Below are 56672 nucleotides of genomic sequence, written 5' to 3'. Positions count from 1 at the left end.
CTTTTAACCCAAAAATCAAAAGAAAAAGGAGAATCTGTAGTTCCATTTCCGAAATTAAGATCAGTATGATTTGGTAATATAACATAACTTTGATTTCCAGTTAACTCAATGCAGTTGTTTACCTTACCAGTTCCGTAAGTTACATTTGTCGCTGTTCCATTTTCAACTCCTGCAGCATCTGTAGTGTTGGAGTTAAATTTGAAATATCTTTTTATGTTAGCTGTAGGCACATCTAAGCTACCTATTATAGTTACTGTATCTGTACTTAAATCACCGTTATCATAAAGAATATCAAAAGTATCACCTTCATCGCCAACAGCATCTAAGTTTAATGTTATTTCCGTATCGCTTACGAATGTCCATGAATTCAAAATAGCATTTTCACTAACCGAAATAAGTATATTCTCGCTAAATCCCATTCCTATTACAGTCACGCTTTTTCCTACTTCATCTTCTCTCAAATTACCGTAAAATGAAGTTGTTACAGGACCTGTATAACCTTTGCTTATATCGCCTATAACTGTTCCAACTAATACATCTCCATCTAAACGATCAAATACAACAGAGGCTAAATTTCCTTTATGCTGCAAACGGTGTATATTATCTAAACTTCTATATCCTTCTAATCGCACATTTTCACCTCTATGAAAGGCTACTTCACCAGAACCACGTCTTTTAAAATTTATAACATCACCTATAACGTACGTTCCTTTATTTACAGTAATTTTTACATCTGAGCTGCTATTAATTGGATACAAGCTATTTAAGCCTTTTTGTGCACCTGATATTGTTGTATTTTCTGTTATTTCTGATGCTACAGATATTGTGTTAGGTCCACCACTTTCATAACCACCAACATAAGGTAAAAACAAATGAAACACATCTGTCACATTCATGTCTGCTTCATTAATAGCAAAGTTGCCTGTAGCTACTAAATTAGCTTTACAAATAGTATTATTTAACACCATCTCATAACTATCTACCTCTGCTACAACACTCTTATTTTGAGAACTGTTATACATATTAAGAAATATACGCTCTCCGTTATGCTTCAATTCTCTGTACTTGGCTAATAAAGCAGAATAGCCTTGGTCATAATAAATAGCATTTACAATGTCGTTATCAACTTCTATAACAAATGAAGTGTCTGCAAAATCATTAATTTCTCCTGCTGGTATGTCTACATTTTCGTCTATTACTTTAGACTTTAATTCTTTTATTTGGAAATTGGCTGAATTTAAAAATGCATCAATTTCTTCTTGAGATATAGGATCATAATCTGCAATAGTGCCAGTAGTAGTGCCGAGATAAACAAAATGCGAAATCTCTGGAGCATTATATCTATAGATTAAACCTTCCGTTTGGCTGCCTTGATCGGCTATCATTGCAGCTTCGTTGGCATAGTAAGGTTGCTCTACAGTTCTGCTTTCATATTCGTAGAGCTGTTTTACTTTACTGCCAATCTCGGCCATGGAGTTATAACCATCTTCATCATGCTTGGTTCTATCATTTAATTCTTTTACAATGGCTGCACCTTCTGGTACAGTGTAAGTCTCGTTGTTAAAATCTCTAATGTCGTTCTGATTCATGTCTAATCAAATAATCCGTTAGCAAATAAACCTTCAGCAAATAAGGTGTTATATATAAATGCTTGTAATGCTGTGGCAGGATGTTTATCTCTTGTGCTATAATAGCGTTGTATATCTGGCGTGTCAGTATCATAATCTGGCACTTCAAAATTTGTTCCTGGTACTAAATCTTGAGTAATACTATAATCATTAACTATAGCTAAAGCCATAAGGCCTTCTATATTACCAAACTCTTGAATAGACAAGTCTAATACGCTCTGGTTTTGTATAATCATTGTGTTACTCGTTTTAGATTTATAAAATCTTTAATAGCATTATAATCTTTACCATCACGTTGCAAATGCAACTTTACTCTAGTCTTTAATTTTGTATCATCAACATTGCTGTTAATTAACTGTATAAGGTTGGCACCAATTAAAGGATCGCTTTTCCACTCACCTTGACTGGCTCTAAGTATTAAAGAGACCTCTTGTGTTAAGCTTTCACCTACAGCAAAATCACCGTTTACAAAAGTGATATCATCGTTATCATCTAATACTATATCAGTTGCCGTTACCATGCTTAATAGTGTCGTTTTTTATGTTGCTTAAATCTGCTCTTGGCAAACTCGTAAATGCTGTTACTAATGTTTTTAATGCTGCACCACCATCATTTGGTACTGGTGTCCAGCTGTTAAAAATCTCTTGTATTTTTTGTAAAATCAAAGTGTTTTTATCTAGCTGTGTCTTCAGCTCTGGTGCTTTTACCAAACCTTGAAAACTCTCACCGTTTAATGTGAGTTTACCGTTGTTTAAATGGCATTTAAATCCTGTTTTATCAACCATTTCAAAAGCCTCTATTTCTTCAGCTGAAATTAAAAAGGTTTGCGCGTCGTTATTTAGAATGACACCAATGAGACATTTACTGTCAATAGATGGCTTTATAAAAGAAGATCCCAAACCTAAAAGCACATCATAAAACTCTAAATCGTCTAGCAAACCTTTAACCGTTGCTGTCTTGGCTTCCCAATCTACATCAGTAACATAAGCGTAATGCGTTTGTATCTTAGCATTACCTTTCATTAGGTTTTCTAACAAACCACCAAAAGCTTCTATTTCTCTTCCTTTACTTTTCATGCTACAGCACCACCTAATGTTATCTCTTGTCTTATACTTGCGTTTTCAAAACGCTTTTTTACAGCTTCTACATAATAGATACCAGAACGCTCTGGATAAAGCGAGCTTTCTAAGGCTACTTTGAGACCATGCCTAACGGATGGAATGCCAAAACTTGTAAAACTGCCATCAAAACCACCACGCTTTCTTAACTCATAATCTTTTTGCATTAAGCGTTCTAGCTCGGCTTTTAATTCAATGTTGTAATACGTGAGCTGAAAATCATCACCACCTTCATCGCCAATTATCGCTTCAATCTTAGAACCGTTAGACAGTACCGAAATGCCTTTTAATCGTAATAAGATGTCTTCAGCACTTCTGTAATTAAGATCATTACTCACCGCATTTCGTTCTAAGTGAAACTTTAAGGTTTCCGTTTCGGTATCATCTGCATAGTACTTACCACAAACTAGCTGCTTACCTTTCATGTAACTAAAGAGCTTGTAAGGCTCTTTTCGCAGTTCGTTTAATACCTCTGCAACATTGGTTTTACTAAACCTAACACCACCAAGCGTTACACCTTCTAAAGCATCTACATCATAACCTGGTGCAATTTCATTTAGTAAGGTTTTGAGCTGCACAGATCTGTAACTTACATTTACTGGTAATTGCTTTAAGTTCCACATTTCATCTTCACAATGAATCTCAATAGGAATGTTAGCAGATACCTGTGTTACATAACCTTCAAACTCGGTAATATATTCCTGGTTATAACCAAACTCAATCTTTACAGGACGGCCACGTCTAAAAATTGTTTTCACATTGTCATATACATTTTGACCTTGTATTTTTATATTTCTAGGTAAACGTATCGTTGCTTTATCTGTTAACAATTTAAAGCTGCTCTCTACCTCAATTGAATTAACAATTTTAATAACAAGCTCTTTGCTTCCCTTGTAAGCTTCAAATGTTATGAGAGCATTCATTGCTAAAGTCATATTGAAGCGAGTTCTATAGGTTGATCACTACTGGCTGTAATTTCAAAAGGAATTACATTATGTCTGCCTTGTGGCTGTGTAAAATTTATCTCTTCAATGGTAATTCTATAAATGTCTTTATCCACAAACAAATCACCTTGAACCTCTATAGCATCTGCCAAATTATCCCACTTTAATAACTCACTTTGCAGGTCGTAGGCCTTAACTGTTGGCGTATCTAAACACAGGCCTCTAATTCTAATTTGCCAATCATCAAAACCGTAAATTTCTTTAACGGTACCATTACTACCTAATACATTAGTTTTAGTAACATTCTTAGCGCGTCTAAAATCTACAACAGTGGTTGGTGGTAAATCAAAATCTGCTAAATCCTCTACCTCTACAAGTTCACCGCGACCATTGTATTGTAAATACTTGTTGCCAGATGAAATGAAAGACACAGGAAACATGATTGGCGTTCCCATCCAACTCATTTTCTTTGCCGCTTCATACTCTTCTGTTGGTACAGAAGCATACACGGCTTTACCCACGGGCTGTAAACCTATTTGTGGCTTATACGTAATCGGGATAAACCCAAAAGCGGCATTAAATAGTTGCGATATGTCTGGCTTATAAGTACTCATACGGATAACATAGCATCTCTTAAGCGGTCGTTAATTTTGCCTGTGACCATATCGGCAATTTTATCTATTTTAGAAGCTGCAGCATCTGCAACACTAAAGTTGTTGGTAATATTTAACGTCATGGTAACACTCTTAGCAATGCCTTTTGCAGAGCCTTGCAAACCACCTGTTTTAGAGCCACCAGTATTAGCGTTGGTTTTACCATCTAAAGTGCTGGCATAATTACCAGGTGAAGCCATAGCACCTAAATCTTCGCTCTCGGTTTCTTCGTCTTCTTTTAACTTAAGAGATCCTGCACCTTTTACAAACTCGCCTGTAGCTTCTAAGGCTAAACCTGCAGCTTTTTTATAGCCATCGATGATAGATTGTTTACGCGCTTCGGTATCGGCATTAATACCATCAATCATTTTCTGATTTTCGGTACTATCACCTATGCCCATAGCTTCTTTAAACTCGTACCAGCCTAATTTAATTTTATTGATACCTAACATGATGCCTTGTATCATTAAATTAAAATTGGCTTGTGCTGTGGCCACAAATGCTTGAAATAACAGCTTTGCACCATTCCATGTATGTGTCCAGGCTTCACCCCAACCTTCAACAGAAGTAGTAAGCCAGACTATTGCACCAACTAAGGCTGCAACGCCTACAATAACAATACCAATAGGATTTGCTGTAAGTGCAGCATTCCACAACCATTGTGCTGCTGTGGTTGCTTGCGTTGCTGCAGTTTGCAACCAACTTACTTTTGTGAGTTGAGATATAATAGGAATCATTGAAGCCACACCAGTAACAACTGGAGACAACTCTACAACACCAGAGGCTATTGAGCCAAACGTATTGCTAAAACTTGTCTGTAAATCGGCTAACCAACCTTTAATACCTGCGTTGGCCTGCTCAATAGATGGTATTTTATTAATATCTAAATCGATACTACCTAAACCTTCAATCCATGCCATCCCAGCGTCTTCGCCTGCACCCTTAAAAATATCCGCTAAAACTAACTGCTTGGCTTGTGTGCTTGCACCTTCCATTGATTCGCTAATCATACGCACCGCTTCAAAGGTGGTTTTACCAGCTAAATCTTCAGCTGCTAAACCAATACCTTTTAAAGCATCTATTTGTGGTTGACCTATTTCTCTAAGTGAGAGATCAGCTTCCTTTATGGAATCCATCGCCTTATCACTAAAAATACCATCCTTACCTGCTTGTGCCATTAGGGCAATAGCTTGAGATTGAGATAAACCTAATTGGTTTATAAACGTTGGATATTCTTTTAATTGGTCTATAAAATCGCCATTGATGTTAGCACCTTTTTCAAATCCAGCTTCAATAAGAGCCATATTTTCTTCATAGGTACCACCAACTAATTTTGTCATAGCATTAGCAGCCTTAGCAATTTCATCTGGAGACTCATTAAAGACCTGTCCAAGTTTATAAGCTTTAGACGTAAGATCATCTAAAGCTTTGCCACTGGTATTAGACATACGCTGTATGTTAACACGCAAATCTTCTATCTGCGTTGTAAAAGCCATACCACTAATCGCTTTATTGACTAACTCAACGGTTTGGTTGGCTATTACAACAGCAGCACCCCAGTTAGCTTTTAACTTTGCTGGGTCTGGTGCTTTTTCAATTTCTTCTAGCTCGTGTTGTACTTCTACAAGTTGCTCTTTATAGCGTCTTACTTTAGTTTCACCAGCTTTTATATCAAAATCTAGCTTTGCCTTTAGCAAAGGATCTATGGCATCGCCTAAATCGTGAAGGCGTTTTTTTAGACTATCAATTTTCTTTTGTTCCTGGGCAATTTCAGAGCCTAAATCATTAAAGCTCTTTAAGGCTTGGTTGGCTGCTGCTTTTGCCGTGTCATCCATGCCATCTAGTGAAGCTGTAACTTTTCTAATGGTCGCATCAAAAGACTTAGCGTTTTTATCAACGCTTTTCATAGGAGCTGTGACCTTATCTATCAGCTCTAAAATCCATGATGTCTTTGTGTTAGTTGCCATTAATGCTTTTGAAAATTTGATTGGTTACATCAATCAATGATTTTTTACTTGCTACCTCAATGATAGCTGCGAGGTTCTTATATTCAATCGCTTTTACGTAGCTATATTCTTGATAATACTTAGACCAGTCCTCATCACTTAGGCTTTCTGGATCTAACTTATAATGGCTACGTAAAAGCGCATTGACTTTAGTTATAAATTGGCTGCTGTCCTCTTCATCAACCTCAAGCTTGAAGAGGTCTAACGCTTTTTTATGGTACTCTTGGCTTCTGATTTAAGTTTCTGAAGCTGCTCTAATACTTCCACGTACACAGAGCCATCTTTATCTAGAGCTTCCATATCACCACCCAAAACACAGTTTTTAATCAGTGATTTGTTGGTGAGCTCAACGTTTTTAGCCACAGCATGTTTGCCCATAGCTTCTAACACAGCTCTATCTGGTTTGCGAAGTACGTAGTTGTACGTATGGCCATCGACTTCAATCTCTAAATCTATGATGCGATGCTTACCATATTTAGCTTCCCATTGTGCGTTAAGCTCTGGTGTAATATCTGCAAATGTTGTATATACTTTGTCCATGGGCTTAGATTACATTCCACTCAATATGAGAGACAATTAATGTAAATTCTGTAGAGATGGTACCATCACCATTACTAACATCTACACCATCGTTTGTAAACTCACAATTTCTGATGCGATCTTTTACAATAGAACCATCAACTTTCTGGTATTGCACATTAATATCAAATGGCAAAATGTCTTGCAAACGACTACCAGTTGCTAATGCCGCTTTAATAGCGTCTGCCTCTTCTTTATATAGTGTTATTGAAGCATTAGCCTCATAGTTACCTTTAGAACGGCCAACAGGGTACATACCTGCACCAGGTACATTTTCCTTTTGTACGGTGTCATCGTAAGCAATCTTAAGAATACCTTCTACGTCTCTGGATAGCAAATTAACAGTGATGTCGTTCCATCCTGTCATTGTGCCAAACTTGTTAATTATTGTTGTATCTGTCGTCATGTCTATAATTTATCGGTTAAACCTAAATCTACTTCAAACTCAAAGACAATACCATCTACAACGATCTGACCTTTTATTAAAAGCGGATCATCCTCACTCAATGTTTGCGCTGGATTGATGTAAAAATCAAATCCAGAAATCTCGTTGTCGGCAATCATTACCTCTAAAGCTTTGTTTAGACGAGAATTCCAGTCGGCAATAGTAGAAGATCTAATAAAGCCAGTTTGTGGATCTTTCTTTACAACACCTCTAACGCGTGGTATAAGCGTTTGGCGTATATAACGCACGGCTTTGTTCCACACACGGTTATTTTCTATGTAGGCAAAATCATCGGCTTTCTCTACACAAGTAGGTGAGCTGTTAAAAAACACACCACCATAACCGTTGAAGCTTCCAGCATAGATATAACCAGAATCGGTTAACGATTTCTGATCTGCTTTAGATAATTGGCTAAAGTCTCTACCATCAGATAGGTTAGCGGATGCCCATGTACCTGTACCTGCAAGGCTTAATGGATAGTCTTCTCTTCCTTTTGCACTAGATGGCTTGTTTAAAATATCAACAGAGCCTAAATTTTCGTTAACCTGTCTTACACAAACACCACCTAACACTGTACCAACATCAGCATATTTTGCATACGCTGCAGCTTGAGACGCAACTGCAGGATCTTGTGCAATGCTTACCGAGACGTTAGGCGCATCTTGTGCTCTTAAGTCTGGATAATTAGCAACTGGAGTTAAAGTGTCTGCTTCACCTATACCTTCTAAAATAACAGCATCTATGTATCTGTTTTCCACAGCAAAAGCATCTACAAACTCTTGAACCTTATTGACATGTCCATCAAGATCTGGTACTTCTACATTATGATGCATAATGCCAATAACATTAGCTTCTGGAATGTCACGTACAGCAGCAATAAGATCTTCAGCGGCCACAATTGCTGTTGGTGCTTGATCTACTGCTACAGGAATTAAATGCAATTCACCATCTGGGCATATACCAAAGAAACGATCTATAGTATGATGTACCAGTACATTTTCGTTAGCATCAAAAGCAGCATCTACACCTAACGCCTCAGCATCGGTGGTTTGCAACAATTTGTATGCTGTGTTCACGGCGGCTGTTGTGCCTGTTAATGGCATCCCTACAATAAGGATAGCCTTATTGTCGTCAGTAGCGTTTCTACGCCCTAAACCACCGTTTAATTTATTTATAGTTACACCTCTAAAACTCATTATCCTGCAGTGTTTAGTTCTTCAATTCTAGCTTCAAAAGCTGCAATTACTGTTTTACGAGCTTTGCCTTCTTTTTCAATATCTAAATTGATAGTAGCTACATCAATAGTTGCTGTTTTAGCTAATTCAATTAACTGATCTGCAGATGCTGGTTTAATAGGGTCTACCTTTTCTGTTTCTGGAGTAGCTTCACCTAAACCTTCATTTTCAAATGTGATAACCTTTAATTTATCATTAGACTTAGCATGAAGATCTGCACGATTCTGGTCTAAAAAGGCATTACCATCATTGGTTACAAATCCTTCTGTTGCCTCTGGGTAATCCTTAAATAATTTGTCTGCTTTCTCTTGAAGCTGAGACTTGCTTAATATTTTGCTCATCGCTTATGGATTTAGTTTTGTTTTTTACCAAACAGTCGCTTAAAAAAGCCTGGTCGGTCTTTTGATTCTTTTTTTGGCGTTACGGTGATAGTGTCTCCGTGTTGCTCAATTTGATTTTCTATAATTGGTTTAACATCGAGAGTAAGCTCGCCTTTTCGGTTTTTTAGCTTTTTAATCTCGGTTTTAAACTCATTACTAATTGAAGTGGTTTCCTTACGGATGGCTTCCTCAATGGTTGGTCTTAGTAATTCTATGGTTTGCTTATTAGAAGCTGTAGACGCTGTGTACCCAACATAACCACCTACTGATACTGAAATAAGTACAATGATTAAGTTTTCTGCTAGGTTTCTAAAATTCATCTTCCAATATGTTTACAAGGAATACATAGACTTCTAAGCCAATCGCCTACATTAAAGCTTGGACATGCTTTGCTCGATAGCTCGTTATGTCCTACAACTTTTATATCTGGATGCCTTAAGATCATGTACCTTACATACACTTCTAAAGCATTTATTTGCTCTGGTGTTCTGGTGTCTTTTGGGTTGAAGTTTTTATCACAACCACCAACATACACCACATGTCTTGCAACACCGTTAAAGCCTTTTGCACCGTTAGATATTTCCCAGTTATCTACAGTATTATCTTGGTTAAAAGCGATTAGATTTTCTAAGCAGCCATCTATATGTATCATGTCAGAATAACCAACTCTAGACCATCCACGCTCTTTAATATGCCAGCGTTCTATGTCTGCTTTTGTGACCTCTCTACCTTCTGGTGTGTCGGTACAATGAATGACTAAATATTTAAGCGTTGACATGTAATGGGATTTTAAAAGACAGCCTAAACCTATGCTTAGGCTGTATTTATAGTTTATTAGGCTTTTCCAGAGATGATTGCAGCAGATCCTTCAATTCCGTACGCCACGATGATGTGGTGTAGTCTAAAACCTACTGTGTTTTCTCTCATTTCTGGATTGTCCTTTGCATCTTTAGCATAACGTTTTACTGTACCTGCAGCTTTTGCCGTAGAACCTTTATGAAATACTACAGAACTCTTACGTCCAGTTGTAGCACTACCATAAGCGATCTTCTCTAAAGTAGTATCATCATACTCTGGTGTTGTTGAATCTTCATAGATTTTAAACCCGTAGTACATGTTGCTTACCACACCATTAGTTTGGTTATGGTATTGCGTATAAAATTTTCTATCCTCTTCTAGTAAGTCACTCACATGATCATCACAAAGAATTAAAATTCTACCTTTTTTGCTGATGCCTTTTTTATTCATCTTAGCTTGTAAAGTTCTAAGATCTTTAGTTTGTAGTTTTAAACGACCAGTACCATCATTGTCTCCAGTAGATTCTAATACAAACTGGTTTTCGGCTTCTTCATTTTCTTGTGGTGCTAATCCCCAAAGACCATATTCCATCGTCTCATCCTCTAAAGTCTCTCTGTGCTGCATTTGCACATCAGATACTTTCTCATAAGGCAAAGCGTACAATTCGTCATCGGTAACAGTGGTGTTCTCAGTATCAAACTTATGCAAGGCTACAATGACATGACTATCATCTCTGTTATTAGACACAATAGGGTAGTTGGTGTTATCAATTAAGACCTTTGGTGCTGCACCTCGCTTAGGTATCTTAATAACATCGTTATTAACCCAGCTTTGCTTAGATCTAATTTCTGAAACCCACGTATGCTCGTGACGTAATTGTTTAATCATTTCACGTTCGGCAAGTTCATTCTTTATAGGTAAGGCTACGGTTGTAACTGCCATTGATACAGTTTCGCCAGTAGATGCGCCAAAGGCATGCCCTACAGTTGTAACTACAGCAATCATTAAGATTGCAAGTAAGCATTTAAAAAAGTTTTTCATCGTTGTTTTTGTTTTTGTTGTTTGTGTGTTTATAAGTGGTTATGATAATAGATTTGGGATTTCTTCTTATCAGTAAATTTGTATTTATCTAGCAGCTTCTAATTCTGCATAAGCTTCTGGGTCTTCAGCCAATAAAGCTTCTAATGCATCAGGATCTTTTTCTAGGTAATCATCAAAAGTCCAAGATGCGTGTCCTACTGATTTATCACCTTTTCCTTGAGGATCTAATTCTCTACTTAGTTTTGGTTTTGCTACCATAGCATCTAAAGCAATCTTTGCAGAATCAAAATCAGCAGTTGCTAACTTCTCATAAGCCGCTACTTCTTTAGCTGTAATTTTCTTTGCTTTTAAAGCAGCTTCGACTAAGGTTTTAGCTTCAGCAGTAACCTCTTCATCTTCAGCTCCAGCTTCTGGTGTTTTTTTACCAGCTGCTGCTTGTGCATCTAACTCACGCTTTTTTAAAGCATCAATTTTCATTGCAGATTTTGCCTCTGCAATCTGATCATCAGTTGCATTAGCATCTAAGCCTAAAAAGGCAATTAACTCTTCTCTGTCCATTATGTTCGTTTTTGTTTTTGTGTTCGGTTTTTGTGTTTTCTTTGCTTCTGGTATTATAGGTGCACCACATGCGGCTAGTGCATCTACATCAAAATCTGTAAAGGCTTCCACTTCGCCTTCAATGGCATCTACGAAACCTTCAGCTAGTAACTCGTCGGCATCCATCCAGTAGTCTCCATCTGCCCATAAAGCTTCTATTTTGTCTTCGGTTTTACCAGTCTTTTTGGCGTAGGCTTTTTTGTAATCTTTTGTGATGTTTTCAGCTAATTTTAACGAGCTTTTAATCTCTTTTACATTGCCACGAGCACCAAGCATTGGCATGTGAATCATACCTTGGGTGTTCTTTTTAATAGTTGTGTGAAAATGACTCGTTAGATAAGTAAAAGCCGATGCCATAAGCGCATGAACTTTTATCTTAACATCATCAAATTGCTGAAACAAGGCTAACAGATCGTTAGTAGCAAATACAGAACCACCTTCAGAACTACCTTCTATAATTGCGTTTTTAATTCCTGCTTTAATAGCTTCATCTATTTGTGTTCTTAGTTTGCTACCATCTTCAGCAGACCACGACCAGATACGTCCAACAATTTTAAAATAGGCTGTACCATTATCTATGGCTGCAGAAATGCTACCTACTTCTTTTTTGTTTTCGCTAAATGCTATAAGTTGTTTGTACTTCACCTTAACCTGTTTATTTGGTTCGTTTTGAAAGCACAAAAATGCAAGCTCTTTAAGGCTTAAAAAAAAGCACATACGGAATCTGTAGGTATTTCCTACGTTTTTACGTGGTTTTAGATACGGATTCCGTATTGCAAATTCTTTTAGATGGCAATCCTTATGATATTTGCTGTGTAATTAAGTAGTAAATATGGCTAAGAAACGAGAACGTGCGGCTGGTAGAGTGCTTTATGTAGAGCAGGGCAAAACCGCTAAAGAGTGTGCAAGATTGGTAAATGTTACCGAGAAAACCTTTGGCGACTGGGTAGAGAAATATGGGTGGAAAGCGCAGAGAGACGCTAAACACAACTCTAAAGACCAGCGCATAGACAACATTAAGAATGTTATTGATGGCATTACCGAAGACCGTTCTGCGACACGTACACGTTTAAACGAGCTTAAAGTAGAGTTAAAACAGTACCAAGACCAAAAAGATATGGACATGGTAGCTTTAACCAAAGACATGATCTCTGACCTGCGTAAAGAATTAGTGGGTTACGATGATGCCATTTCTAAGTGGAATAAAACCTTAGAAAACTTTGATAAAGAGCACACCGTATCACTCTCTAATTACCTGCATGTAATGGATGAAGTGTTTAAAGACATGCAAGGTTCGCATCCAGAGCTTTACTTACAAAGTTTAGATTTTCAAGAGCAGCACATAACTAAAGTATCTATACAATTAGGATAAGATGAATTTTAAAAGATTAGTAAGCCTTATAAAACAAGGCGCACCAAAAGAGCAGTATTATTTAGAACTAGGCTCTTATTTTATAAGAAAAGGTACAGGTTATGTTGTAGGCCAGCCTTTTGAGTTTAGCCAAGTCAGCCGAAAAAAGGATGCCCCTAAAATTTGCAAAAAGCAATTCTTTATAAAAAACTTGTATTTCAATTTTAGGCAAAACAAGATCACTTATAAGTTAACCACAAATCCAGATTTAAACCGCGTTGAACAGGAAGGATAAAATAGCATTAGAACGCTATAGAAAGCGTTTAGAGTTTGCTCGCAGTTCTGGTGAAGTGAATGCCTTTGAAACCAAGGCAGAACAAAAAGCTAGAATAGAACGTGCTAAGAAGGATTATGCCTATATGTGTAAGGAATACTTTCCGCATTATGCGACTTCTGAGCCTGCTGATTGCCATTTAAAGGCAGCCAAGCAAACTATGAAAAATCCGACTATAAAGAAGTTTGATGAGATGCCTCGTGGATTTGGTAAGTCGGTAATGGATGATATTCTTATTCCGTTTTGGCTATGGATAAATGACCAGGCACATTATATGGTTCTGGTAACGGTATCTAAAGACAGAGCTTCAGAACTGCTAGAAGATTTACGTGCCGAGTTTGAAGGCAACCCAAAAATTATACACGATTTTGGTGAGCAACACGGTCACGGCCAATGGGAGAAAGGTTTCTTTATTACCAAAAGTGGCTTTGTTGCAAAAGCTCTTGGTGCAGGGCAGTCTGTGCGTGGTTTGCGTGTAAAATCTCGAAGACCAGATTATATTGTTGTCGATGATTTAGAGACTAAAGAACTCATTAAGAATCCGAAACGACAGGATGAATATGTAAAGTGGATTGAGCGCGATCTTATACCAACAATGGATGGAGATATTAGACGCTTTGTGTATGCCAATAACCGTTTTGCGCCTGTAATGATACAGACCAAACTGCAAGAGAAGCATCCAGAATGGGTTGTAAATCATATTAAAGCTTATGATCCTGTTACCTACAAACCAACATGGCATCAAAAATACCACGATAACTATTACCGTGAGTTAGAAAAAGACATTGGTACACTTGCACTCGAAGCAGAGTATTTACAAAATCCACAGGTAGAAGGGTATTACTTTAAACCAGAGCATATACAATACGGCAAAATGCCAAAGCTCAACCAGTTTAAAATTATCATTGGTACTTGGGATGTGGCTTATGCAGGTAGTGCGACATCAGATTATAACGCCATTGATGTCAAAGGCCTTCACGATAAGAACTTTTGGGTCATAGACACTTTTGTTAAACGCTGCAAAATGGTTACTGCAGTGTCTTATATGTGCGATTTTCAGAAGCGACTGCCTAAAACCGTTGTAGTTCATTGGCGTTTTGAAGCCCAGTTTTGGAATGATGAAGTAGAGCGTGTTATACGCGAAACCGAACGCCAATATGGCATTAAGCTCAATATCCTTAAAATACAAGTGCCAAAGATTAAGAAGATGGACAGGATTCTAACCTTGCATCCTTACTACCAAAATGGCCGGATTTTCTACAACGAAAAGCTAAAGAGTCACAACGATACTCAAGTAGGTATTGCACAGCTCTTATCTATTGAGCCAAATTATAAAACAAATGACGATTACCCAGACACACAGCAAACGGGTATTGCATTGCTAGAGCCTTATAACACGCAGAATGACGGCCTTAATTACAGACAAGGCAAAATGCGACCTAAAAACGAGCGTATATGATTTATATAAATGCAGATGATTTAAAAACAGATAGCTACCAACGTTTTATAGACGAAAGCACAGCAGATGATCCTGGTGTTATAGATCGGTCAGAACTGATTGCTATTGGCATTACTAAAACGCTACTTAAAGGCCGTTATGATGTGGCTTTAATCTTTGATGAAACCGAACCTATACGCGATGAGTTCTTAGCAGAAATCATTGTAAAACTTACCATGTATAAAATCATTGGTAGAAACGCAGCGCGTAAAGTACCAACGGATTTAAAAACCGATTTTGATTGGGCTATGAGTCAGCTTGAGAAAATTAACGCAGGTAAGGTATCTCTCGATTTGCCTTATCCAACCGATGAAGATGGCAACTCTACACTTAAGCCAATGTTTGGCAATAACACTAATAAAGACTTTTACATCTAATGAAATTACCTAAGCCATTACATAATTTAGTCTCAAAATACGTATTTAATAATACAAACGAGAGCACATTAAGAGTTGTAGCAGCTACAAAAGCAGGCAACAATTATGCTTCTGGTAAAATCACCAGAGAAGCCGAAACTATGGCTGCCAAAAGTTTAAAAGATTGGAAGCAAGCCATACAACTGGCTACAGATCCAGACGATCCAAATCGCATGCTACTAGATAGGCTTTACAAAAACTTAAAGCTAGACAGTCATTTAGTGGCTTTGTTTGAAAACAGAACCGAGCCTGTACAAGGTGCACCATTTCGATTAGTAGATGAGTCTGGTAATGAAGATGAAGAGGCTAAGCAGTTATTAGAAGCCATGTGGTTTATCGATTTCATTGGCATGTGTATGAATTCTAAATGGGAAGGTACTAAAGTCATTGAGCTTTATGAGCTAGACGAAGAGCTGTATCTTAAAGACATTGAAGAGATACCAATGGGTTACATTATACCTTCTAAAGGCATCATAACCAAAGAGGAAGGTGGTACAGAAGGCTGGAGCTACAAAGAAGGTGCTTTTGCCGACAATTACATACAGATTGGTAAAGATGATTTCTTAGGTTTACTAGCACAATTAGCACCTTTGGTGTTAGGTAAAAAACTAGGCTTTGGCTCTTGGTTAGATTATATTGAAAAATACGGCATACCACCAATATTTGCCATAACAGATAGAGAAGATCAAGTCCGTATGGATCAACTCTATGAGGCTTTACTCAACTTTAAATCTAACAACTTTATGGTTGGTAGAGGACAGGAAACCTTTGAAGTTGGAAAAGACTCTAGCGGTGGTAATGTGGACATTTTTGACAAGCTTATTGATCGTTACAACTCAGAGCTTTCTAAACGTGTAAATGGTGCTACTGGTACCACAGATGAGAAGAGTTATACAGGTGCTGCAAATGTGCATGCCGAAATTTTAGCAACTAAGCACAAACTAGATAAGTTTTTTGTAAAGGTTATTATAAACGATCAGCTTATACCAAGGCTTGTTAAATTGAGTCCTGTATATGCACCTCTAGAACGCTTACGATTTGAATGGGATGATACAGAATCTTTAACCTTAAAAGAACTTTTAGACACCATAAAAGACCTAAGCCAATACTACGAGTTTGATATTAAAGAGCTCGAAAACCGTACAGGCTTACCAATTACAGGTGTGAAGACAACAGGTGTACCAACAATGGAAAATCCACCAGCACCACCTACTAAAAAAAAAAGTCTAAAAAAAGTGGTGTAAACCATCTAGCAGCGCATTATAACTCTAACTGTTGTGGCCATGAAAACATAGAGCTTAATGCTGTAAGTTTAAACGCCTGGAACAAAGTAATAGAGCGTGTGGCAAAAGAGCTGCATTCTGGACAACTAAAGCCAACCGATTTAGACCAGGAACTATTAACCACCACTTACAAAGAACTTAATAAAGGCATTTCTGAAGGTTATGGCGCAAGGTTTACCAAGTTTGATGCTGCTAATACCAAAACCGTACAGCAACTCAAACAAAACATTTACCGTTTTTCTGCAGCTAAGACGTATCAAGAGCTTCAAAAGTTCAACACCTATTTAACCGATAAAGATGGCAAAGAGCGCAGTTTTAACGACTTTAAAAAGTTGGTATTAGATAAGCATCCGACGTACAACGTCAATTACCTGCAGGCAGAATATCAAACCGCAAAAGCATCGGCACAAATGGCAGCTAAGTGGCAGCAGTTTCAGCGTAATAAAGACCGATATCCTAATCTAAGATATAAAACTGTAGGCGATGAGCACGTAAGAGATGATCACAAAGACCTTGATGGATTTGTTGCTGCAATAGACGATAAGATTTGGGATAGAATTTACCCACCTAACGACTGGAGATGTCGTTGCTATGTTGTACAAACAGACAGTCCTGCATCTAGCTTCACACCTAATACAGACTTTATGAAACCTGACTTTAGCATTAATGTCGGTAAAACAGGATCTGTATTTAACGAAAATTCTCATCCATATTATATAATGCCAAAGCGTGACGAAAAAGCTGTAAAAGTTGCTTTTGAGAGTTTTAAACTGCAATCTAATTACGGTAAAGCCAAGTACAATAGTAAAAGTGGTGGTAAAGTATTTGTAAGTGATTTTGCAGAGGCAGAAACGCTATATAGCAATTACACGGTTGCCAAGACATTAGCAGACAAGGGTATGACCTTAAAAATTCAACCTAAGATTGATGCTACCATTTTACCTAAAGACACTAAAAGCACTTATCTCATTGGTAAGAAAACAGCAGAACGTGTTACACGTTTTAAGCTAGATTTTAAAGACACATTTACTACTGCAGAAAAACAAGGAGTAGCCATTGTTATTATAGATTTAATTGATAATAAAAACAGCATTACCAAAGTGGTGACCGAAGTTAACAAAGCTTTAGAAGACAAAAAAGCCTATCCGAGCATTACAGAAGTGATTGTAATTTCTAAAGACAGAAAGCAAGTAGAACGTATAAAGCGTAACTAATGAGTAAAATAAATAAAACACCAGATTTTCTTGGAATGGCTGAAGTCTTAAAGCGGAAACTGCAAAAGGATGCCGAAATACAAGGTATGGACTTTATACATCAGAATTTTTATGACCAAGGTTGGCACGGTTCTACGTTTGAAGCTTGGGAACCACGAAAACATCCTTTGCAATATTTATTGCTAATAATTTCAAATAGTATGTTTAATTCTATTGGAGTAGAAAGCAGTTCTCTTGAGCAAGTTGTTTTTACAGCTGAATCACCTTATGCCGCTGTGCATAATGAAGGACTTTCTGTGAATGCAACTGCAAGAGTTGAAAAATACATCAACAGGAATTTTATGGGAAAAGGTAAATCTGTTGAAATAAAAGCACACTTAAGAAGAATTAATTATAAAATGACTAAACGCCAATTTATGGGTGAGTCCGATATGTTTGATAAACAATGGAACGACCATGTGAGTAATGAAATTATAACACGATTTAAACAGCTTTAAAATACCATTTAAACCATGCAAAACTGGAAAGACTTATACTTAGAACATGCTAACATGATTAGCGCAAAAACCGATGCTATAGAGTGGATAGATTTGTGGCATAACCAGGTTAATTTTTTAGAAACCGAACACCCATTTCCAACACCTGCAGCTTTTTTAAGTTACCGAACATTGCAGACTAATGATGTTGGCCAAAAGGTGCAAAATGTAAACCTGCAGGTTGATGTTTACCTCTTTTACGAAACATTTGCAGATACGTATAAGGATAGTTTTAACCAAGAAAGTGCCTTAGTATTTATCGATTTAATGGATGTGATAAATAGTGTGTTTCATGGTTCTGCAGGTGAAAACTTTAGTAGTATGAGACGCACAGGCTTTGCACCAATGGACACTGGTAATGCAGGTAATTTGTATCGTATGACTTACACTTGTCAGTTAATGGATTACTCAGCTACTAAAGATTATGATGAGCATGAGTTAGATGAGATTAAGATTGAGAAGTCTGAACAGCCTTATTTATTGGATTAGAAAAAAGCCTCAATTACGAGGCTTTTAAATACATTTAAATTGTTCTACAGCATGATCAAAGCAAAGCCAACCGCCTTCACTAAAATGGACTCTAAAGATGCCCATATACCAGTCCGTTTTTTCAATGGTAACTATATGTTTTGGTTTTTTACGATCTTGCAATTTCAAACCAATAAATTCGTCATGCTCTTTAAATTCTTTTCCCCATCCATCCTTTAATGCTTGGGTAATGCTGAATTGTCTGGTGTTAGTGTATTTTACGATTCCCATTATTTATTTTAGAATTTTATACTCTATAAAATATTACATCTTCAATGGTTCTAACTTCTCTAAAAAACTTAGAGGCTAGTTTTTGTTTAATCCAATGGTCTGAGAACTTTTGAACGCCATACTCTTTTACATTAATGAGACGCTCGTGCTCAGATCTTATTGCTTCGTAAAATTCGTTTGTTCTAGGTTTAACAGCCATAGTACAAAGAAAATAGAAATTTCTTATTTTTCCAAAAGCAGTTTTAACACAAAAAAGCCTCAATTAAGAGGCTTTTTAAGTTCACTATAAATTTTCGAGGGCTTTGCCATACTCTTCCATTGTTTTTATAGATTTAACCTTGTCTTTTTCTATAACAATAACATGGTCTTCATAGAAATACATTTCGGCACCAAACATCTTACTTTTGTTTTTGGGCTCACCAGCTACTTCAATAACTTTTTCTGGTGACATTCCTACTTCTACATTAGATGCAGATTTACCGGAACATGAAAATGCAAATAACAAGGCAATTAATAATAGTTTTTTCATAATATATTGATTTTTAAAAATTAAACTTACAAAATAATTAAATAGGCTCGTAATGTTTTATATAAACTTTGTTGAGCTGTTGCAAAATATCGGTAGAATAATACTTAGAGAATTCTTGATGCTTTAAACCACCTGTAGACATCTCATTCATTTTCTTATCTATAAGACCTGCAATTTTTAAGAGCGCCATAGTTTTAGCATCATTACGAAGTTCTTGATTGGCTTTCTGCGTGGTGCTTTCTGGGCTTAGTTTATTGTCTGTAACCTTAAAGCCAATTGGGTTTCTGTAATTATCCATTAGAGCCTCCTTCCTTATAATATTGGTTACATGTGTTGCACTGCACCAAGCGTTGTACTAAGGTATTGCCTTCTAATAGCAATACTGCTTTTTTATTAGCAAATACATCGTGGTTACATGGTAGCTTAGTGCGTATAAACCAATGTTTACTACTTATTGCACTATGTAATTGCGCTGCTTTTGTAAGTGCAGCTTTACTGTGGTAATAATTTGTTGGTTTCATAGTCCTAGTTTTTTAGTGATACTAAGACGAAGGTCTGCGTTTTCTATACGCACTACATCTGCCATTAAATCTACAAGTCTTGCCTGCGTTAAACGGTTATGATTACGTTTTTGAGGTAATTTTGGTGGTGTAGACGCAATTTGGCCAAACAAATCTTTATGTTCGTCTACTTTAATAATTAAATCCTCTGCCCAATCTCTAAATAGTTTAGCACGCTCACTTTTTATAAAAAAGCCTAAACGAACAATACCTCTTTTGGTCCACATTGTCGCTCTTGATGAACCTTTTGAGGCACCGTGACAAATTGTTACGTTGCTCAAAAAATGTTTTCCCTCAATCAATTCATCTGAATGTCTTTTTTTTGCCATTCTTATTGAATACGCACTTGAACCATAACCCAAAGCGACTTCTTTAGTAGGTAATAAAAACTCATGTTCATGGTTTGGATAGACTGCTACAGCCAAACCTTCTGTAACTTGCATATTAAGCTTGCCAGCGTTCTTTTCTGTTCTCATATCGAAAAGTTATTATACACAAAAGCCACACTTTAGGTTTGAGAACACGATTACAAGAATCGGATTACCCGCTTTTCATGGGGTGAACCTTGGTGTGGCTTTCGCTATCGTTAATAAAATTGAATCAAGATTGCTCTTGTTTCGTGTTCTCGTTAGCAAATATATAAAATTTATTGATATGATATGCTTTAATAACGGCATAAGGTTAATTATCCGTTGTGAAGTATTAAAAAACAACTATTTACAACAGTCGCTATAAACTATTGCTCGTGCCTCACAACAGCTTCATAGCTTGGTGTTATATACAAGCACTTAAACGTAAGGTGCTGTGCATTTAACCGCTTTAAATTTAATGTCGTTTTTAATCCTTTCTTCAAATTCCTTTATTTCTTGGTCAGTATGGTATCCTTTGTTTTTGCATTTGCCATCTACAAAGAAGCTACGACCTGGTCGCATATCTAAATTGTATTGTATATGGTCTGTTAAGTGTTCAGGTAGCACGCCATTAATTTTAAAGCTACCGTTTGCGTATAATCCAATTGTCGTGTGTATCATAATATTTTGTGTATTTAAGTGCCAGATATATAACAAAGGCTATAAAACATTAAAACGATTTCATAGCCAAACCGTTGTAGATAATTGCTAAATCTTAGTGTCATGATTATCGCTTTTTGTTTTTTTTAGATTTTGTTTTAGCTCTTAATTCTTTGCGTTTTTGTAGCCTAGTTTTTTTAGGTTTGTAATCTCGATTTACTTCCTTAATTATGTGGGTTGTATTTTTCATGTATTAATGTTTTAAACCGCAATTACTACAGTATGTTATTATTCCATCACATTTAATTGGCATTTCTATTTCACAGTCATAACAATACCTTTCGATTAGTGTACCATCTGTTTTTTTTACATACTCGTCTTTTGGTTCCACATCTTTGTTATTAAACCATCTACGGATTACATAACCTCGTAATATGCTTACTATGGTGAAGTAAATGGTGATGATAAGATTTTTACCAGGACTACTTTCAAAACCTACTGCAGGAAATATTAAAAAGGTACTGATGTAACTTACTATAAAGCCTACAGCTGTATTACTTAGAGCTTCTGTGAAGGATTGTTTTTTGGATTGGCTCATTTGTTCTGTTGTTTTTGTTTCCAATACTCAGTGGTTATATAGCCAACTGAGGCTGGAGCTATTCCTGTTTTTTGAGAGATATTCCAGTCGTTTAATCCTTTTTTTACTAAAGGAATAATGGTTTGCTTTTTAAACTCGTAGTTTATACTCTTTACGATATCTTGTGCTTCTTTCCATGAGCAGTTAGCATTAACTAAGATTGCGGCTATCTCTGAAGCTGTTTTTAAGGTGTCTGGTGCTGCCATTATATCTGCTTTGTAGCTTTTAAGAAGGCTAATTGTTGTTTTTCGACATTTATCATTGCATTAGCAATTTCACAGAGGGCTTTGGCTTTAGGAATGGCTTTTTCTTCTTTTTGCACTTCGTCTAATACTGTAGACAATGCGTTTTCTAACTTTATGTGCGTATTAGATTTTTGATAAGTGAATTGCACAGGGACTTCTGGAACCTTACCTGTTTGCGATGGTGGTGCTACTGCTTGATATGACTCTACCAACACTAATTGCTTGATTAGTGATTCTAATTCTGAAGGATAGCAGGTTAGCGTTTGGCCAGAGGTTAATATAACGTATGTACCACTAACTTGTTTAAATGATTTGATATTGAGTGTTTTTCCTTTGTAGTTGTAAGTGTTGTTAACTAAAGCTTCTAACTGTATTTGGTGTTCTGTATTCATTTTCTTTTGGATTTATTAATGATTTTATTTAATTCTTTTAATAGTTTTTGTGTTTCTTTAAATTCTGGTGGTACTCGGTTTTTTGAGTTTCTTAAGGCTAATTGAGCGTTAGTTAAAAGCTCTAAATCTTTGATAGCGTAATTAGTGCGGTCTGCGTTCTCTTTTACTACAACATTCATGTTTTTTGGTATGCTGCCTTTGTGCTTTTTCCATAACCATCGGTTATAATGCACAAATCCGTTTTTTTGTTTAATTACCAGAAATGGTGTATTATGCTCAGTGTGCCATATTCTTATTTCACCGATTGGTGCTTGACCTATAGTTTTCCACATGTGAGCTGCACACATACTAAACCTACCTTTCTTCACATTACGATTGTGTATGTTTTGCAGTTCGGTTTTTGTACGCTTTAGCTTTAGGTAACGTCTCTTTTTTTCAATATGCTTTTTAGTCCATCCTTTAGGCTTTTCCCATTTAGTAGTAAATATTTCTGCTAGTTCGGTATCACCAATGGTTTTATAGTTGTCTTTAAGAAATTGCACCTGCTCTGGTGTCCAACGTTGTAATTCCATACGTTTTAAACCAAGCTCGTAGGCTTTGGTTCTTACTCTTGTCATTTTTAAACCTAGTGCATCTGAAATTTGCCTGTTGGTCTTTGTTTTAAAATTGGCTTTTAAATAGGCAATGTCTTCTGGTGAAAAGATGATTTTATTATATTTTCCTTTTGTTGCCATAATTAATGAATACTAGCATGGTTATCTTCCCAATAGCGTTTGTTGAGATAGCGATGCGGATTTGCTTTTTCTACATGTTTGCGTTGTAGGTACTTGTTGTAGGTTGGTATGTACTGGATAGCTGCTTTTTTGTCTTTAATGGACATGTTTTCCCAGAACTTCTGAGTGTCTATTTTCTTTATTTTGTGATTGTAGGCGTTGTAAAACATCTCGAAGCTTAGATCTGGCTCACCTATTTCTATTTTAAAGTTCTTAATGGCTTTCCAGCCTTTTATTTGGTCTTCTCTGTATGGAAATTTACCAAGGATAAAGAGCCATCTTACTTGCTTATCGTCTAGCTCGCCTTCTAGTAGTTTAAACTCTGCTAAAAGGCCGTTTAAATGGTATTTAAAAACCCATACAATATTGGTGTTGGTTCCTGTTACTGTGTATGTTGTTAATGCTTGCATGCTATACTATTTTTTGATCTAGTTTATTAAAGAAGTTCTGAGCATAATGTGATAGCTCTATTACTAACATTGTTTTGTGAATACAGTTGGCTTCAAAAAAATGCAGAGACAGCTTAAATGGTTTTTGCTTGTCTTTGTGAGATAGTACTTTTTTAGCCAGTTTTATACGTACTGCTTCTAACAAGCTGTAGTACGATTTCATGGTTTGTGCTTTTTCGCCTGTGTATGGAATGTTTGGCATTTCATAATCTAGTGCTGCATAGGCTTCTTTGAGTTCATTGGCAGTGATTTTTATTTCAATCTTTGGAATTATCATAACTTAAAAATTAAGTGGTTTGTTTTTAAAATCCGTCTTGGCGTTGGCTTACTCGTTCGCCACAGTCCATACAATAGGTACCAATAAGCTCGTAGTTGGCAAATGCCTCTTCTACAACATCTGTAATGTGTAGGTGTGGGCAATCTATGGTGCTGTAGTTATCTTCCCAGTAGAGATCTGCATCTGTATCATCGAAACAGAAATGCGCTATAAAGCCAATGATTGCTATACCTGTAAAAAATAGAAGTAACGCTATTATTATAATTGTCTGTGTCATGGCTTACTATACGATTTAGTTACCATTGATTCTAAGCAGCTTATTAGTTTGCTTGTTTCTGCAGGTGTCATTTCTTGCAGTGGTTTTGGTACTGGTGAGCGTTTAGATTTTAGAAAACTGGAAAGACGATACATATCTGCGACTTCTCCGCATGTTGGATGAATATTTGACCAACCTAATTGCAGCATAAGACTTAGAATATACTTGTGTTGTTGGTTGTCTTTATTAAAATAAGCCCAATTGGTAACCAGTTTCTTTTTTAATGCATTGGCTTGTGCAATTGTAAGATCTTTGGCTGTTTTGAATTTACCATTGGTAATGTGTTGTACGTGCATGGTCTCGGCATCTTTGCAATAGCCAAATAGCTTGTAGAGGTCTCTACGTTGTTGTGATGTGGATTGTGTCATTTTACTTATGCTTTAATAGTTTGTAGCCTATAAGCAGCATGCTTATAACCATAACTGCAGCTAGAATTAATGAGAGGTGAAATTGTGACATAGGTTTGGGGTTTTAGAATTAAAAACAGGCTGGTAAAAAATCTCGTTCACTAGTTTTAAAAACCAGCCTGTTGTGTCTTTGTCTGCATTTACGGCTTATGGCTTAGTGTAACCTCCGCTTTATAATTTACTACACGCTATATAATTACCAACTATCATGGCCCTCTAGGACGTGTAGTAGTTACATGCAGACCGCATCAACCGCGACTACGGCTTTTTGTTATCGGTTACATCCTTGAGGTTATTTGCGTTAATGTGGTTATAAAATGCTTTACGCTCGTTTGTGGTGAGTTCTATTTTCTCTACCCAGTTGTCGTTCATGTCCTTTTGAACTAGTTTATTGTTTACTAGCACTTCGTTGTCTTTGGTTTGTTGGATGTGTATGGCCATGATTAAAGACTTGAAAAATTAAGTGATACATCTTCCCATTTGCCAGCATCGTTTTTAATGTAAGCTCTACAGTAAAGTGACGTGCCTTCTACAATTTGGCATTCGTCTAACTTATCGAACTCAACAATTAGATCTTCGTAGCCAAGTTCTCTTACTTGTCTGCGTGCTTTGGCTAGTAGCTTAGGATCATACTCCCCTTTAGAGCCTTTAATGAGCAGACCATCCATAATTTTGTACATGCCTTTGTTACGGTCTTCAAACTTTGATTTAAAGATGTCTTTAATGGCGTTGATGTGTACTGAAGCTTCGTCTGTAAACTTCATTTTGTCCTGGCGGTCTACCGTGATTTTAATGGTTTGCGCTTTATTGATACGCGAGAAGGTGTTAACCTCTGGTGCTTCTTTTTCGTTAATAGCATACATGCGGTGGTACAGCTTGTTTGCTTCTTTAATGGTGTAGTATTTTAGTTGTTTTAACTCTGACTTTAATTGTTGGAATTTGCCAACAGTTTGCATTAAAAAATGCTCATTGTCTGCCTCGTAGTCTGTACGCTCTTTGGCTGCTTTTACTTTTTCGGCTTTTTCTCTGCGGTCTAACTCGGCTTTTAAGTCTTTAGCTGATAGTTTTGAGAGGTCTAATGTTTCTGTTTGTGTGTTCATTGGATTTGTTTTAAAGTTGTTCTGTTATTAATTTTATATCTTCAGTTACATTTTCAATTTGCTCTAAGAGCACTTCGTCTTCATTGAATACAACATTTACTTTTTCTTCTTTTACACTCATTTCAAAGTCAGTGACTCCTACGTTAGCTAATAAAACAGCTATTTCAAATCCGAGTTGTTGAACGTTTTTCTGCTTAATACTCATTGTTCCTATTATTTATTAAATTTTACTAGTATTCCGTGTGTTGCTCCTGTTGACTTTATGGCGAAGTCTAACTCGTGGTCTGCTGCTATTTTTAGCAGTGATTCGCAATCGGTATATGTTATTTTTTCGGTAACAAATACTTTTGCCTCTTCTATATTACCATCGGGATCTGTTAAGATTTTTGGTTTTGTGTTTGGAAATAGATTTATGAGACATTCTGAGAGGGCGTGAAATGCTATTGTTGACATGCTTTTTGGTTTTATTGTTATTGGATCTATGACTTCTATATGATAAATGCTACACATGGTCTAGGATGTTAAATGGTTGCCAGTGATAATCTTTATACTCTTCTAATTCTCTAAAGCTGTTGTAACGTAGCTCTGGGCGTTGCCAGTTTCTGTCTATTATTTTCTCGCTAACTCTTAGAATGCTACCTTCTGGCGTTTTACTTACACGCGCTTCTGTGGTGATGGTACCGTAATTAGTGATAATCTCTCTATGCAACCAATAACGCTCTGCGATGCTTAGTAGTTCTATAATGCTATCGTAAGCGAGGATGTTTAACAGGTGATTTATGTAAGTGCCTTTAGTCATGGTATTAGTTAAATTGAGCGTTACCTATAATGTGTTGTTTTTGTTTTTTTACCAGCGTTAATAAGGGCTTAGGGTATATGTCTCTTATTTTAATGGTTTCGGCTTTATAGAGGTTTTCCATTTCTCGTTTTGAGGCTACTGAGTTAAATGGTTCTGCTATATTGACGAAGTTTTGCTGTAGCTTATAATATTCCTTATACCACCAATTAAAGAGCATGGTGTTGGCTAAGAGTAACTGTAGCTCGTCGTCGTTGGTGCAGTGTATTTCACACCAGTACATGTAATGTGTAAACATTAGCATTTCTATTTGATGCGTGGTGCATTGTAGTAATTGTGTCAATGGATTTTTCATTGTTTTAAAGTTTTAAATCGTTCCAATAATTTTCAGCTCCTTCGTGCCAAATGACATAAGGTGTTGTTAGTTTACCTCTAGATGCTCGGCTTCTGGAAAATGCTTTGAAGCCTTCGACGTCTATTTTCTGATCGGCATCATACTCAATGTATCTGGCTAACGAGCCTACTGCATTTTTGCCGAGTACATGACTGTTAATGATGAATTTTATTTTAGGGTTTTCGGCTTGCATTTCTTTATAGTCTTTGGCTGTCATAAATGCGTATTGCACAGAATCTATGACTACAAATCGCAAACCTCTAGACTTTTTAAGTCGCCTTCTCATTTCTGGCATTGGTTCTCTGTGCAGAAAGTTGATGCGCTTGGCTTCGTCTTTGGTAAGGTTTTGCTCTAATACTGCCTCTTGCATAGATTTTCGGGCTCCTTCCTCTAGTGAGTTGTAAAGGACTTTGCCAAATTTTGAAAACTCTTTGCAGAGCTGCAGGATAAAGGTTGTTTTACCGTGACCAGATTTTCCTTTGATGAAGATGGTACCACCTTCCTCTGGTCTTCCTAATAATTCTCTAAACCGACCTGTTAGAGGTATTTCAATGAACTTGGTAGAAAGCAGCTGATCTACTGATATTGCTTTTCTTAATTTTGCCAATTTTGAGGGATTTTAAAATGTGTTATGCTGTTTGTTTTAGTTTATATATGTCTATGTCTCGTCTTACACGTCTTAAATCGTCCTCGCAATTGTTGTATATGTAGGTTATTTCGGCTTCGTCTTCAACACCGTTAGCTCTACATATAAGCGTTACATCGTTTAATGTGATGTGGTCTAGCTCTATGAACTTGCGACCTATACGGCTATAAAACTCTTCGTAACCCACTCTTTTGTGCTGTACACCTTTTAATATTCGTTTTTCTAAGGCTTTTACTCCAGAGATCATAAAGCCACAGTGTCCGTTTAAATCGTTGTAGAAGTCCATAAAGAGGTCTAATTGTGGATCTTTTAGCTTATCTGCCTGGTCTAGTATTACCATTGGATGTTCCAACGACATGAGGTGTTTAATGAAACGGTTTAGCAGCTCTTCGGTTTTACCATAATTTTCTTGTCCTGCTGCAGTAAGTAATGCCTTTAGGTATGTCTTTTTCGTCCAGCTAGTTTTACATTGCACATATATGGTGTTGTTTATGTTTTGCTTCCAGAAGTATTTGAAAGTTTCGCTTTTAGATTTACCTGCAGTATCTGAAATCGCAACACTTATACCTTGGCTTTTTGCTGTGTTTAAAAAATGTGTTACCAGTTTGAAGTTATTAATAGCCACTGTTTTCCACTCGAAATCTATAAATAGGCGTTTTTGAATAATGCGCCACATTTCGTTACTGATAAGCTTCCAGTTATTATTAATGACTTGACTTACTATTGCTGTTGAGACTTCTAGTAATTTAGCCATGTGCGCTTGGCTTGATGCTTGGCAAAGTGCTGTGAGCTCGTTTGCTACTTGTAGTTTAAATTCTGCTTTCATACTTTAATGGATTAAAGGGTTATTACATTCTGTGATAAAAAGAGTCGGCTTCTACATCGCTGCGTTGTTGCTTTGGTAGTTTGCCACCGAACTTTATTTTTAGTTCTTGATCTGCTATTAATTGCTCTGGTGTGATACCAGTTTCTCTTTGGATTTGTTCTATTTGCTTTTTAGCAGCGGTTTCTTCGACTTTACGTACTTGATAATCTTTTTGCCATTGCTCTTTATCGCCTGGTTGCATTAAGATTGGTACTTGCTGTTGCTTACGTACTGGCTGTGCATCTGCTACAAATTGCTTATCGCCATTTGGTAATTTTAGATAAAGCGACACGTAGTTGTCTAGGTTGTCTGGATCGTACTTAACAAAGAATTTTTTGTTTACCCAACGCTCACGGAATCTTAGATCTATTTCGTTATTGACGTTGTACACCTCGAAGTGGTATTTTTCGTTTGCGATTTGCACTTTTATACCATCTGCTTTATAAGTAACAGTGTCTGGTGTGTACACCCAGAACATATCTATCATGTCTAGGTAGTTAACCTCTTCTTTCATTAGTTGCTCCTCTGCGTACACCTCGTTACGAGATTTGTTGTATTTAGGGTGCTTAGCGGCGTTCCATTCTTCTACACAAAGCTCCCATGCTTTTAATAGTTTGTCTTGGGTTGGTAGTTTGTCTTTATTATCTAGAATGAAGTCCATATTTGGCTTATTCTTTTCCATTCTGACAGTTACAGATTGTTTATCTGAGAACCACCAGTAGTTTACCACTTGCTGTTGTAGTCTGTTAAAGATGCCTTCTACAGGTGAGCTGTGCTCGTATGCTGCGTGTCTGTAGTGTGCACCACCTTTTTTGGCTACCATTTTGCCGTATAGTTCTTGCATACGTTTTGAAGTGTGTCCAGACTGGCCATCGTATGTAAATAAATACGGTCTTGATTGCGCGGTGTTAAACGCCATTTTAACGGCATTAAAATGGTCTATGTGGTTTTCAGTTTCTGAGAAAGACCAGCCTATGATCTTTTCGGAATAGACATCTATTACAGGATCTATTTTAAATTTAGCTGCTGCACCAAGTTGGTTGTCGTAATAGTGCATCCAGTCAATTTTAGAGCCATCAATTGCCCAGTATGCATTAGGGAACCATTGCTCTTTGTCTCTTACTAGTTTATGGCCGTATTTGTTTTTGTAGGCTGTAATGTCTCTAGAGACTAACCATACTTTTTCCTGCTGTGGCTCGTATAACCATTTGTAGATGGCAGACTCAGAAAGCTCTGGCCATCCTTTTATTTGAGCTTCACGGTTGTATAAAGAGTGTAGTACTGGTACCACTATTTTATTTGGCATTGAATATTGCGCTAATAGCCACTTAGCTACGTCGCCTTTGATTTTTTGAGCGGCTTTGTTTCCTGCGTTTTTGTGAACTAGGAAGTCGTAGCCCTCTTCGCTGTAACCTGCTGCTTTTCTGTCTAGCGCACGCACGTTAGAAGGTAGCTTATGAGGATAGCGTTTGGTTTGTGTGTTAGGGTAGCATTCTGATTTAAGATCGTTAATGATGCTTGAGAGTTTCTTTTTCAGGCTGCCTTTGTTCGATTTTCTGCGTTGCTCTTGTACTTTAACCTCGTAGTTTGAAATGATTTCGTTGTATAGGTTTAGTATTTCGGCTTCGCAGATATATTGGGCTTGCTTGTTATTGGCTATGCCTCTGCCATCTTCGTATTGGTATTGTTTATAAAATTCGATAGCAGCATGATCTGTAGTAAGTTGGTTAGTGAAGGTTTGGCGATCATCTTTAAGATAAGGATTACCAAAGGTTCTAATTATAAGATTCTTTAGGTCTTCTGGAATTGAGGCGAAGTCTATTAGACCAGTGCGGCCACGACCTTTAGTACGAATACGCTTTAGTTTACCGCGTTGCACCCATTTCTGGAAATTGTCATAACTTAGAATTGACAAGTGTTCGTAAAAAACCTCTTGATCAATACCTATAGTATTTAAATAGTTTTCGTACATAATGATTGTATTATGAATTAATAGATTCGTAATGATCAACTATCTCTTTAGCTGCTTTTAATATTTTTTGTGCCTTTTCATTAGAAGGCAATTCTGTAGATTTTAGAATTCTAGATACGTATGAAGATGAACAATCGAAAGTTTTAGCTAGAGCACTAGCATTTACTCGTTTTATTTGATCTACAGTGAGGGCTATAAATTTTTTTGTGTACATTTGGTTCAAATATTTAAACAAATATATACCAAAAAAGTATAATACAAAATAAAATTATACCTTTTTTGAATATTGCAGATGAAATCGTTTGAAAAAATAAAGCAAAGTAGAGAGCGCCTGAGGCTTAATCAGTCCCAGTTTGCAAAGGCTGTGGGCGTTACTCAGAAGGATGTTTCGTTATTAGAATCTGGTAATAAAAAATTTATACCAAATAAGTATATTGATTTTTTAATAGCAAAAGACTTTGATTTAAACACGGTTTTTAACGATGATTTAGACTTACAGATGAAGAACAGCCCGAATAACAAACAGTTAAACGAAAACACAACTGTATATAAACTAAGGACTGACAAAAACTACGAAGAGCAGTCTATTCCTTTGTATAATATTGAAGCAACAGCAGGTTTGGTTAATTTATTTCAAAACAATTCAGATCAAAGGCCTATTGATACCATTAGTATTCCGAACCTACCTAAATGTGATGGTGCACTATATGTAACTGGAGATAGTATGTATCCGTTATTAAAGAGTGGTGATATTGTGGCCTATAAAAAAATACAAGACTTTCAAAATGATGTCTTCTGGGGAGAAATGTACCTCGTATCCGTAGAGGTTGCTGGTGAAGAGTATGTTAGCGTGAAGTATGTGCAGAAATCTGATAAAGGTGACGACTATATTAAATTGGTTTCTCAAAACCAGCATCATCAACCTAAAGATGTCAAGTTAAAAAAGGTAAGAGCTATGGCTCTCATAAAGGCTAGCATTCGAATTAATTCAATGCATTAAACAAAACATACATCGTTATTTAAGCATAAAAGCAAATGATTACGTGTTAAATCGCAGTAAATCAAACATATACGTTTGTGTGTTATTATTTTTTACATGCATTATCCCTATGCCTTAAACTATAATTTTGTCGTTTTACCCTTTTTTCTGTCATTTATAACAAGTATAAAACATTATTTGATTTGTGTTTTTGTCCATCCTATTGTCCATCCTATTGTCCATCCTATTGATTTTTGTTTATTTTTATAGTTTTGATCTGCTGACTTAAATTAAACTAATTTAAACCTTATATGGACGCATTAAAAAAGCCTTAAATAGTAGTTATAACGCTATTTAAGGCTAATAATGATAGTTATGTTTATAATGGCTATATTTGCTTTTAAATTAATGATAGAGCAATGATGGACAAATTATACTTTTGTACATTTTGTTTTTTATACCAAAAATAGATAAAAACGCTCGAACCCCTTTTAAAACCGACCTTTTTTGAACCTTTTTATTATTTGTTTGTGTGTACTATTTGTTTTATCCCCCGTACATGTTCTAAATACTTCTCTAAAAAAAAATCAAACTTATGCTTTGGTAAGCGTTCACTTTGATCGATAAGCTTAAAGATGTTATCATTTAAAATCATCGCTTTACCCAATATCTGATAATGAGAGGACTCATCATTTAATAATTCGCTATCAAACCCTTTGCTATCAATTAAAACAACTGTATTTAAGGCCTTGTTATGCTCTAAATCTGGCAACAATCGTGATGGTATATAAAACACAAAAGATTTATATAGATTCTTCCATAGCTCGGTAAATAATTTGTCCAGCTCCATAGCTCTATTTTATGTGTTCTGAATAATCTTCGGGTAACTCCGCGTCAATATCTCTAAGATATTTTTGAAGGGCTGACATCGATGAATGACCTGTGATTAACATAAGTTTACTTTTAGCTTCAAACGGTGAAGAACCTTTTACCAAAGCGCGGTACAGTTTTGTAATATAGGTATGTCTGAAACTATATAAACCATAATCTTTACCAAGTCCAAAAGGATCTTTAACCACTTTTTTAAAACGCTTAGAAAAGTAATCTCGTTTATTATCTACATCGGTTTCCCACTTGCCTCCTATCTGCTCTGGGGTAAATAAACATAACGACTTGTCCATTTTAGATAGATCAGGCAAATCATTAATTAGTAAATCTGGAATAATTTTTGTTTTTAAAGGACTGTTTTTAGCTTTAAACTTTATTAACTTATTTTTTAGGTCAATATCACCTACTTTTAATCGACAAACTTCGATAGGTCTCAAAAAATTATAAGAGATAAATTTAATGTACAACAGTAACAAGGCATCTTGTTTTTCAAGAAATGTATAGATTTCTTCTTGCTTTTCATTACTATACGTTTTATTTCGTTGTGGTATGCTTTTTAATACTGGAATCCGTTTCATGAAATTCGTAGCCACGATATCATTATCTTCCAAAACTTGTATTAAGCTACTTAAATCAACTCTAAAATTGTTGCGGTTTCGCGCACTTGTATTTACAAGTACATGGTTTAAAAACTGTGTAACAAGTTTTCTATCAACTTTATCTATCGTGCTTATTTCTGGATGCACATCTTCAACCCATTTTAAAAAATTCTTGATTCTATTCTCATAGGCTCGCTTAGTGGTTTTGCTTAATAACTTTTCTTTGAGCTTTAATCCAAAGTCAAAGGCTTCCTTTATAGACATAATAGGCACACTCGCTTCCTTTTCTTTAGTAGTATCAACTCCTGAATATTGTGATGCCTTAGATGGTTTAAAATCGCCTTTTCGTTTGGCTAACAAGGCTGTATTATCTTCAAAGGGATTAAATCCTTCTTTTAGTAGTTTGAGTAAGGTTCGTTTATATACCGTTAATACAAAAAGACGATCTTCTTTAGTGGTATATTTATTCGCTTTTCCATAAACATTTTGCATACGTTGCAATTTTCCTGTTTTAGGATTGCGATAAGAAAAATAGACATACCAGCGTTTGCTCAAATCACCTTTGCCTGTATAAATTTTTGGTATGGAAAATAAATTCTTCAATGGGAGATTGTGTTCTAAATCGTGTTCACTTTCGTGTTCAAATGTAAGAATTCTGTTCAAATTAGACATAAAAAAAACGGCTTAGCGTGAACTAAACCGTCTGTTTTAAGCAATTCTACTTAGTAGCGGGAACTGGACTCGAACCAGTGACCTTCGGGTTATGAGCCCGACGAGCTACCTACTGCTCTATCCCGCGATTTAATCTTAAAATGATTTTCTTAGCTTTTAACTTTCGGTTCATAATGCCGACTCAATCATTTTAGGACTGCAAAGATAATACTTTTTTTAAACTATGAAAGACTAAACAAAAAAAAACGCTCAAATTTATTTTGAGCGCTATTATTTTAATCCTGATAATGATTAATCATCATCGTTTTCTTCGTCATCTAAAGTCGCCAAGACTCCTTCATTTAAATTTGATTCGTCTAAATCAAAATCTACAATGTTTGGTAATTTCTCTTTTAAAACAGCATAATTACCTTCAAATTTATTGTTACTTAATAATAAAGTTTTCAAGCTTTTTAATTCTACTAATACTCCTGGCAGGTTTCCATAAAATCCATTATTTGATAGTACCAATTCTTCTAATTGGGTTAATTCACCTATTGACTTTGGAATTGTTCCTAATAGATTATTATCAAAAACACTTAATACTTTTAAAGATTTTAACTTAGATATGGTGCTAGGTAATCTACCCATAAGTAAATTACTACTTAAAATTAAGCTTTCTAATTTAGTTAGATTTCCTATAGATGACGGAATCTCTCCAAAAAAATCATTATTAAATAGTTCTAAAGATTTTAAATTAGTTAAAGCTCCTATATCTGAAGGTATAGCACCATTAAATTTATTTGAGAATAACTTTAACTCTTCTAAACTAATCATGTTTACTATAGTTACTGGTAATTCTCCTTCTAATTTATTGAATGATAAATTAAGAACTTTTAAATGTGTTAAGTTTGAAATTGACTCTGGAAGATTTCCTATTAAGTTATTAAAACTTAAGTTTATTCCAACAACATTATCGCCTTCTAAAGTAAGTCCGTACCATTTTGAAACGGGTTGTTTTAAATCCCATGAATGATTCCAAGAATCACCATTGGTTGCAGTATATAAATCTACCAATGCTGTTTTTTGATCCTGAGAAACATTGGCATACGAGAGTACTGATATTAAGCAGAATAATAGTGTTATTTTTAGTGTCTTCATGGCTAGTAGAGTTTTTTGTGGAGGGACACAATAACAGTACGAATATAGTAACTATGACTACAAACTGCAACTTTTTTCGATGAACTACATGTTCAAAATACATAAACTCCTAAAAACGTGCACTATAACTATTTTCACTGTTCTATATTTTCAGCTAAAAAACTTATAATATCCTGTCTTTCAACAACAACTGAAACTTGGATTGGGTTACAACAAATTTCACAATCTTCAATATATTTTTGATGCTTTTGAGAGACATCGATTAGCATTGAAATTTGCTCCCAACAATAAGGACATTGAAAAAAATGTTCATGCATTGTATTTCAATTTAAAACTGAATATTCAATAATTCTCCACTAATTTGTAGCACCTCTAACTCAGATAATTTGGCAGCAAATTTTGCCTGATTTCGACTTAATTCGGCATTAAGTAAATTTACTTGTGCTTGTCTAAATTCAATAGAATTAACTTGTCCTATTTTGAATTTTTCTTGTGTACGATCAAAGTTATTTTGAGCCGTTACAATATTCTTTTCTTGAATATTATAAATTTTAAGCTTATTCTGGTAATTATCCCAAGCATTATTGAAGTCTCGTTCTATATTAAGTAAAATATTTTCTTTTTGAAGCTTTTGGGTTTCAAGATTTATCTTAGCGTTTTTTACACGTGTTATGGTTGCCCCTCCATCAAACAGATTCCAACTTAAATTTAAACCCGCAGACAAACCTGTGTTTGTAGAAACCGCTAAAAGTGCCACTGCATTATTATTATTTTTGTTCCAGCCATAAGTTCCCGACAACCCAACTGTTGGTAGATAAGCAGATTTACCAGAACTAATATCAAGTTGACTAATTAAAATATTTTTTTCTGTTTGAAGCAATGCTATATTTCGAGACTTTGCTTTTTCAAATAAACTATCTTTATGAAATTGAAGCGCAAACTCAACGTCTGTTTCAACATTAAAATCATTGGAATAAACATCTCCCAAAACTAATTTTAAATCACGCTTAGCAATTTTTAAATCTTGTTTGATATTAATAATATTAATACTATCTGTGTTAATATCCACCTCTGCATTTAACACCTCTAACTTGGTACTCTGACCGTATTCAAACTGATATTCTGCTCTTATTAATCTATCTTTAGTATTATTCAAAGTTTCTTCTAATGCATTTAGATTATCTGAAAGCTGAGCCACATTATAATACACTGAAAATAGTTGAAGTATAGTTGTTTCTATAGTCTCTCTAGCTTGTAGTTCTGACAATTGATATTGCTCTTTTAACCGTTTATAATTATAACGTCTGCCTAAACCATCAAAAAGGGTGTAATTCAAACTCAAACTGGCATTATAATTAGAACTTTCTGCACCATTTAAAACGGCATCTGGCCTACCATCAGAAAATTCGGCTTCAGTATTGTCTAAATTATAGTTTGCACCTGCATTACCTGTAAGTGTAGGCAAAAAACCTGTATTAAGAATATTGGTATTATTCTCTGCAACTGCAACTGCATTTTTAGCAATTTTTACACCATAATTATTTTCTAAAGCTAAAGAAACGGCCTGCTCTTTAGTTAAAACTTCTTGTGCTTGCAAACCAATACAGTAAGCAAAAAACAGAAATGCAAGTATATTTTTAATGTTCATTTGCTTCATTTTGTTCTTTTATAGCACGTTCTACTTCTTCTTTAGTCACCTTATTTCCTGTAGCTAACCATTTACCTCCTTGTTTAATACTATTGCTAAATGATAAAAATAATGGCAAAACCAATAAGGTTAAAACCGTTGCATACGCAATTCCGAAAGAAATAGAAATAGCCATAGGCTTTAAAAATTGTGCTTGTCTACTTTTCTCTAATAACAATGGTGCTAAACCAGCAATAGTTGTTAATGAAGTTAAGAAAATAGCTCTAAACCGTGACTTCCCTGCTTCAGACAATGCCAAGTCAAAAGCCATACCTTCTCTAAGATTGCTATTGAATTTACCTATTAAAACTAAACCATCATTCACCATAATACCAATTAAAGCTATAATCCCTAAAAGGGATAAAATATTAACTTGAAAATCTAACAACCAATGTCCCCAAGCTACAGCTGTTAAACTAAACGGAATTAATAAAAGAAGTAAAAACGGTTGTGAGTAACTTCTAAATGTAAATGCAATCGTGATATAAATTAATATTAAAATAATAGGACCTGCTACACCTAAAGAACCAACTAATTTATCTTTTTCTCTATTCTGTCCCTCATAAGAAGCATTTATAGTTGGATGCTTAGATTGTAACTGTGGTATAAAAACAGTTTTAATATCATCCATGATATCTGTGGCACTTGTACTCGGATCTTTTAGATCTGCATACACTTGTATTTCTCGTTTACCTTCAAGGTGATTTATAGCAACATCACCTCTAGCAATACTGTAACTTGCAATATCTTTTAATGTTACACGTTCGCCTGTTGGTGTTACAATACGCATAGCGTCTAAATCGTTAATAGAACTTCTATTTTCTCTATCGTAACGCACCCAAACTTTAATTTCATCTTGTCCACGCTGAAAACGCTGTGCTTGCGCACCAAAAAATCCTGAACGCACCTGAGCCATTACGGTTCTTAAATCAAGTCCCAATAAATAGGCACTTTCTTTTAACTCTAATCGGATTTCCTTTATACCAGCAGGATCATTATCACCAATATCCTTAAGTAATGGATTTGATTCCAGATACTTTTTAAGCTCTAATTTGGACGCTTTTAATTCTTCAATATTATTACTTAATAAAGAAACTGATACAGGACTACCACCAAAGTTTCCTCCTGAACCATAAATTAATCGTTCTGTACCTATTACAGGGCCTACTAATTCTTCTAATCTATTAGTAACTAAATCTGATTTTATGTCGTCTGGACGTTCTTCTCCTGGTAATAAATTAATTCTTAATCTCGCACTAGAACTACTACTAATTTCTACTATCGTATTTTCAAATAATTGTTTACCAGTACCTTTAAGAAATTTCTCTGTTAGTTCTTCATTTACAATAAATGCTTTCTCTTCTATCATAGAAATAATAGAATCAGTAATTTTTACATTCGTTCCTGCAGGCATTACTAGTTCTATATTGGCAGCATCACTAGCGACTCTCGGAAACATCGTAACACCTATCACACCTCCACCAAGCGACCCAAGTGTTAATACTAGCAAAGCAACAAAAACACCTAATGAGAATAATTTAAATTTTAACACACGATTTAAAATAGGTGTATACACCCTATCTCGTAAAAAAGACATTAGCCGATCTCCACCGTTATTAATAGCTCTCATAAATGAGAAAAACTGTTTTATTTTTGAAGGATTTTCATCAACCTTCTGAGCTCTTAGCGCTTTAGAATGTGCTAAGTGAGCTGGTAAGATAATTAGCGCTTCTACTAAAGACACCACTAATGTTAAGATTACAATAACGGCAACTTCACTAAAAAACTCACCGATTCTACTATCTAAAAAGAAAAACAAAGAAAAGGCTAAAAGCGTCGTAATAATTGCAGATACCACAGGCGGAATAACTTCCATAGTACCATCGATAGCCGCTTGAATTGGACTTTTTCCTTTTTCGTAATGCTGATAGATGTTCTCAGCAATTACAATACCATCATCCACCAAAATACCAATAACGATAATCATTCCAAAAAGCGACAATACATTAATAGTGACGTCAAATTGAGCGGCAAATATAAACATCCCTAAAAATGAAATAGGCAGACCAAAAGCCACCCATAATGCCAAACGTGTATTTAGAAATATCGATAAAAACACTAAAACCAGAATCATACCAACAATAGCATTTTCCGCTAATAATTGGGTTCTTTGTTTTAAGGTCACAGATAAATCTCGAACCACATCTAACCTTATATTAGTATACTTTTGATTGTACTCTTCTATATAGGCATTTATTTTATCTGCTGATGTAATTAAATCTTCATTATTAGTACTTGTAATCGAAATGTTAACAGCCAACTCTTGATTAAAATAGGTCGCATTTGGTGTTTCAGAAAAACGATCTCTAATGACCGCAATGTCTTTTAAACGAATTACTTTTCCGTCCGAAGACGCTCTTACAATAATATTAGAGAGCTCGCTACCGTAATATTGTTTGTTATTCGCTCTGATTAAATACTCCTCTGCAACCGTTTTTACATTACCACCAGTAACTAAAATATTGGCATTAGTGACAGCTGCTGCCACCTCATTAAACGTAAGGTTATAAGCTAATAAATCGAGTTCATTAACGGCTATTTCAATTTCTTCCTCGGGAAATCCTGAGATTTCAATTTGAGAAATACCATCAATTGCTCGTAAATCTGTTTCTACTTGGCGTGCTAATTGATTGAGTGTTACTAAAGGAATGTCTTTTCCACTAATTGCAAAAGAAATCGTTTCTCGCACTGCTTCTTGCTTAGAAACTACTAACGGCTCCATACCCGTTGGAAACGATGGTACACGGTCTACTGCATTCTTCACTTCAAGAAGCATAAAGTCTAAACTCTCTCCTTTTTCAATTTCTACCGTAATACTTCCACTATTTTCACGCGATGTTGACGTTACGCAATCAACCCCTTTAAGTCCTTTTAGGTTATCCTCAATTTGAAGTACAATGCCTTCTTCAATTTCTTGAGGCGAAGCACCGGGGTAAGCAATATTAATATTGATAATTTTAGACTCTGTAAGCGGAAAGAATGACGATTTTAAAGATAAAGCGCCAATAGTACCAAAGACAATAAATGCTATAATAAAAATATTTACTGCAACATGATACCTTATAAAATATTCAATTAATTTTCTCATTATTGAATAGAATCAGAAGTTACAGTATTGCCTTTTGCTGCTTTAACATGCATTCCGGCATAAGCACCAGGCACAGGTTTTCTTAAAATTATAGTCCCATTTGGCACATCCTTTAAAATAACTTTTGCATTAGAAAAGTGTACTGGTTTCACTGCTATTACATCAAGTAAACTATCGTTAACCACATATATTTCTTGACTATCTAACAACAAGTTTCTGTCAATTTCTATAGCATTCTCAACCTTTTCAGCATTCAAATTTGCTTCAAGATACATACCTTCTTTAAGGTCTGAATGTTTAACTTCGATATAAGCCGTTATAGTTTGTGTAGTTGCATCTATACTTCCATTAACTCTAGAAACTTTACCTTTATAAGTTTTACTATTATCTAAACTGGTAAGTGTAACGTCTTCGCCTTCTTTTAAAACATCGGCAAAAGATTTACTAATAGCCACTTCCATTTCGTAAACTGAAGGGTTAATAAATTCTCCTAATTTCTGGCCATTTCGCACTAAGGTACCTTCAGTAACTAAGGCTTCGGTTAATATCCCTGAAAATGGTGCTGTAATTCTGTATTTTGTTAAACGCTGTTCTAGGTTTTTAACATTATAATACGCACTCACAATACCTCTACCTGTTATAAAGTAATTTTCTTTTTCGTTAGAGATTTCTGGAAGTTTTGGTGTTGTTTTATTTAAATCAAAGCTATTTAAATACGTTTGCCATTTTTGAAATACATCTGAAAAATCTAAACGCAAATCTGGCATTATAGCAGCAATACTATTATATAAAGTACTTTTAGCAGATTGAACACTCGCGTAGTATTCTGAGGCATCTATACGAATTAATGTTTCTCCTTTATTGAATTTCTGACCTGGTTTAAAAAGCTTTGAACCTATTTTAAATAATCCTTGAACTTCAGAATACAACTCAACACGTTGCAAAGCAGTAAGATTTCCATTCGCTGTAATCACAATAGGTACTGTTGTATTTTTAACAGTGTCTACAAGAACCGTTTTAACCACTTTAGGTATAACAGGTTTTGGTTTGTGTTTGTTATCTATAAGATAATTAGCATAAATAATTGCACCTATTATTAATGCAACTCCTAAAACGGATAAAATAATTTTTCTTAACATAAGCTCGTTGGTCGTCAATAATTTACAAAGCTAACTTTATAGCTAAGTGAAGCCGTTAAAAAAATCTTAATTATTAACTAGAAATCTCATCGAGCTCAAACTGAACCGCTTCCCAGTCGCTCATTAATTTCTCTAAAGCCTTTTTCTTTGCTTGATATTCATCAAAAAATTTAGGATCTGAAGCTGTATTATCATAATCTGTTGCCAATTTTACATCATCAGCTTTAATATCTTTTTCTAGCTGATTGATTTTAGATTCAATATTGCTCAACCTATTATTTAACGATTTTAATTTTTTCTGATCTTCGTAACTTTTCTTATTGCTTTCCTTTGGTTTGTCTTCTACTACAGTTCTCTTTTCAGCTTCTCTTAAGTTTTCAAGATTACGTTGTTCTAAATAAAAATCAATATCGCCTAGATATTCTTTTATATTTTGATCTTTAAATTCGTAAACAGTATCCGTCAAACCTTGAAGAAAATCTCTATCGTGGGAGACTAATATTAAGGTGCCTTCAAACTTTGTCAACGCTTCTTTTAATACGTTTTTAGATTTAATATCTAAGTGATTCGTAGGCTCATCCATAATAAGCACATTTAGTGGCTGCAATAATAGCTTAGCTAAAGCCAAGCGATTTCGCTCTCCACCAGAAAGGACTCTTACATATTTTTCTGCTTCTTCTCCTCTAAACAAGAAAGACCCTAAAATATCTCTAACTTTACTTCTATTGGTTTCATTTGCCGCATCAATCATGGTGTCTAAAACCGTTTTATTTCCGTCTAAATACTCTGCTTGATTTTGTGCGAAATAACCAATTTGAACGTTATGCCCTAAAGTTAGTTTACCTTCGTGTTCAAGTTCTCCAACAATAATTTTTGCTAAAGTTGATTTCCCTTGTCCATTTTGCCCAACAAATGCGGTTTTAATATCACGTGGCACTGCTAAATTTACATTATGCAATACTTGTAAATCGCCATAACGTTTAGACACATTTTCTAATTCTACAACCACTTTTCCTGGTGTAATAGAAACTGGAAAATTTAAGGACATTACACTGTTATCATCTTCATCAACTTCAATACGATCAATCTTATCTAATTTTTTAATCAGCGATTGCGCCATTGTCGCCTTAGATGCTTTAGCTCTAAACTTTTCAATAAGCTTTTCGGTTTGTTCAATCTTCTTCTCTTGATTTTTTTGAGCTGCTAATTGCTGAACCTTCATTTCCTTACGCAAAGCTAAAAATTTGGTGTAAGGCTTATTGTAATCGTAGATTCTACCTAATGAAATTTCAATGGTACGATTGGTAACATTGTCTAAAAACATTTTATCGTGAGATACAATGACTACAGCACCACTATAACCTTTTAAAAAGTTTTCTAACCAAATAATAGACTCAATATCCAAGTGGTTAGTAGGCTCATCTAAAAGTAATAAGTCATTATTTTGAAGTAGAAGTTTTGCTAATTCAATTCGCATTCTCCAACCACCGGAGAATGTATCTGTTAGTTTATTAAAATCTTCACGTTTAAAACCTAATCCTTGAAGAATTTTCTCTGTCTCTCCTTGGTAATTGTAACCTCCTAAAATTTCGTATTGATGCTGAACATCATTCAAATCAACCATTAATTGATGATAGGATTCACTTTCGTAATCTGTGCGCTCAGCTAATTGCGTGTTAATTTCTTCAAGCTGCGCTTCACATTTTTTAATCTCTTTAAATGCTTGATAGGATTCTTCTAATACTGTTTTACCTAAATCGAAGTCAATATCTTGCTTTAAAAACCCGATTTTCATATCCTTATCTGCTGCAATTTGACCAGAATCAGCTTCTTGTTCTTTTGACAAAATTCGAAGCATAGTAGATTTACCTGCTCCATTTTTACCAATTAAACCAATACGATCTCCAAGACCGAGTTTAAATGTAATTTCTTCAAAAAGGTATTCTCCTTGAAATGATATAGAAAGATTATGGATATTTAGCATAAGTTTTTTGAATAATACAATTGCGATTTTGAGTTACAATTGTTACAATGCTTCAGTTATATTATTTTATCTTAGCATTGTCTTAGAAAACGCAAAAGTAAAGGTTTTAGTTATGATTAGAAAAGGAATGAAACTTTATAGTATTCTTTTTGGTGTATGTCCAAAATGTCACCAAGAATCCATGTACCAGAATAAAAACCCTTATGTGCTTTCGGAAGTTATAAAAATGCGAGAAACTTGCTCGCATTGTAAGACTAAATATCAAATAGAGCCCTCTTTTTTCTATGGCTCAATGTATGTAAGCTATGCTGTTGGTATTGCTTTTGCCGTAGCAGCATTTATTATTAGTTATAATATATTAGGATTTTCTTTAACGATTGCTTTTATAGCTATTGTTGTTACACTAATTGCATTTATGCCTGTAATTATGCGTCTCTCTCGTAATATCTGGATTAATCTTTTTATGAGTTACGACAAAGAATTGGTAAAAAAATCGACTACAGAATCAAAACAACATTAATTACTCAAAACGCTTAATATTAATAGCGTCATCTAACTTTTCATCGTTTTCTATAAATCGAAATAATTTACCTGCCACATAAGGCGCAATCATAACTCCTCTTGTTCCTAAGCCATTTAACACATAAATATTATTGTGTTTTGGATGTCTACCAACCAATGGTCGTCTATCTTTTACAGTAGGTCTTACTCCTGCAATATGATTAACAACTTTAAAATCACATGTAATAAATGTCTTTAATTTTGAAGTTAATTCTTCTTTAGCTAAGGCTGTTGGTCTATTCGTTTTATCAAGATTATTATATGTAGAGCCTACGTTATACAAATCATTGCCTAAAGGAATGATAAATACCGAAGCTTTTATAGCGTAATCATTTTTTAAATCGGGTGCTTTAATAGTAAGTATTTCCCCTTTAGAACCTGTAAGCGGAATTGTACTGAAATATGGGTTTTGTTTTATACCAAAGCCTTCTGCAAATACAATTTGCTTTGCCTTTACATTTTCGTATACAATAGATTCATTATTAAATTGAATGTTATCATAAATAAACGATTGTTCTTCTAGGCAATTAGCTTCTCTAAGAAGTTTTTTGTAACTCGTTATAAGCATTTCTGTATCTAAACGACCTGCATGTAAGACTTCACCAAAGCCATAAGGAGCATCAATTTCAGAATTATTATTTTTAATAAGCTGAAGCGAAAGGTAAGGTTCTAAAGAAGGCTTGTCTGATGCCGTAAACCATTTATTCTGCTCTTCAATGGAAGTAAATCGTCTTAATATACGAAGTTTATAATCTACTTTTATATTCAGTTCATTTTCAATTTTAGCATATAAAGGCAATGCTAATGCGAGTTGTTCTTTAGCCATCCAAACTTCAGAGAATCGTTTCAAGATAACCGGGTTATATAATCCTGCCGCTACTATAGATGATTGCTGAGAATCATCGTCAAAAACAATAAATGTTTTGTTATTGGCTCTTAATTCTTCACAAAAAGAGATGCTTGCCAATCCGCATCCTACAATGATATAATCTACGTCTTTCATTACAGCAAAAGTAAATAAATATAGACTCTAAAAGCCTTAGGAAGACAGATAAAATATTGATTGCAAAAAAAAACGCTCACTTAAAAAGTGAGCGTTTATATTATTTTATGTTAAGTTAACTAGTAACTCCACATATCTTGTTCAAAGTTTCTAATCTTATCTTTGATACGTTCTGATTCTAAAAGCTGCATTAATGCATTTTCTGCAACGTAATCTTTTACTTCTCTATCACCATAAACATTTTCTTCTTTATAAATAACTGAACTAAAACGTCTGCTATTTAATATGTGATCAAATGAAAGTGGTACAGCACTATTCTTATTATTGAAAGCCTTAGCCTCATGAAGAATATCTCTTAATTCAGGATAAAAGATCCAAAATAAACCAATTGGTTCTTTATTAGCTTCATCATCAGAATCAATAAAGTTAACATCTGGTGCTGCAGGTGCAATACCTAAGATACGATATTTTAATTCACCTTGACGCTTATCAAAGTACCAAAGTCCTTTAACGAGATAAGAATTAATATCTGCAGGTCCTATCTCACGACGAATAACATACTCTTCAGGTACAAGAGAGGTATCAGAAACACCTTCTTGATTCATCCATTCGATTCCTTCATCTTGAATTTCTTCCTTTTTTAATGAAGGCGCTAAATCTTCCATAGTACGTTCTTCAGTAAAATATGAATCGGCGTACACCTTTGGTATAGTACCATTATTGATGTTTTCCATTAACACCATATATAATGATTTTCTATCGTCTCCTAAATTGCTTTCAGTAGGAAAGTATAAAGGGAAATTAGCACGTTCATCTAAAACTATCTTTTCCCAAGTCATTTTAGAAAATAAGATATCTCTATCACCAACATATCCATACTCTAAAGGCTTGTCGTTATCTAGAAGTAACTGCGCTTCAGTTTTCATACCAACTTCTTCTGGTATTTTTGCATTTAGGATATTAGCTTGAGCAAACATACTGTTTGCGGCTAAAACACCTAATCCTATACATAAAAAGCTTTTTAAATTCATCTTATCTTTTATTATAATTTGGGATTTTCTTATCAAATGATAACGTTAATTATCACAATCAACTATTGATTAGTTTGTTACTTCAACCGCTACAGGAGAAACACCTTTTAAGTTATAACTAGAATTACCTGTAATCTTAGCTTTAATCTCAAAAATAGTTATTACATCACCTTTACGAGCTCTATTAATAGCTGATTTTGCTTGGCTATTCATTTTAGTACCAGCAACCAATACTGTAGGTTGTCCAGGAACTTTTATTTTAAACGATGTTACACTAATTGGTAAATCGAATACGAAATCATCCAATTTAGCACCAACTGTTCCAATTTCTATGTTACGCTTAGGTAATTTTGCAATACCATCTTTACCAGAAATTGTACCTGTAGGTTTAGGTATATCTTTAATTCTAAATGTCTTCTTGTCGCTAGCCTTAGAACCATCGTCTAAAGTAGCAGAAACATTAATGGTTACTTCTCTACCTGTTCCTGGATTCATTACATATTTACCAGTACCAGAACCTTTAGATAAACCTGCTCCGCTAGCACTTACTTTATTATCTGGTACACCCGCAAAAGATATTGTCATTGGGTTAGCAACACCACGATAAACAACGTTCATCTTATCTGCAGAAATTGTTGCAGAATTTGGTCTTGGAACAACCACATAGTTACCAATAATTGGAATATCTAATGGCTTACCATCTTCAATAAAGGTAAATTGACCTTCTACTTGATGCTCACCAACATTACCTACGTTAAAGTCTAATTTTGCTGCACCTGTAGAATCAATAGCATTTGTTAAATCAATTTCTTGACCTTGCACATTTAATTTCGTTGGTGTTACATTAGCGTATTTACCTAACACAACTCTACCTTGGAACTTCTCACCTGCAAAGAATGCAGACTTATCAGCTAAAACGATAGCTTTATAGTTCTTTAATGATACTGCTTCTGTTACTAAGTTTCCTAAGAAACCGTTGTACATATTAGTTTCTGTCGCTTTAATATCATTTTGCATTGCTGTTAACTTCGTGTAAGAAGCAATAGCTGGGAACCCTTGAAAATGATAATCTAACCATTTTTTCTTTGCTCCTTCACTATCAACGATTGGCTCTAAGCTGAAACGCTTTTCAAAGCTTTCAATTACTTTAGACCATTTTACATCGTCGCCTACAATTTCTTTAATATCAGATTTATACTTTTCTATTGCTGCTACGATTTCATCACCTCTCTTAGTGTAACGGTCACCTGTGAACCATAATTCATCAAGCTTATCTCCCTTATCCATTTCTTCGTAAGGTAATTCACCGTTCTCTTCTCTTTCGTATCCCCCTTTTTTTACAATATCTTCTTCCTTTACAGTTTCGATAAATTTGTAAAATGCATCAGATACTTTACTAATTTGTTGTGCTTTACTCGCTACAACTGCAAAATCTTCTGGTTTTTCTTCAGCCTTTTTTTCTAACTGATCTAAGATACCTTCATTTGAAGCTGCCGCTAACTCATTAGCATTATCAAATTTAGTATTCATTAACCCAAATGCAGATAGTACTTCTTTTGACATGGTCATTGCGATCATGGCAATAAATACCAAATACATTAAGTTAATCATTTTTTGCCTTGCGGACTGTTTTCCTCCTGCCATTTCTAACTAGTTTTTTAATTATTAATTAATATGATTATAAAAACCAATTAGTTCTTGTTCATTGCAGTTAACATACCTCCATATACACCATTTAAAGATGAAAGGTTAGATGCTAATGATTGCATTTGCTCTTTTAATTTAGTCGCATTTTCTACAGCTTCTTCATTGATAGCAGCTTGTCTGTTAGCGCTTTCAACTTGTAATTTATAAAGACTGTTTAAAGACTCCATTTGAGCAGCAGCTAATGACATTTCTTCGCTATATTTCTTTTGAGCTGCCATTGAGTCTACTGTAGGAGAAATTCCTTTTGCAGCACCTTCAAAGTTTTTGATGCTATCACCTAAGCTTGCCATAAGCGCACCATCGATTTTAGCTTCTTTTAATAAATTATCTAATTTCTTAGATAATAAACCTTCTGCATCTTTAGGCTCTTCTATTGCTTTCTTCTTTTTACCTAATGATTGTCCACCAGCTAATTCAGGATATACTAAAGACCAATCTAAGTCATCTCCTTGCTTCTCAAAAGCAGAGATTGTAAATACTATTGCTTCAACAATCATACCCAGGGTAAGAATAAGGGATCCATAAGGCCAGTGTTGGATTTTGAATAATGCTCCAATAATTACAATTGCAGCTCCTAGTCCATAGACCATATTCATTGTTGATAATTTCTTTTGTGCCATGATTTTAAATTTTTGTTTTCAAATGAGCTTGGTTAATTAGGACTCATTTAGGATTAATATTAGGTTTAAGTTAAGTTTAATTTTTAGTTTGTAGCTGCGTTTTTAGTGACCTCAGTTCCCATATAATCTTGAACTGTTCTAAATCCGATATAGCTTCTTGCAGAATCTGCATATTCATAATCTCTTGAACTTACTTGCAAGAAATAGGCAACATCTTTCCAAGACCCCCCTCTTACTACTTTACGAGCATTGTTAGGATCATTTACATTAGGATTAATTGTTGACGAATATTCATACGATGCAGGATCATAAGAACCGTTTACCCATTCTGAAACGTTACCTGCCATATTATATAAGTTGAAATCATTAGGATCATAAGCATCCGCTTCTACAGTATACAATGCTTGATCTGCCGCGTAATCTCCACGTAATGGTTTGAAGTTAGCCATGAAACAACCTCTATCGTTTTTAGTATAAGGTCCACCCCAAGGATAAGTTGCACCTTGTAAACCTCCACGTGCTGCATATTCCCATTCTGCTTCAGATGGTAGTCTGTATTTATTTACAGCATGCTTTCCTCTTTTCTTTCTGTCTGCATTGTGATATAAAGTTCTCCATTGACAAAAAGCCTGTGCTTGTTTCCAAGACACACCTACAACAGGATATGCTCCATAAGCATCATGCCAGAAATAATCATTATGCATTGGTTCGTTATAAGAATAAGCGAAATCTCTAATCCAAGCCGTTGTATCTGGATAAATTTCAACTTCTTGCTGAACTATAACTTCAGAACGTTTTAATCCTCTATTCTTAGCCGCTTTAGCTATTTCCATATAGGTATACTGAAATTTAAATTGCTTTACATCCCAGGTACGTTGACCGTTATATGATTCTTCTAATGGTAAATACATACCATCCATGACTTCGGCATACAATTCATCTGGATAATCATCAGTATCAAAATACAATTCTACATCACGATTAATTTTTCTTTGCTCGTTTCCATAGGTATTCACCATATAGCTTTCATAAGCATTCAGGTTATTTGGATCTGAATCGACATAAGCAAACTCTCCAATATCTCCATTTCCTGGTGTTTTTCCTTCTAAGTCAGCCATTTCAGCTAATTTTAATCTTAGTGTAGAATCTCTTACCCATTCTACAAATTGACGATACTCGCTATTTGTAATTTCAGTCTCGTCCATATAGAACGCACGAACAGTTGCTGTTTTAGTTGGAGCATCTTGTACGCCAGCTAAATCATCATCTGACTTACCCATAATAAAAGCTCCGCCAGGTACTAACGTCATCCCATAGGGCTTTTCTGGATGCCATTTCTTACCCTTAACACCTACCAATTGTCCTCGATCTCCGGAATTACAACTGGCGACCATAACTAGTACTGCTGTTAGTAAAATAAACTTCTTAATATTCATAGTAACTCTAGGTTAAATTAGTCCTTATTATTTTTGAGGTCGTAAACATATTTATATATTTCCGAATAAACAACTTTTTTTTTGTTTTTTTTGCATTTCACCCTTAAAATAAGCATTTCGTCGATTAAAAAAATGTTAAAATTCGATTAAGTGTTCGCTTTAGAAGCTATTCTTCCTATAAGCTTTATACCAACGCTCAGGTATTTCACCTTGAGTTGCGTGCACATAATCGGAATGCATGCATGGTAATAACGTATGCTTTTTTAATTTATTATTAACATTTGGTAAAAAAGGTATTTCAATCCACCAACGTCCTGTTTTTAAGCTTTTATAAAAAATCAATTCGTCATCCTCTACCAACACATTATACTTTTGGTAATGATTTTCGTTATTAAACTGATCATCTTTAACTCGGCAATTAACTCCTTCAATAAAATACCATATCATTTGAGCGACGAGCATTGATGTTGCACTATCATTCTTAGATCCATTGTATTCATAAATACCAAAGGACGATACTTTATTACTTATGCCTGCATATCTACTGATAGCACAAATCTCTTTTCCTGAAAATCCATTAGGAGAATATTTTTGATTATCGCTAACCTCAGCAGCTCTAATCGACTTTAAATCGACAGATACGATATGTGCATCTCGCATTAAAGGCTCAACTTTATTTATATCTCCAGAAATTTCACCTAAACGGTAGGCCTCAAAGTATAACTTTTCTATGAGATCTATTTCTTCTTGGGAGTTAAAATATGTTTGATACCCTATTGTTGAATAATTAAACAGATTATATGGCTCTTCTACAATGACTTTTCCCACATAACTATTATTCTTAATCGGAAGGTTAGCATCTCCTAAATCGAAATTCGTATCCACACTTACAATATTTACCATTGGTAACAGTGAATCGTAAGCACGATAATTAGCGTAAGTTAAATCTTGACTTCCTCCTAACACAATAGGAATCACTCCCTTCTCTACTAAAACAGATATTGCTGTTCGAATAGCAAAATATGTATCTTCAACTGTCTCACCTGGTTCTATATCTCCTAAATCAGCTAGTGTTGTATGCCAATTACCAGGAAATAAAGAGTAGAACGTTTTACGGATAGAATCAAAATTTACATGAGCTCCCATGTAATTAACGTCATTTCTATTCTCCTGAACGCCAATGATTGCCATTTGAACGTTTTCTAAATCTGGTATTCCGTTTTGACGAGAATGTACTTTAATTTTTTTCCCTAGCGCTTGTTGCGCTGTTAGTTCATTATGAGCTAAAACCGCATCTGATACAGGCGTGAGGAAATTAAAATTCATATTCAATTATTTCTTTTTAGTTGTAGCTTTCTTTTTTGTTGCTGTTTTCTTAGTGGCTTTCTTTTTTGTCGCCTTCTTTTTAGGTGCGTTTTTTTCGAGAATTTCTTGTGCTTTCTCTAAAGTCATTTTACTCACATCAACCGTTTTGGCTAACTCAACTTTTTGTTTGCCTTTTATAATGTTGTGTCTTCCCCATCTTGCCTTCTCTATTCTTACACCAGCATCTTCCCAATTATGGATAACCTTATCAATTTCTTTCTGAATTTTTTCTTCAATCAAAGTAACGATATCTTCTTCAGATAAATTATCCCAATCGTATTTTTTATTTACATTAATAAACATGTTGTTCCATTTGATAAATGGTCCAAAACGCCCTTTACCTTTGGTAACTTCCATATCTTTATACATATATATGGGAGCATCTGCTAATTCTTTCTCCTTTATATATATTAGTGCTTCATCCATCTCTACACTTAAAGGATCAACTCCTTTAGGCAATGAGACAAACTTTTTACCAAATCTTACGTAAGGTCCAAAACGTCCATTATTAACTTCGACTTCTTCATCTTTATAGTGACCTAAAGCTTTTGGAAGTTTAAATAAATCCATAGCCTCTTCATAGGTAATAGAATTAAGCTGTTGGTCTGGAGATAAGCTTGCAAACTTAGGCTTATCTTCATCGTCCATGGTACCAACTTGCACCATTGGCCCAAACTTACCTAGACGCACGCTAACTTGACGACCAGTCTTTGGATCTGTACCCAAAATACGTTCTCCTGATTCACGTTCTGCATTTTCTTGCACATCTTCAACCTGTGGATGAAAGCCTTTATAGAAATCTTTCATCATTTCTCTCCAATCTTCTTTTCCTTCCGCAATATCATCAAACTTATCTTCTACTTTAGCAGTAAAGTTGTAATCTAATATGCTTTCAAAATGATTGACTAAAAAATCGGTAACAATCATACCAATATCTGTTGGCACCAATTTACCTTTATTAGAACCTGTTTGCTCTGACAGTGTATTATCTTTTATCTTTTGATCTTCAAAAACCAATTGCTTATAAGCTCTTTCATCTCCTTCATGCGTTCCTTTTTCAATATAGTTTCTATTTTGAATAGTAGAAATGGTTGGTGCATACGTTGACGGACGACCAATACCTAATTCTTCTAATCGCTTTACTAATGAAGCTTCAGTAAATCTTGCAGGAGGTCTCGTAAAACGTTCGGTTGCTGTGATATATTTATTTTGAAGTGCTTCACCAACTTTTAAATCTGGTAAAATACCATCTTGCTCAGTATCTTCATCATCTGTTCCTTCTAAATAGACTTTAAGGAATCCTTCAAATGTTATGATTTCACCATTGGCTGTGAATTGTTCGTCTATCTTATTTTTTGAATTAATTTGAATTTTAAGATTCGTACGCTCTAGCCTTGCATCACTCATTTGCGAAGCAATAGCACGTTTCCATATTAAATCATATAATCTTGCTTGGTCGCGCTCGGCATTAACAGTATGGTTTGAAAAATCTGTAGGTCTAATCGCTTCGTGAGCTTCTTGTGCTCCTTTAGATTTTCCTTTATAATTTTTTGGATTACTAAATTCTGAACCGTAAGCCGAAATAATTTCGTTCTCTGCTCCTTTTTTAGCTTCATCAGATAAATTAACACTATCTGTTCTCATATAAGTAATAAGACCTGCTTCGTACAAACGTTGTGCATTTTGCATCGTTCTACTCACAGAAAATCCTAATTTACGTGACGCTTCTTGTTGGAGTGTTGACGTTGTAAACGGTGCAGCAGGTGATTTCTTTGCTGGTTTCTTTTGTAAATCTGAAACCTGATAAGTCGCGCCTAAATTATTATTAAGAAAATCTAACGCCTCTTTTTCAGAATCGAAATTCTTAGGCAATTTGGCTTTAAAAGAATTTCCGTCTTCGTTTGTAAATTCTGCATCTACTCTATACGAAGCTTTAGGTTCAAAAGCTTGCACATCGCGTTCGCGTTCTACAATTAAGCGTACTGAAACCGATTGTACTCTACCTGCAGACAGGCCACCTTTTACTTTTCGCCATAATACAGGAGATAATTCATAACCTACAATACGATCTAAAACACGTCTTGCTTGTTGTGCATCCACTAAGTTATAATCAATACTCCTTGGATTTTCAATGGCTTTGTTTATTGCACTTTTTGTAATCTCGTGAAAAACGATACGTTTCGTTTTATCTTTATCTAATTTTAATGTTTCAGCTAAATGCCACGCAATTGCTTCCCCTTCTCGATCCTCATCACTTGCTAGCCAAACAACATCTGCTTTCTTTGCTAATTCTTTTAATTTCTTAACAACATCTTTTTTGTCTTTAGAAACCTGATACTTAGGCATAAAATCTCCTTCTACATCTACCCCTAACTCCTTAGATGGCAAATCTGCAATGTGTCCAAAACTGGACTCTACTTTATAATCTTTTCCTAAAAATTTCTCTATGGTTTTAGCCTTAGCTGGTGACTCAACAATAACTAGATTCTTCGACATTCTTAATTTTTTGCGTTTACAAATGTATATGAAAATTAAGATACAATCCTAATTTGGTCGTAAATACGATGCGTTTTATCGTGATTTATTTATTATTAAGTACAGAAAAAGCCTTACAAATTGTAAGGCTTCTAGTGTTTATAAATATTTATAAGTCTTAATTAATATGAATATAAAATTGATTCTTCTAACCCTTCAATATTTAGTAATACTTCATTTGTCCCTTCAATTCTAAGCGCTGTTAAATCAAAATTTTCTTCTTTATTGAAGACGGCTAAACAATCTTCATTATTATGAAGTGTTAATTTTAAATAGCGTTGATTAGGAAACGACTCTGCCACATTTCCCGAATCTATTAAAGACATAAGCCAAGTGCTGGCATCACAACCACTACCTGAAACAATAAGAGCCAAGCAGTCGTCATTAATAATAGCACTATCTATTGCATGTGACTCTGCAGCTTGGTACGCAACAGCATCTATTACAACTTCTAAACCACAAGGCACAACCACATTATCATCTTCATTACATTGCATATTCATTACTAACAAACACAACAACGACAGCATTAAAATTTTCCTGAATTTCATAAGATCGATTTCTTTGTAGATGTAAAACACCTTCAAAGGTTGCGTTAAAATGTAGATAATTGCTCAATTCGTCTCATTTGATCGCTTTCATCATCAAAACCAATAACGTCTTTATATATTAAATAGGCAGGCAAATGACTAAATGATTTAGTGACATACACTCCAAATCCACACATTAGAAAACCAACGATCCATGCCAAAACTCCTGTCATAAAAATAAGACCAAATGAAATCAACCACTTTTTATTACCAAGTTCAAAAGACAATGTAATAATTTCTAAAACAGACAATTCTGGATTAAAAGCATATACAACCACACTAAAAGACAAAGGAATAATAACATATATTAAAGGAAGCACACATAACATAGTCGCCAAAATAGCAATACCTGCAAATGAGGCACCTAATTTAATTGTTTTACTTAAGTAAGGTTTTTTGAAGAAATAAAAATAATCTTCTTTACCTATTTGTTCTAAATCTTTCAGTTTGCAAATTCTATAAAAAGCAGCTTTAAGACCAAACGCTATAGAACTCATTGCTACAATTAAAAAAATATAAACTACAATAAATACAAGCCCAAAAACAACACCCATACTTGTTGAATCATGAGTATCATAACCATTCTCAAATGTAAGCGCATTCATAAAACCAAAAAATAACAAAGGAATATAAACAACCATTATTACAGGTATAGCCAAAACTAAATTTAGTAATAATGTAACCAATCCTTGTACCCAAACCTTTTTAAACAATTCTATAGATTGATTAAAAATAGCACCAAAGTCTAATGCTTTTGCGTTTACTATTCGGTTTTTAATATCTGTGGTGTTCATTTTTTAAGGCAGTCTGAGTTAGTTTTTCAAACTAAAGCTATTTTTAAGAGATATTCAACTATTATCTTAACAAACCTTTTAAACACAGACACAATACTATGGCTTAAAATAAATCTTAACTAAATTATAACTGCCACTTTGTCACAATCTATAAAATAATATTATCTTTGCATCCTTATTGAGATGAGATAGAAATAGAATTTAGCTTTCCGCTTTCGAGTTTCGAGGAAAATAAATATGGAAAAAATTATAGACGAAAATAAACAAGGTGAGGCCTTAATCTTGGATAAAAAAGACGGTAACCAACGCAAACTATTTATAGAGAGTTATGGTTGTGCCATGAATTTTAGTGATAGCGAAATTGTAGCGTCTATTCTTTCTGAACAGGGTTTTAACACGACACAAACTCTTGAAGAAGCAGATCTTGTTTTGGTAAACACCTGTTCTATTAGAGATAAAGCCGAACAAACCGTTAGAAAACGATTACAACAGTACAATGCTATAAAACGACTAAACCCAAAAATGAAAGTTGGAGTGTTAGGCTGTATGGCAGAACGTTTAAAAACCAAATTTTTAGACGAAGAAAAAATTGTAGATTTAGTTGTAGGTCCTGATGCTTATAAAGACTTACCAAACCTTCTTGCCGAAGTTGATGAAGGTAGAGACGCCATTAATGTTATCCTTTCTAAAGAGGAAACATATGGCGACATTTCTCCTGTACGATTAAATAGCAACGGAGTAACAGCTTTTGTCTCTATTACTCGTGGTTGTGATAACATGTGTACGTTTTGTGTTGTTCCCTTCACTCGAGGAAGAGAGCGCAGTAGAGATCCACAAAGTATTATTGAAGAAGTTAACGACCTATGGTCTAAAGGCTTTAAGGAGATAACACTGTTAGGACAAAACGTTGACAGTTATTTATGGTATGGAGGCGGTTTGAAGAAAGATTTTGAAAAAGCCTCTGAGTTTCAAAAAGCAACAGCCGTAAATTTTGCCAAGCTATTAGAGCTATGTGCTAAAGCACAGCCTAAAATGCGTATTCGTTTTTCAACATCTAATCCTCAGGATTTCACATTAGATGTTATAGAAACAATGGCCAAATACGATAATATCTGTAAACACATTCATTTACCTGTACAAAGTGGAAGTAATCGTATTTTAAAAGAAATGAATCGTTTACATACGCGTGAAGAATATTTTGAGCTTATCGATAATATTAAACGTATAATTCCTGAATGTTCAATAAGTGTTGATTTAATTGCTGGTTTCCCTACAGAAACTGAAGAAGACCATCAAGACACCTTATCGCTAATGGAATATGTAAAATATAACTTTGGTTATATGTTCACTTATTCTGAACGGCCAGGAACTTTAGCTGGACGCAAAATGGAAGATGATGTTCCTGAAGCAACAAAAAAACGTCGTTTAAGTGAAATTATAGCTTTAGAACGCAAGTATAGTGAAATTAACACTCGAAATCACCTTAATAAAACAGTTGAAGTTTTAATAGAAAAAGCATCTAAAAAATCGGATTCTCAATGGTCTGGAAGAACTTCTGATAACACCGTAGCTGTTTTTCCTAAAGAACATTACAAAGTAGGAGATTTAGTAAATGTATTAATTACAGATTGCACAAGCGCAACTCTAATAGGTAAAGCTATTGGATATTCTAAAAATAATTAATTATGAAATACACTTTTTACATTATCCTATTTGCCTCTATGTTTTCCTGTAGTTCTGATGACAGCCAAGAAACAGAACCATCTAACACATTAATTATTAAACACATTACTGATATTAGAGAAAATAATGAGCGTAATTTTTATTTTGATTTAAACGGAAGATTAGTTTCCATTACAGATACTAATGCCCTTCCTGAGTATAATTATATTTTATCTGAATTTGAATACTCAAACGATAATAAACTTAACAGTTCTTACCACACTTATGGTACTGAAGAGGCGTTTATAAATCTCACTTACACTGATGAAAGTATTTCTAATTATCATTATATAACATTCGGTTATAGTACGGATTCTAACGTTGTAATTAACAATAACATCCTCAACTACAATGACCAAATGGATTCAGATATAGAAGAAGATGATTTAAATATTCAATGGACATTTAGTTCAGATCAATTAAAGTATGTAACGCAAAAAAAAGTCACCTTAATAAATAATGCGAACTCCGTACAAAATTTAACAGATTATGAATATGATAACAACTTCAATATCATTGGAAGTCATACCTCAATAAATTATGGCATTGAAGTTGATTACAGCAACACCTATACGTATGACGATAAAAAAAATCCGATAGCAGAATCTATGGACGGCTACAATTTAGCACTCTATTTTATGGATGACCATAACACCGTAGACATGTCACCAAACAATGTGTTAAGTAAAACCGATAATCAAGGAAATACATTAGCCTATAATTATGTTTACAACGATGATGATTATCCTATATCTGCAACCATAACAAATGTAGCAACAGGTGAAGTAATAAATACACTAACTTATACGTATTACTAACGGCAAAAGTATAACTGAAGAATGGTGAAAATTATGCTATTCGTAGTTGATTCAAAAAAAAAAAAAAAAAA

69 protein-coding genes and 1 tRNA gene (1 of these 70 running past the window's edge) are annotated in these 56672 nt (G+C 34.9%); 12 read left to right on the top strand and 58 right to left on the bottom strand.

The window, feature by feature from the left end:
* The 15 genes from KO504_RS17060 to KO504_RS16990 all read right to left on the bottom strand — a co-directional run.
* A protein-coding gene (locus KO504_RS17060; protein ID WP_215928932.1) for a LamG domain-containing protein crosses the window boundary here: on the bottom strand, nt 1-1589 show its 5' portion. 454 nt of this gene lie to the left of the window's left edge; only the first 1589 of its 2043 coding nucleotides appear in the window; it begins with the start codon at nt 1587-1589; the stop codon falls past the left edge of the window.
* Between the two features lie 2 nt (nt 1590-1591).
* Entirely contained in the window at nt 1592-1864 is a 273-nt protein-coding gene (locus KO504_RS17055; RefSeq protein WP_215928931.1) for a hypothetical protein, read from the bottom strand.
* The gene (locus KO504_RS17050; protein ID WP_215928930.1) at nt 1861-2148 is read right to left on the bottom strand and encodes a hypothetical protein; all 288 of its coding nucleotides are present in this window, start codon (nt 2146-2148) and stop codon (nt 1861-1863) included. The genes KO504_RS17055 and KO504_RS17050 overlap by 4 nt, the downstream gene beginning before the upstream one ends.
* A complete protein-coding gene (locus KO504_RS17045; RefSeq protein WP_215928929.1) occupies nt 2132-2704 on the bottom strand; it encodes a hypothetical protein in 573 nt (190 codons plus the stop codon). The genes KO504_RS17050 and KO504_RS17045 overlap by 17 nt, the downstream gene beginning before the upstream one ends.
* On the bottom strand, nt 2701-3681 hold the full coding sequence (locus KO504_RS17040) for a hypothetical protein (RefSeq protein WP_215928928.1): 981 nt from the start codon (nt 3679-3681) through the stop codon (nt 2701-2703). The genes KO504_RS17045 and KO504_RS17040 overlap by 4 nt, the downstream gene beginning before the upstream one ends.
* Entirely contained in the window at nt 3678-4304 is a 627-nt protein-coding gene (locus KO504_RS17035) for a DUF6046 domain-containing protein (protein ID WP_215928926.1), read from the bottom strand. The genes KO504_RS17040 and KO504_RS17035 overlap by 4 nt, the downstream gene beginning before the upstream one ends.
* On the bottom strand, nt 4301-6310 hold the full coding sequence (locus tag KO504_RS17030; RefSeq protein WP_215928924.1) for a phage tail tape measure protein: 2010 nt from the start codon (nt 6308-6310) through the stop codon (nt 4301-4303). Before KO504_RS17030 ends, KO504_RS17035 begins: the two co-directional genes overlap by 4 nt.
* Nucleotides 6311-6550: 240 nt before the next feature.
* Nucleotides 6551-6889, bottom strand: a complete 339-nt coding sequence (locus KO504_RS17025; protein WP_215928923.1) for a hypothetical protein — start codon at nt 6887-6889, stop codon at nt 6551-6553.
* A gap of 4 nt (nt 6890-6893) precedes the next feature.
* Nucleotides 6894-7334 (bottom strand): hypothetical protein, encoded by a 441-nt coding sequence (locus KO504_RS17020; protein ID WP_215928922.1) that lies wholly within the window; start codon nt 7332-7334, stop codon nt 6894-6896.
* 2 nt (nt 7335-7336) lie between these two features.
* The gene (locus KO504_RS17015) at nt 7337-8569 is read right to left on the bottom strand and encodes a DUF2586 family protein (RefSeq protein WP_215928921.1); all 1233 of its coding nucleotides are present in this window, start codon (nt 8567-8569) and stop codon (nt 7337-7339) included.
* Entirely contained in the window at nt 8569-8949 is a 381-nt protein-coding gene (locus tag KO504_RS17010) for a hypothetical protein (RefSeq protein ID WP_215928919.1), read from the bottom strand. Before KO504_RS17010 ends, KO504_RS17015 begins: the two co-directional genes overlap by 1 nt.
* Before the next feature lie 11 nt (nt 8950-8960).
* Nucleotides 8961-9308, bottom strand: coding sequence for a DUF3888 domain-containing protein (locus KO504_RS17005; protein WP_215928917.1), 348 nt, complete (start codon nt 9306-9308; stop codon nt 8961-8963).
* Nucleotides 9305-9766, bottom strand: coding sequence for an N-acetylmuramoyl-L-alanine amidase (locus KO504_RS17000; RefSeq protein ID WP_215928915.1), 462 nt, complete (start codon nt 9764-9766; stop codon nt 9305-9307). The genes KO504_RS17005 and KO504_RS17000 overlap by 4 nt, the downstream gene beginning before the upstream one ends.
* Nucleotides 9767-9822: 56 nt before the next feature.
* Entirely contained in the window at nt 9823-10827 is a 1005-nt protein-coding gene (locus tag KO504_RS16995) for a hypothetical protein (protein ID WP_215928911.1), read from the bottom strand.
* Nucleotides 10828-10911: 84 nt separating this feature from the next.
* Entirely contained in the window at nt 10912-12069 is a 1158-nt protein-coding gene (locus KO504_RS16990) for an ATP-dependent Clp protease proteolytic subunit (protein WP_215928902.1), read from the bottom strand.
* A gap of 187 nt (nt 12070-12256) precedes the next feature.
* Here KO504_RS16990 and KO504_RS16985 point away from each other — a divergent pair, with 187 nt between their 5' ends.
* The 8 genes from KO504_RS16985 to KO504_RS16950 all read left to right on the top strand — a co-directional run bounded on the left by KO504_RS16985 (nt 12257) and on the right by KO504_RS16950 (nt 18545).
* The gene (locus tag KO504_RS16985) at nt 12257-12796 is read left to right on the top strand and encodes a helix-turn-helix domain-containing protein (protein WP_215928900.1); all 540 of its coding nucleotides are present in this window, start codon (nt 12257-12259) and stop codon (nt 12794-12796) included.
* A gap of 1 nt (nt 12797) precedes the next feature.
* Nucleotides 12798-13070, top strand: a complete 273-nt coding sequence (locus KO504_RS16980) for a hypothetical protein (protein ID WP_215928898.1) — start codon at nt 12798-12800, stop codon at nt 13068-13070.
* Entirely contained in the window at nt 13054-14568 is a 1515-nt protein-coding gene (locus KO504_RS16975) for a hypothetical protein (RefSeq protein WP_215928896.1), read from the top strand. The genes KO504_RS16980 and KO504_RS16975 overlap by 17 nt, the downstream gene beginning before the upstream one ends.
* On the top strand, nt 14565-14984 hold the full coding sequence (locus KO504_RS16970) for a phage protein Gp36 family protein (protein WP_215928894.1): 420 nt from the start codon (nt 14565-14567) through the stop codon (nt 14982-14984). The genes KO504_RS16975 and KO504_RS16970 overlap by 4 nt, the downstream gene beginning before the upstream one ends.
* Complete coding sequence (locus KO504_RS16965; protein WP_215928892.1) at nt 14984-16267, top strand: phage portal protein family protein; 1284 nt, start codon at nt 14984-14986, stop codon at nt 16265-16267. Before KO504_RS16970 ends, KO504_RS16965 begins: the two co-directional genes overlap by 1 nt.
* Nucleotides 16268-16365: 98 nt before the next feature.
* Nucleotides 16366-17520, top strand: a complete 1155-nt coding sequence (locus tag KO504_RS16960; protein WP_215928890.1) for a phage head morphogenesis protein — start codon at nt 16366-16368, stop codon at nt 17518-17520.
* Complete coding sequence (locus KO504_RS16955; RefSeq protein ID WP_215928888.1) at nt 17520-18017, top strand: hypothetical protein; 498 nt, start codon at nt 17520-17522, stop codon at nt 18015-18017. The genes KO504_RS16960 and KO504_RS16955 overlap by 1 nt, the downstream gene beginning before the upstream one ends.
* 15 nt (nt 18018-18032) lie before the next feature.
* The gene (locus tag KO504_RS16950) at nt 18033-18545 is read left to right on the top strand and encodes a hypothetical protein (protein ID WP_215928886.1); all 513 of its coding nucleotides are present in this window, start codon (nt 18033-18035) and stop codon (nt 18543-18545) included.
* Nucleotides 18546-18569: 24 nt separating this feature from the next.
* Here the strand turns inward: KO504_RS16950 and KO504_RS16945 are convergent, their stop codons facing one another.
* The 25 genes from KO504_RS16945 to KO504_RS16825 all read right to left on the bottom strand — a co-directional run bounded on the left by KO504_RS16945 (nt 18570) and on the right by KO504_RS16825 (nt 30397).
* Nucleotides 18570-18815, bottom strand: a complete 246-nt coding sequence (locus KO504_RS16945; protein WP_215928884.1) for a hypothetical protein — start codon at nt 18813-18815, stop codon at nt 18570-18572.
* A 16-nt stretch (nt 18816-18831) separates the two neighbouring features.
* Nucleotides 18832-19014, bottom strand: a complete 183-nt coding sequence (locus KO504_RS16940) for a hypothetical protein (RefSeq protein WP_215928882.1) — start codon at nt 19012-19014, stop codon at nt 18832-18834.
* A gap of 84 nt (nt 19015-19098) precedes the next feature.
* On the bottom strand, nt 19099-19344 hold the full coding sequence (locus KO504_RS16935; RefSeq protein ID WP_215928880.1) for a hypothetical protein: 246 nt from the start codon (nt 19342-19344) through the stop codon (nt 19099-19101).
* Nucleotides 19345-19381: 37 nt separating this feature from the next.
* Nucleotides 19382-19642, bottom strand: coding sequence for a hypothetical protein (locus KO504_RS16930; RefSeq protein WP_215928878.1), 261 nt, complete (start codon nt 19640-19642; stop codon nt 19382-19384).
* On the bottom strand, nt 19635-19865 hold the full coding sequence (locus tag KO504_RS16925) for a hypothetical protein (RefSeq protein ID WP_215928876.1): 231 nt from the start codon (nt 19863-19865) through the stop codon (nt 19635-19637). Before KO504_RS16925 ends, KO504_RS16930 begins: the two co-directional genes overlap by 8 nt.
* Nucleotides 19862-20380 (bottom strand): hypothetical protein, encoded by a 519-nt coding sequence (locus KO504_RS16920; RefSeq protein WP_215928874.1) that lies wholly within the window; start codon nt 20378-20380, stop codon nt 19862-19864. The genes KO504_RS16925 and KO504_RS16920 overlap by 4 nt, the downstream gene beginning before the upstream one ends.
* A 312-nt stretch (nt 20381-20692) precedes the next feature.
* Nucleotides 20693-20935, bottom strand: coding sequence for a hypothetical protein (locus tag KO504_RS16915; RefSeq protein ID WP_215928872.1), 243 nt, complete (start codon nt 20933-20935; stop codon nt 20693-20695).
* A 232-nt stretch (nt 20936-21167) separates the two neighbouring features.
* A complete protein-coding gene (locus tag KO504_RS16910) occupies nt 21168-21512 on the bottom strand; it encodes a DUF7220 family protein (RefSeq protein ID WP_215928856.1) in 345 nt (114 codons plus the stop codon).
* The gene (locus tag KO504_RS16905) at nt 21509-21757 is read right to left on the bottom strand and encodes a hypothetical protein (protein WP_215928855.1); all 249 of its coding nucleotides are present in this window, start codon (nt 21755-21757) and stop codon (nt 21509-21511) included. The genes KO504_RS16910 and KO504_RS16905 overlap by 4 nt, the downstream gene beginning before the upstream one ends.
* On the bottom strand, nt 21757-22188 hold the full coding sequence (locus tag KO504_RS16900) for a hypothetical protein (protein ID WP_215928853.1): 432 nt from the start codon (nt 22186-22188) through the stop codon (nt 21757-21759). Before KO504_RS16900 ends, KO504_RS16905 begins: the two co-directional genes overlap by 1 nt.
* Nucleotides 22185-22922: a hypothetical protein gene (locus tag KO504_RS16895; RefSeq protein WP_215928851.1), complete on the bottom strand. Its 738-nt coding sequence runs from the start codon at nt 22920-22922 to the stop codon at nt 22185-22187. The genes KO504_RS16900 and KO504_RS16895 overlap by 4 nt, the downstream gene beginning before the upstream one ends.
* Before the next feature lie 2 nt (nt 22923-22924).
* Nucleotides 22925-23371 carry a hypothetical protein gene (locus KO504_RS16890; protein ID WP_215928849.1) on the bottom strand — a complete coding sequence of 149 codons (447 nt, stop codon included), beginning with the start codon at nt 23369-23371 and terminating at the stop codon, nt 22925-22927.
* Nucleotide 23372: 1 nt separating this feature from the next.
* The gene (locus KO504_RS16885) at nt 23373-23687 is read right to left on the bottom strand and encodes a hypothetical protein (protein ID WP_215928847.1); all 315 of its coding nucleotides are present in this window, start codon (nt 23685-23687) and stop codon (nt 23373-23375) included.
* 25 nt (nt 23688-23712) lie between these two features.
* Complete coding sequence (locus KO504_RS16880; protein WP_215928845.1) at nt 23713-23964, bottom strand: hypothetical protein; 252 nt, start codon at nt 23962-23964, stop codon at nt 23713-23715.
* Complete coding sequence (locus KO504_RS16875) at nt 23961-24371, bottom strand: hypothetical protein (RefSeq protein ID WP_215928843.1); 411 nt, start codon at nt 24369-24371, stop codon at nt 23961-23963. The genes KO504_RS16880 and KO504_RS16875 overlap by 4 nt, the downstream gene beginning before the upstream one ends.
* A 297-nt stretch (nt 24372-24668) precedes the next feature.
* Nucleotides 24669-24851, bottom strand: a complete 183-nt coding sequence (locus KO504_RS16870; RefSeq protein WP_215928841.1) for a hypothetical protein — start codon at nt 24849-24851, stop codon at nt 24669-24671.
* Between the two features lie 2 nt (nt 24852-24853).
* Nucleotides 24854-25510, bottom strand: a complete 657-nt coding sequence (locus tag KO504_RS16865; protein WP_215928839.1) for a hypothetical protein — start codon at nt 25508-25510, stop codon at nt 24854-24856.
* A gap of 10 nt (nt 25511-25520) precedes the next feature.
* Complete coding sequence (locus tag KO504_RS16860) at nt 25521-25715, bottom strand: hypothetical protein (protein WP_215928837.1); 195 nt, start codon at nt 25713-25715, stop codon at nt 25521-25523.
* Between the two features lie 8 nt (nt 25716-25723).
* On the bottom strand, nt 25724-25963 hold the full coding sequence (locus KO504_RS16855; protein WP_215928835.1) for a hypothetical protein: 240 nt from the start codon (nt 25961-25963) through the stop codon (nt 25724-25726).
* A 49-nt stretch (nt 25964-26012) separates the two neighbouring features.
* Nucleotides 26013-26309: a hypothetical protein gene (locus KO504_RS16850; RefSeq protein WP_215928833.1), complete on the bottom strand. Its 297-nt coding sequence runs from the start codon at nt 26307-26309 to the stop codon at nt 26013-26015.
* Nucleotides 26310-26313: 4 nt separating this feature from the next.
* Complete coding sequence (locus KO504_RS16845; RefSeq protein WP_215928831.1) at nt 26314-26661, bottom strand: hypothetical protein; 348 nt, start codon at nt 26659-26661, stop codon at nt 26314-26316.
* 4 nt (nt 26662-26665) lie between these two features.
* Nucleotides 26666-27307, bottom strand: coding sequence for an AAA family ATPase (locus KO504_RS16840; protein WP_215928829.1), 642 nt, complete (start codon nt 27305-27307; stop codon nt 26666-26668).
* Nucleotides 27308-27329: 22 nt separating this feature from the next.
* Nucleotides 27330-28172: an AAA family ATPase gene (locus KO504_RS16835; RefSeq protein WP_215928827.1), complete on the bottom strand. Its 843-nt coding sequence runs from the start codon at nt 28170-28172 to the stop codon at nt 27330-27332.
* Nucleotides 28173-28194: 22 nt separating this feature from the next.
* On the bottom strand, nt 28195-30183 hold the full coding sequence (locus KO504_RS16830; RefSeq protein WP_215928825.1) for a hypothetical protein: 1989 nt from the start codon (nt 30181-30183) through the stop codon (nt 28195-28197).
* A 10-nt stretch (nt 30184-30193) separates the two neighbouring features.
* Complete coding sequence (locus KO504_RS16825; protein WP_215928823.1) at nt 30194-30397, bottom strand: hypothetical protein; 204 nt, start codon at nt 30395-30397, stop codon at nt 30194-30196.
* A 78-nt stretch (nt 30398-30475) separates the two neighbouring features.
* Here KO504_RS16825 and KO504_RS16820 point away from each other — a divergent pair, with 78 nt between their 5' ends.
* On the top strand, nt 30476-31183 hold the full coding sequence (locus tag KO504_RS16820; RefSeq protein WP_252723727.1) for a S24 family peptidase: 708 nt from the start codon (nt 30476-30478) through the stop codon (nt 31181-31183).
* A 499-nt stretch (nt 31184-31682) separates the two neighbouring features.
* Here KO504_RS16820 and KO504_RS16815 read toward each other — a convergent pair whose 3' ends face one another.
* The 9 genes from KO504_RS16815 to KO504_RS16775 form a co-directional block, all read right to left on the bottom strand.
* Nucleotides 31683-32012, bottom strand: coding sequence for a hypothetical protein (locus tag KO504_RS16815; RefSeq protein WP_215928822.1), 330 nt, complete (start codon nt 32010-32012; stop codon nt 31683-31685).
* 4 nt (nt 32013-32016) lie between these two features.
* A complete protein-coding gene (locus tag KO504_RS16810) occupies nt 32017-33321 on the bottom strand; it encodes a tyrosine-type recombinase/integrase (RefSeq protein WP_215928820.1) in 1305 nt (434 codons plus the stop codon).
* 54 nt (nt 33322-33375) lie between these two features.
* A tRNA-Met gene (locus KO504_RS16805) sits at nt 33376-33448 on the bottom strand.
* A 164-nt stretch (nt 33449-33612) separates the two neighbouring features.
* The gene (locus KO504_RS16800) at nt 33613-34461 is read right to left on the bottom strand and encodes a leucine-rich repeat domain-containing protein (RefSeq protein WP_215928818.1); all 849 of its coding nucleotides are present in this window, start codon (nt 34459-34461) and stop codon (nt 33613-33615) included.
* 134 nt (nt 34462-34595) lie between these two features.
* The gene (locus tag KO504_RS16795) at nt 34596-34778 is read right to left on the bottom strand and encodes a CPXCG motif-containing cysteine-rich protein (protein ID WP_215928816.1); all 183 of its coding nucleotides are present in this window, start codon (nt 34776-34778) and stop codon (nt 34596-34598) included.
* Nucleotides 34779-34789: 11 nt separating this feature from the next.
* The gene (locus KO504_RS16790) at nt 34790-36109 is read right to left on the bottom strand and encodes a TolC family protein (protein WP_215928814.1); all 1320 of its coding nucleotides are present in this window, start codon (nt 36107-36109) and stop codon (nt 34790-34792) included.
* Nucleotides 36099-39296 (bottom strand): efflux RND transporter permease subunit, encoded by a 3198-nt coding sequence (locus tag KO504_RS16785; protein ID WP_215928812.1) that lies wholly within the window; start codon nt 39294-39296, stop codon nt 36099-36101. Before KO504_RS16785 ends, KO504_RS16790 begins: the two co-directional genes overlap by 11 nt.
* On the bottom strand, nt 39296-40435 hold the full coding sequence (locus tag KO504_RS16780; protein WP_215928810.1) for an efflux RND transporter periplasmic adaptor subunit: 1140 nt from the start codon (nt 40433-40435) through the stop codon (nt 39296-39298). The genes KO504_RS16785 and KO504_RS16780 overlap by 1 nt, the downstream gene beginning before the upstream one ends.
* A gap of 73 nt (nt 40436-40508) precedes the next feature.
* On the bottom strand, nt 40509-42419 hold the full coding sequence (locus KO504_RS16775) for an ABC-F family ATP-binding cassette domain-containing protein (RefSeq protein WP_215928808.1): 1911 nt from the start codon (nt 42417-42419) through the stop codon (nt 40509-40511).
* A 112-nt stretch (nt 42420-42531) separates the two neighbouring features.
* On the opposite strand from KO504_RS16775, the gene KO504_RS16770 reads away from it, so the two are divergent.
* Nucleotides 42532-42939, top strand: a complete 408-nt coding sequence (locus KO504_RS16770) for a DUF983 domain-containing protein (protein ID WP_215928806.1) — start codon at nt 42532-42534, stop codon at nt 42937-42939.
* On the opposite strand, the gene KO504_RS16765 is transcribed toward KO504_RS16770, so the two are convergent.
* The 9 genes from KO504_RS16765 to KO504_RS16725 all read right to left on the bottom strand — a co-directional run bounded on the left by KO504_RS16765 (nt 42940) and on the right by KO504_RS16725 (nt 54061).
* A complete protein-coding gene (locus KO504_RS16765; protein WP_215928804.1) occupies nt 42940-43983 on the bottom strand; it encodes an NAD(P)/FAD-dependent oxidoreductase in 1044 nt (347 codons plus the stop codon).
* A 119-nt stretch (nt 43984-44102) separates the two neighbouring features.
* Entirely contained in the window at nt 44103-45014 is a 912-nt protein-coding gene (gldN, locus tag KO504_RS16760; RefSeq protein WP_215928802.1) for a gliding motility protein GldN, read from the bottom strand.
* 69 nt (nt 45015-45083) lie between these two features.
* Nucleotides 45084-46658: a gliding motility protein GldM gene (gene gldM, locus KO504_RS16755; protein WP_215928800.1), complete on the bottom strand. Its 1575-nt coding sequence runs from the start codon at nt 46656-46658 to the stop codon at nt 45084-45086.
* A 47-nt stretch (nt 46659-46705) separates the two neighbouring features.
* Entirely contained in the window at nt 46706-47341 is a 636-nt protein-coding gene (gene gldL / locus KO504_RS16750; protein ID WP_215928798.1) for a gliding motility protein GldL, read from the bottom strand.
* Between the two features lie 83 nt (nt 47342-47424).
* Complete coding sequence (gldK, locus tag KO504_RS16745; RefSeq protein ID WP_215928796.1) at nt 47425-48777, bottom strand: gliding motility lipoprotein GldK; 1353 nt, start codon at nt 48775-48777, stop codon at nt 47425-47427.
* Nucleotides 48778-48936: 159 nt separating this feature from the next.
* A complete protein-coding gene (locus KO504_RS16740; protein WP_215928794.1) occupies nt 48937-50103 on the bottom strand; it encodes a formimidoylglutamase in 1167 nt (388 codons plus the stop codon).
* 6 nt (nt 50104-50109) lie between these two features.
* Nucleotides 50110-52638: a type I DNA topoisomerase gene (gene topA / locus KO504_RS16735; RefSeq protein WP_215928792.1), complete on the bottom strand. Its 2529-nt coding sequence runs from the start codon at nt 52636-52638 to the stop codon at nt 50110-50112.
* Between the two features lie 161 nt (nt 52639-52799).
* Nucleotides 52800-53228, bottom strand: coding sequence for a hypothetical protein (locus tag KO504_RS16730; RefSeq protein WP_215928790.1), 429 nt, complete (start codon nt 53226-53228; stop codon nt 52800-52802).
* A gap of 44 nt (nt 53229-53272) precedes the next feature.
* Entirely contained in the window at nt 53273-54061 is a 789-nt protein-coding gene (locus KO504_RS16725; RefSeq protein ID WP_215928788.1) for a hypothetical protein, read from the bottom strand.
* Nucleotides 54062-54298: 237 nt separating this feature from the next.
* Between KO504_RS16725 and miaB the strand changes: the two genes are divergently transcribed.
* Nucleotides 54299-55744: a tRNA (N6-isopentenyl adenosine(37)-C2)-methylthiotransferase MiaB gene (miaB, locus tag KO504_RS16720; protein WP_215928786.1), complete on the top strand. Its 1446-nt coding sequence runs from the start codon at nt 54299-54301 to the stop codon at nt 55742-55744.
* Nucleotides 55745-55746: 2 nt separating this feature from the next.
* Nucleotides 55747-56601: a hypothetical protein gene (locus KO504_RS16715; protein WP_215928785.1), complete on the top strand. Its 855-nt coding sequence runs from the start codon at nt 55747-55749 to the stop codon at nt 56599-56601.
* The last annotated feature ends 71 nt before the right edge of the window (nt 56602-56672 follow it).

This window comes from Winogradskyella psychrotolerans (assembly GCF_018860565.1).
In the GTDB taxonomy this organism is placed as follows: Bacteria; Bacteroidota; Bacteroidia; order Flavobacteriales; family Flavobacteriaceae; genus Winogradskyella; species Winogradskyella damuponensis.
This window is presented reverse-complemented; position numbering and strand designations above follow the sequence as displayed.

Excerpts from the sequence above, each read along its gene's own strand:
- KO504_RS16795 (WP_215928816.1), bottom strand. The coding sequence starts at position 34,778 with ATGCATGAACATTTTTTTCAATGTCCTTATTGTTGGGAGCAAATTTCA.
- KO504_RS16770 (WP_215928806.1), top strand. The coding sequence starts at position 42,532 with ATGATTAGAAAAGGAATGAAACTTTATAGTATTCTTTTTGGTGTATGT.
- KO504_RS17055 (WP_215928931.1), bottom strand. The coding sequence starts at position 1,864 with ATGATTATACAAAACCAGAGCGTATTAGACTTGTCTATTCAAGAGTTT.
- gldL (WP_215928798.1), bottom strand. The coding sequence starts at position 47,341 with ATGGCACAAAAGAAATTATCAACAATGAATATGGTCTATGGACTAGGA.
- KO504_RS17000 (WP_215928915.1), bottom strand. The coding sequence starts at position 9,766 with ATGTCAACGCTTAAATATTTAGTCATTCATTGTACCGACACACCAGAA.
- KO504_RS16905 (WP_215928855.1), bottom strand. The coding sequence starts at position 21,757 with ATGGCAGCACCAGACACCTTAAAAACAGCTTCAGAGATAGCCGCAATC.
- KO504_RS16950 (WP_215928886.1), top strand. The coding sequence starts at position 18,033 with ATGCAAAACTGGAAAGACTTATACTTAGAACATGCTAACATGATTAGC.
- KO504_RS16815 (WP_215928822.1), bottom strand. The coding sequence starts at position 32,012 with ATGGAGCTGGACAAATTATTTACCGAGCTATGGAAGAATCTATATAAA.
- KO504_RS16800 (WP_215928818.1), bottom strand. The coding sequence starts at position 34,461 with ATGAAGACACTAAAAATAACACTATTATTCTGCTTAATATCAGTACTC.
- KO504_RS16910 (WP_215928856.1), bottom strand. The coding sequence starts at position 21,512 with ATGAGCCAATCCAAAAAACAATCCTTCACAGAAGCTCTAAGTAATACA.
- miaB (WP_215928786.1), top strand. The coding sequence starts at position 54,299 with ATGGAAAAAATTATAGACGAAAATAAACAAGGTGAGGCCTTAATCTTG.
- KO504_RS16965 (WP_215928892.1), top strand. The coding sequence starts at position 14,984 with ATGAAATTACCTAAGCCATTACATAATTTAGTCTCAAAATACGTATTT.
- KO504_RS17050 (WP_215928930.1), bottom strand. The coding sequence starts at position 2,148 with ATGGTAACGGCAACTGATATAGTATTAGATGATAACGATGATATCACT.
- KO504_RS17045 (WP_215928929.1), bottom strand. The coding sequence starts at position 2,704 with ATGAAAAGTAAAGGAAGAGAAATAGAAGCTTTTGGTGGTTTGTTAGAA.
- KO504_RS16830 (WP_215928825.1), bottom strand. The coding sequence starts at position 30,183 with ATGTACGAAAACTATTTAAATACTATAGGTATTGATCAAGAGGTTTTT.
- KO504_RS16730 (WP_215928790.1), bottom strand. The coding sequence starts at position 53,228 with ATGAAATTCAGGAAAATTTTAATGCTGTCGTTGTTGTGTTTGTTAGTA.
- KO504_RS16920 (WP_215928874.1), bottom strand. The coding sequence starts at position 20,380 with ATGAGAACAGAAAAGAACGCTGGCAAGCTTAATATGCAAGTTACAGAA.
- KO504_RS16820 (WP_252723727.1), top strand. The coding sequence starts at position 30,476 with ATGAAATCGTTTGAAAAAATAAAGCAAAGTAGAGAGCGCCTGAGGCTT.
- KO504_RS16890 (WP_215928849.1), bottom strand. The coding sequence starts at position 23,371 with ATGCAAGCATTAACAACATACACAGTAACAGGAACCAACACCAATATT.
- KO504_RS17040 (WP_215928928.1), bottom strand. The coding sequence starts at position 3,681 with ATGACTTTAGCAATGAATGCTCTCATAACATTTGAAGCTTACAAGGGA.
- topA (WP_215928792.1), bottom strand. The coding sequence starts at position 52,638 with ATGTCGAAGAATCTAGTTATTGTTGAGTCACCAGCTAAGGCTAAAACC.
- KO504_RS17020 (WP_215928922.1), bottom strand. The coding sequence starts at position 7,334 with ATGACGACAGATACAACAATAATTAACAAGTTTGGCACAATGACAGGA.
- KO504_RS16860 (WP_215928837.1), bottom strand. The coding sequence starts at position 25,715 with ATGAGTATTAAGCAGAAAAACGTTCAACAACTCGGATTTGAAATAGCT.
- KO504_RS17030 (WP_215928924.1), bottom strand. The coding sequence starts at position 6,310 with ATGGCAACTAACACAAAGACATCATGGATTTTAGAGCTGATAGATAAG.
- KO504_RS16790 (WP_215928814.1), bottom strand. The coding sequence starts at position 36,109 with ATGAACATTAAAAATATACTTGCATTTCTGTTTTTTGCTTACTGTATT.
- KO504_RS16980 (WP_215928898.1), top strand. The coding sequence starts at position 12,798 with ATGAATTTTAAAAGATTAGTAAGCCTTATAAAACAAGGCGCACCAAAA.
- KO504_RS16785 (WP_215928812.1), bottom strand. The coding sequence starts at position 39,296 with ATGAGAAAATTAATTGAATATTTTATAAGGTATCATGTTGCAGTAAAT.
- KO504_RS16955 (WP_215928888.1), top strand. The coding sequence starts at position 17,520 with ATGAGTAAAATAAATAAAACACCAGATTTTCTTGGAATGGCTGAAGTC.
- KO504_RS16885 (WP_215928847.1), bottom strand. The coding sequence starts at position 23,687 with ATGATAATTCCAAAGATTGAAATAAAAATCACTGCCAATGAACTCAAA.
- KO504_RS16780 (WP_215928810.1), bottom strand. The coding sequence starts at position 40,435 with ATGTTAAGAAAAATTATTTTATCCGTTTTAGGAGTTGCATTAATAATA.
- KO504_RS16715 (WP_215928785.1), top strand. The coding sequence starts at position 55,747 with ATGAAATACACTTTTTACATTATCCTATTTGCCTCTATGTTTTCCTGT.
- KO504_RS17025 (WP_215928923.1), bottom strand. The coding sequence starts at position 6,889 with ATGGACAAAGTATATACAACATTTGCAGATATTACACCAGAGCTTAAC.
- KO504_RS16970 (WP_215928894.1), top strand. The coding sequence starts at position 14,565 with ATGATTTATATAAATGCAGATGATTTAAAAACAGATAGCTACCAACGT.
- gldK (WP_215928796.1), bottom strand. The coding sequence starts at position 48,777 with ATGAATATTAAGAAGTTTATTTTACTAACAGCAGTACTAGTTATGGTC.
- KO504_RS16855 (WP_215928835.1), bottom strand. The coding sequence starts at position 25,963 with ATGTCAACAATAGCATTTCACGCCCTCTCAGAATGTCTCATAAATCTA.
- KO504_RS16985 (WP_215928900.1), top strand. The coding sequence starts at position 12,257 with ATGGCTAAGAAACGAGAACGTGCGGCTGGTAGAGTGCTTTATGTAGAG.
- gldM (WP_215928800.1), bottom strand. The coding sequence starts at position 46,658 with ATGGCAGGAGGAAAACAGTCCGCAAGGCAAAAAATGATTAACTTAATG.
- KO504_RS17015 (WP_215928921.1), bottom strand. The coding sequence starts at position 8,569 with ATGAGTTTTAGAGGTGTAACTATAAATAAATTAAACGGTGGTTTAGGG.
- KO504_RS16850 (WP_215928833.1), bottom strand. The coding sequence starts at position 26,309 with ATGACTAAAGGCACTTACATAAATCACCTGTTAAACATCCTCGCTTAC.
- KO504_RS16945 (WP_215928884.1), bottom strand. The coding sequence starts at position 18,815 with ATGGGAATCGTAAAATACACTAACACCAGACAATTCAGCATTACCCAA.
- KO504_RS16900 (WP_215928853.1), bottom strand. The coding sequence starts at position 22,188 with ATGAATACAGAACACCAAATACAGTTAGAAGCTTTAGTTAACAACACT.
- KO504_RS16940 (WP_215928882.1), bottom strand. The coding sequence starts at position 19,014 with ATGGCTGTTAAACCTAGAACAAACGAATTTTACGAAGCAATAAGATCT.
- KO504_RS16845 (WP_215928831.1), bottom strand. The coding sequence starts at position 26,661 with ATGAAAAATCCATTGACACAATTACTACAATGCACCACGCATCAAATA.
- KO504_RS16935 (WP_215928880.1), bottom strand. The coding sequence starts at position 19,344 with ATGAAAAAACTATTATTAATTGCCTTGTTATTTGCATTTTCATGTTCC.
- KO504_RS17010 (WP_215928919.1), bottom strand. The coding sequence starts at position 8,949 with ATGAGCAAAATATTAAGCAAGTCTCAGCTTCAAGAGAAAGCAGACAAA.
- KO504_RS16740 (WP_215928794.1), bottom strand. The coding sequence starts at position 50,103 with ATGAATTTTAATTTCCTCACGCCTGTATCAGATGCGGTTTTAGCTCAT.
- KO504_RS16835 (WP_215928827.1), bottom strand. The coding sequence starts at position 28,172 with ATGAAAGCAGAATTTAAACTACAAGTAGCAAACGAGCTCACAGCACTT.
- KO504_RS16775 (WP_215928808.1), bottom strand. The coding sequence starts at position 42,419 with ATGCTAAATATCCATAATCTTTCTATATCATTTCAAGGAGAATACCTT.
- KO504_RS17035 (WP_215928926.1), bottom strand. The coding sequence starts at position 4,304 with ATGAGTACTTATAAGCCAGACATATCGCAACTATTTAATGCCGCTTTT.
- KO504_RS16915 (WP_215928872.1), bottom strand. The coding sequence starts at position 20,935 with ATGATACACACGACAATTGGATTATACGCAAACGGTAGCTTTAAAATT.
- KO504_RS16875 (WP_215928843.1), bottom strand. The coding sequence starts at position 24,371 with ATGACACAATCCACATCACAACAACGTAGAGACCTCTACAAGCTATTT.
- KO504_RS16880 (WP_215928845.1), bottom strand. The coding sequence starts at position 23,964 with ATGACACAGACAATTATAATAATAGCGTTACTTCTATTTTTTACAGGT.
- KO504_RS16995 (WP_215928911.1), bottom strand. The coding sequence starts at position 10,827 with ATGAAAAACTTTTTTAAATGCTTACTTGCAATCTTAATGATTGCTGTA.
- KO504_RS16765 (WP_215928804.1), bottom strand. The coding sequence starts at position 43,983 with ATGAAAGACGTAGATTATATCATTGTAGGATGCGGATTGGCAAGCATC.
- KO504_RS16825 (WP_215928823.1), bottom strand. The coding sequence starts at position 30,397 with ATGTACACAAAAAAATTTATAGCCCTCACTGTAGATCAAATAAAACGA.
- KO504_RS16870 (WP_215928841.1), bottom strand. The coding sequence starts at position 24,851 with ATGGCCATACACATCCAACAAACCAAAGACAACGAAGTGCTAGTAAAC.
- KO504_RS16810 (WP_215928820.1), bottom strand. The coding sequence starts at position 33,321 with ATGTCTAATTTGAACAGAATTCTTACATTTGAACACGAAAGTGAACAC.
- KO504_RS17005 (WP_215928917.1), bottom strand. The coding sequence starts at position 9,308 with ATGAATTTTAGAAACCTAGCAGAAAACTTAATCATTGTACTTATTTCA.
- KO504_RS16930 (WP_215928878.1), bottom strand. The coding sequence starts at position 19,642 with ATGGATAATTACAGAAACCCAATTGGCTTTAAGGTTACAGACAATAAA.
- KO504_RS16725 (WP_215928788.1), bottom strand. The coding sequence starts at position 54,061 with ATGAACACCACAGATATTAAAAACCGAATAGTAAACGCAAAAGCATTA.
- KO504_RS16925 (WP_215928876.1), bottom strand. The coding sequence starts at position 19,865 with ATGAAACCAACAAATTATTACCACAGTAAAGCTGCACTTACAAAAGCA.
- gldN (WP_215928802.1), bottom strand. The coding sequence starts at position 45,014 with ATGAATTTAAAAAGCTTTTTATGTATAGGATTAGGTGTTTTAGCCGCA.
- KO504_RS16865 (WP_215928839.1), bottom strand. The coding sequence starts at position 25,510 with ATGAACACACAAACAGAAACATTAGACCTCTCAAAACTATCAGCTAAA.
- KO504_RS16895 (WP_215928851.1), bottom strand. The coding sequence starts at position 22,922 with ATGGCAACAAAAGGAAAATATAATAAAATCATCTTTTCACCAGAAGAC.